Here is a 47,016-nt window from a genome sequence, read left to right as displayed (position 1 = left end):
TCTTGTTGTTGTTCTTCCAAATAAAAAAGCCCCTCTCTAGATAAGATAAGCTCATTATCCTATGGGGCTTTAGTGATTATAAGGTGTGGTTAATTTTACGCTTACAGTGATTTCAATTGTGCTTGCATTTCATGACAGCATGCGAAAAAACGTGCCTCATCCGGCACGTTTTTCCTGTTCAAATATGTTATTGCAGACCATTAATAATGGTTTCATTGTTCCATTTCATCATTTCAATATACGTGTCTCCGTCTTCTCCTTTTTTGCCAAGAGAATCGGTGAACACTTTTCCTTTAATGGGAATCCCCGTTTCTTTAGACACGGTCTCCATGCTTCGAGGATCCACGCTTGTTTCTACGAATAATGCCGGGACCTCTGTACTCCCGATGTAATCGACCACACTTTTGATCTGCTGAGGAGAACCTTGGCTGTCAGAATTAATCTCCCAAATATATCCTGTTTCCATTTGATAAGCTTTGCCGAAATATTTAAAGGCACCTTCACTCGTGATGAGAATACGCTTTTCTTTTGGGATTTTTTCAAGTTCTGCCGCTGTTTTCTCATGCAGCGCATTCAGTTCGTTTATATAGGCCGCTGCATTTTTTTTGTAGTACTCTTTATTGTCCGGATCAACTTCAATTAATCCGTCTCTGATGTTTTCCACGTATTTAATGCCGTTTCGGATATCAAGCCAAGCGTGAGGATCCATCTGCTTTTCAAGTCCTTTGGATTCAAGGTGAATCGCCTCCACTCCTTCACTCACGCGATATACTGGAGCATCATCTCCAGACTTGTTTGCGCTTTTCATAAGCTTATCAAACCAAGAGTTGCCTTCTTCGAGGTTCAAGCCGTTATAGAACACGGCATCTGCATCGGTCGCTTTCATCACATCTTCCGGAAGCGGGTCATATTCGTGCGGATTTGATCCAATAGGTACAAGACTGTGTATCTCCACTTTATCTCCGCCAACATTTTTGACAAGGTCATAAATAATCGAATAGGTGGCAACTACTTCAATTTTCTCATTTTCGCTTTTTTCATTGCTGCAGCCTGAAAGCATCACAGCAGCTGCTAATAGAACAGCGCTTCCCCATTTTTTAATCATCTTGTTACTCCTCCCCTATCTCTCTTATGAAAGTGAAGCCCGATTTTTGCGTGCTTTAAATGATTTCCACAGCAATCCTTGTGATGGTGACAGAAAAAATGCTGCCGCAAAGAAAAATGCAGAAACCAGCACAATCGTAGCCCCTGAAGCCAGATTGTAAGTAAAGCTGAAATAAAGTCCAAGCACAGAAGAGATGACCCCAAATGCTGCTGCCATATAGATCATCACCCATAGCCGGTTTGTCAGCAGATAAGCGGTAGCCGCTGGCGTGATTAGCATCGCAACTACAAGAACGATGCCAACCGTCTGGAGCGAAGCGACCGTGACCATCGTCAAGACCACCATCAAGATATAATGAATCCATTTGTTAGGCAGCCCATAGCTTTGTGCCATAGTCGGATCGAACGTGGACACAAGGAGTTCTTTGTAAAACAGTGTCACTAATACTATCACAAGCAGCCCTATACTGAGCGTCATCACCATATCACTCGACCGAACAGCGAGCACATTTCCAAAAAGGATATGATACAGATCCGCACTGCTCTTCATGAGCGTGATAATAATGATCCCTACAGCAAAAACCGAAGTGAACATGATGCCAATCGCCATATCATGCTTGATTCTGCTGTTCTGGCTTACAAATCCGATGCCGATCGCGGTCAGCACTCCTGTGAGCACAGCACCGAAAAAGAAATTTATACCCAGCATATAGCTGATCGCCACACCGGGTAGCACCGCATGAGAGATGGCATCTCCCATGAGTGCCATACCTCGTAAAATGATGAAGCAGCCGAGAACACCGCAAATAATGCCGACCATTACAGAAGTCCATAACGCTTTTTGAAGAAATTCATATTGAAACAACGCTTCTAAAAAGGCTAAGAAATTCATGTGCAATTCACCTGCCCGCTATTATTTAAAAAAGAGAATTGATTATTGTACGCTTTCGTGATCACATCCGGCCGCAGCACATCGCTGGATGTTCCAAAGTGGATCAGTTCCTGATTCAGCAGGAGCAGATGGTCAAAATACGCCTCTGCTTTACTTAAGTCATGATGCACGACAATAATGGTCTTCCCGTTTTTTTTCAATTCGCGAAGGATGTGGATAATGGTCTCTTCACTCGCCACATCAATTCCCACAAACGGTTCATCCAACAAAAAGAGTTCCGCCTTTTGCGCGAGCGCCCTGGCAAGGAACACTCTTTGCTGCTGCCCACCGGAAAGCTCGCCGATCTGCCTGTTGGCAAACTGCTCCATTCCGACCTTTTCAAGACATTCTGCTGCCCAAGCGCGCTCCGCTTTTCCTGGCCGCCTAAACAGCCCAAGGGTCGGATAGGTGCCAAGAAGCACAACATCAATAACAGTAATAGGAAAATCCCAGTCTATATCACTTCGCTGGGGCACGTAGGCAATTTTTTTCTGTGATTGCTTGAGCGGCTTTCCGTTCACTCTCACCTCTCCCTTATCTTTCGGGATCAGTCCGAGCGCCGCTTTCATTAGTGTTGATTTTCCTGCACCGTTTGGTCCGATAATCCCCACGATGTTTCCATTGCTTACGCTAAAGGTAACGTCTTTTACGACTTGGTTGCCTTGATATGAGACATAAAGCTTCTCAACTTTAATGGCTTCTTCCATCATTATAGCCCCTCTCTTTTCCGTGTCCACGATTATTGCACAAGGGCAACATTAGGTTAAAAAATAAAACAGTTGGTCTAATGTATGCTGCTGAGAGCATAAACGTGACATCAAATGTTTCCTTCGCGCAACTTTTTTATGTTAATCAAATTATATAAGCCGCGTTCAATTTTGTAAATGATTTTTTATAGCCAAATTTCGTTAAGTGATTTATAATCTGATATTGGCGGCTTAAAGCCTGCTGGGTGGGTGAGGGATAAGAAAGAAAAGAAGGGAAAATATGAAAGGCATACGTTTAGACGGGCATTCTTTGAAGCAGGAGATTTTAGCAGGAATCACATCTTTTTTCACGATTTGCTACATTATCATTGTCAATCCGATGATATTGGCGGATGCCGGCATTCCGTATGAAGGTGTTCTGCTTGCGACGATCTTCACTTCGGTTGCCGGATGTCTTATGATGGCTTTTTATGCGAACGCCCCGATTATCTTGACCCCGGGTATGGGAGTCAACGCGTTCTTCACCTACACGATCGTGCAGGGAATGAACCTATCTTGGCAGGAAGCTCTTGCCGCTGTTGTTCTGTCTGGTATTTTCTTTATGATTGCGGCTGCGACAAGAATAAAAGATATCCTCTCCAAAAGCATACCAGAGTCATTGAAGCATAGTATTACGGTGGGTATTGGGCTATTTCTGGCATTCATCGGTCTGCAAAAGGGCGGAATTATTGAGAAAAGCGAGTCCACCTTTGTAAAGCTCGGACATCTGAATGAACCAGACGCCATCCTTACGTTAATTGGACTTGTGCTTATGATGTTTCTATTCTTAAGAAATGTTAAAGGCGGCTTCATTATCGGCATTGCCGCTACAACGGCTTTTGGATACTTGTTCGGCATCGCCAGTCCATCTGGACAGGCTTCTGGCAATTTATCGCTCCAGCCGTTCGGTGAGCTCTTTTTGTCTGCTGATTTTAGCGGGATGCTGCAGCTGCCATTTTGGATTGCCACGTTTTCACTGACGATGATCATCACCTTTGAAAACATGGGTCTGCTGCACGGACTTCTTCCTGATAAAGAAAAGTTTCCAAAAGCTTTTCAAGCAAATGCTGCTTCCTCGGTCGTATCCGGCTTATTCGGAACGAGCCCGACAATTTCTACCGTAGAGAGTGCAGCTGGCATTGCAGAAGGCGGCAGAACGGGTGTAACGAGTCTTGTAGCTGGACTGCTGTTCTTACTGGCGATCTTTACAGCGCCATTCTTGGCTTATATTCCAAATGGCGCCATCGCTCCGGTTCTAATCATTATCGGAGGGTTAATGGTACAGCAGATTCAGCATATTCCGCTCTCAGATTTTTCAGAAGGGTTCCCTGCGTTCTTGATCATAGCGCTTATACCGCTCACATACAGCATCGTGGACGGCTTGGCATTCGGCTTTATCGCTTATCCGCTATTAAAGCTTGCTGCAGGGAAAAGGAAGCAAGTCCCTGTCCCGCTGGTCATCATCGCCGTTTTATTCTTCATTAACTTCGTGTTCCACAGTATGATATAAACGCTTTGAAACCGCTCTTCTCTTGCAGAAGAGCGGTTTTTTATTCATACGCTTCTTAAAATACTAGGCACTTTCCCGCCTGCTTCTTCATAGGCTAATGTGACGGGAGGGAGAATCAAAATGAATCCGATCATGCTTCATTTTGTCAACCAGAAATTAAACAGCATCACTCCACAGGAATTGATTTCGCTTGCTTCCGAATATCAATTTCCGTTAACGTACGCTGAAGCTGAAAAAGTGGTTTCGATACTTAGAAGGCAGAAAATCGACATTACAAACACAGTCCAGCGTCAGCAGATTATCGCCGCTATCGCGAGAGAAGTGAGCCAGGAAAAAGCAAACTATATTCAATACTTGATTCAATCCTACTTAGACAGAAACTGATACGCACAAATGAATCAAGCCGCCATCACAGGCGGCTATTTATTTTCTCATTCTTATCATCCTGTAATGCTCTTTTCACAGAGGTTGCTGCTATAGAATGTTCTGGAGTGCAGAGATAAATCTGTTGGAGTCCATCTGTGCCGAACATCGTGATACTTTACCAATCACCCCTCTGGATAAGCGTGCGCCTGTAACGGAGAGCAACCACTTCTAGAATCCTTAAAGCATCAATAAATACAAAACCATCGCCTCTAAAGATAGCGCAATAGCACCCTATCTTTTACAATAGGATAGAGAGCATATTTTCTGAGGAGGTACATAATGAACAACCACGAAATTGATTACAAAATATTTGGAGATGACATGCAGTTTGTTGAGGTCGAACTTGATCCGGGCGAAACGGTAGTAGCCGAAGCAGGAAGCTTAATGATGATGGAAGACGGCATTGAGATGGAAACAATCTTTGGTGACGGATCAGGAGGATCAGGCGGCGGTTTGATGGGTAAGCTGTTCAGCGCAGGCAAACGGGTGCTTACAGGCGAGAGCTTGTTTATGACAACGTTCACGAACACGTCACCTGAAAAAAGGCATGCTTCATTCGCGTCACCGTATCCAGGTAAGATCATTCCGATGGACTTGAGCGAACATAGAGGAAAAATCATCTGCCAAAAAGATTCCTTTCTAGCTGCCGCTAAAGGAGTTTCTGTAGGCATTGAACTGCAGCGCAAAATTGGAGCCGGCTTCTTTGGCGGAGAAGGTTTCATCATGCAAAAACTTGAAGGTGACGGCATGTGTTTTGTTCATGCAGGAGGTACAATCCACAAAAAGGAACTTTCAGCAGGTGAGCTTCTTCGAGTTGACACAGGCTGTCTTGTCGCGATGACCAGCGGCGTCAATTATAACATCGAGATGGTAAAAGGCGTAAAAACAGCATTGTTCGGTGGTGAAGGTCTGTTCTTTGCCACGCTTCAAGGACCGGGCACCGTCTGGATTCAATCCCTGCCGTTCAGCCGTCTTGCAAGCCGCGTGTTCGCCGCAGCTCCCAGCCGATTAGGTGCAAAAGATGAGGGCAGCCTCGCCAAAGGCATTTTTGATGTATTCAACGGAGACTGATCCTATCAAGAAAACTTGGCTGACGACATGCCTTTAAGTCAGCCTTAATTGCCCTTATCCTTTATTCCTAAGCTTTTTGACTGCGTCGAATTTCTACTCTGCTAAAAAGTTATACTTTATAAAAGTATTATAAAAGGCACATCCGCTAGAAGCCGATGTGCCTTTTGTTCGTTATAAAACAACTGAATCTCCCAGCAGCTTTTGCTGTAATTCAGGATCAAACGTTTTCGCCTTCAGCATGTCAATCTCAAGCTTGTAAGGCGGCTTCTTGCTGTTTTTGTCCGTTCCAACGTAAGGCGTCTCCAAAATTTTCGGAACGCTTTGCAGCTGTGGATGATGAACAATATAGCTGAGAGCTTCAAATCCAATATGGCCAAAGCCGATATTTTCGTGCCTGTCTTTGGAAGCCCCTTTTTCATTCTTGGAATCGTTAATGTGAAGGACCTTCAGCCGATCCAGCCCTACTATTTTATCGAATTGCTCAAGAACGCCGTCAAAGTCGTTAACAATATCATAGCCGCTGTCATGGACGTGGCATGTGTCAAAACAGACCGATAGTTTGTCATTATGCGTGACTCCTGAGATGATCGCGGCGATTTCCTCGAACGAACTGCCGCATTCTGATCCTTTTCCAGCCATCGTCTCGAGCGCGATTTGAACGGATTGCTTATTTGTGAGCACCTCGTTCAGCCCTTCAATGATTTTCTTAATTCCTGTTTCTATTCCCTCACCAACATGTGCACCGGGATGAAGGACGATCTGTCTTGAACCAATCGCCTCAGTGCGCTCAATTTCGCGGCGAAGGAAATCCACACCAAGCTCAAACGTTTCAGGCTTGACTGCATTTCCAATATTAATAATATAAGGCGCGTGAACGATAATATCAGCGATGCCATTTTCCTGCATGTGTCGCTGTCCTGCTTCAATATTCAGCTCTTCAATCGGTTTTCTTCTCGTGTTTTGCGGAGCTCCCGTGTAGACCATGAACGTATTAGCGCCATAAGATAGCGCTTCTTCACTCGCTGCAAGCATCATTTTCTTCCCGCTCATTGACACGTGTGAACCTAGTCTTAGCATTCTATATCCCCCTGTCGAACCCTTTTATTTCTTCTTACGGCTTATTTTTTTCACGATCCGTTTCTTCTCAGCTTCCATCTTCTTTTTATATCCAGGCTTTACCTTTTTCGGTTTTGGAACAAAAACGCCGTCTCCTGCTTTACCTGCGGGCTTTTTGGATGACTTGCGTTTCGTCTCAACCCATTCACCGTTTTTATATTCTTCCTCAGTAAAGGTGATATTTCTCGATTCGAGCTTTTGGATGGCAAACTGATCTGACGGTTCCATGAGTGTAGCGCTGATGCCTGACATACCCGCACGCCCTGTTCTGCCTGAGCGGTGGATATAAAAATCGAGATCCTTCGGCAGCTCATAGTTAATCACATGGCTGACACCCTTAATATCAATGCCTCGTGCAGCAAGATCGGTTGCCACGAGGAACTGAAACTCCACATTTTGTACACGCTTCATAATGTTCTTTCGTGTCCTTGGCTGTACGTCACCATGCAATCTTTCAGCGTTCAATCCGGCAGCAAGCATAGCATCCGCTACCTCATCCGCCATCTTCTTCGTGTTGACGAATACAATAGCAAAGTACGGATTAAAGTCCTTAGCCGCTTTGATCAAATACGAGATTTTATCCTTGTGCTTGACTGGCAGCAGCACATGCTTAATATCACTGGCCGTCGTCTTTGTTGGATCAACATGCACATGACGCGGGTTCTCCATATATTTCTTTAAAAACGGCTGCAGCTTTTCCGGAATCGTTGCGGAGAAGACGAGCATCTGCAAGTTATGTGCCATACGTGAAGCGAGCAAATCAACGTCCTCGATAAAGCCCATGTCGAGCATCTGGTCCGCTTCATCCACAACTAAGATGGAAGAAGTAAAAACGTTTAATTGCTGGTTCGTAATCAAATCTTTTATACGGCCAGGTGTTCCGACAACAAGCTGAGGAACGTTCTTCAGCTTGTCCGCCATTCTTTTTCTGTCTGTTCCGCCGACAATGAGCTTAGCGTTCGGCTGCTTTTCTTCCGGAAGCAGCGAGACAAGCTTGTCCAGCTCCGTGAAGATTTGCTGTGCCAGCTCTCTTGTTGGAGCGGTTATCACGGCTTGCACTTCTTCTTTATCCATATTGATCTTTTCTAAGATCGGCAGCAGGAACGCCATCGTTTTTCCAGAGCCGGTCTGAGACTGTCCGATAATGTCAAAGCCGTTGATAATCGCAGGCACAACACGTTCTTGTATGTCTGTTGGGCTCTTGAACCCGAATTTTTCTAATGCGATTTGCAGATCGCTGTTTATTTTTAGCCGTTCGAAGGCTGATTTCATAATATTCACCTGACTTCATTTATTCTTAAACCCACTTTTAGTATTATAGAGTAACTTTGGCATTTACGCCATTACCGTTCCTTTCATCCTCTATTCCCCGTTTCTTATTTTTCGGCAGCTGTCTATAATTTACTCACCTGCGGGCGTTTTCATCATACACTAACATGAGCTTACTATTTTGAAAGGAGGGTGAATTATGCACCCATTTCCGCCATATCCCCCTTCGCGAAACCACTTTCCCCCTTATCAGCCGCCGCACGGCATGCAGGGGGCTTTCAGGATGCCTCACCACAGCATGCCATCGCACCAAGATCCTTTAAATAGGCTGTTCGGTGCGATTGGTACAGGAGGAATTCCAGCCCGCACCAGCGTATTCTCTATGCTTGACAACGTCCAAAAAGTGCTTAAGGTTGCAGAAACGATGGGGCCGATGGTAAAACAGTACGGTCCAATGATGAGGAATCTGCCTTCAGTCTTAACTATGATAAAAGATTATCAATCCAATTCGGCTACAAAAGATGAACCGGCAGGAACGGCAACAAACGATCCGTCAGATAGCAAGGCAGAGAAAGCACAAGAAGCAGCCGCTCCGGCCGTCGCCGCACAAGAACCTGACAGCGATAAAGTAATCATTGCAGGTCCAGCCGCCAAAAGAAAAGGACAGAAAAAAACGAAGGCTCCGGCAGACGCTTTATCCGTTGAAACGGCTGAAGCTACATCACTTGAGGAGCCAGGCGAACTTCCTTCTTTCAAAAAAAGCAAGTTGTCTCTAAACGGCCAATCGCCTTCGTTATTTAAAAAGGCGAAACGTGAAGATGTTCCGATTCTCTCCCCCACAGCCCAAGACATGACTGCCCTGGAGTCTAAAAAAGATTCCCCGGTCAGCAGCATAGCGGACATTCCCGTGATCAAACGCAGGAAGCCAGCAAAAAATGAAAATAGTCAAAAAAATGTTCCATCTCGTCCAAACGCTGCCGCTTCAAAAGGATTATCTCAGCCAAAGCTTTATATTTGAAATAGCGCTTATTTGAGTAAATGTCTACTCTCCTTTATAATATAAATAGAAAAGAAAATCTCCTAAGACAGCAGCTTCCTATGCTGTCTTTAAATTTTCTAAAAGGGAGAGATACAAATGGATGTATTGAAGATTTCACCGAGAGGCTATTGCTATGGCGTAGTCGATGCGATGGTCCTTGCCCGTCAGGCCGCAAAAAACCCTGACCTGCCAAGACCTATATATATTCTTGGAATGATTGTTCACAACAAGCATGTTACCGATGCGTTTGAAGAAGAAGGCGTCATCACATTAGACGGTTCAAGCCGTCTGGACATCATTAGGGAGATTGAAAGCGGGACGGTGATTTATACCGCTCACGGCGTTTCGCCTGATGTACGCCGTATTGCTCATGAAAAAGGCCTTCATGAGATTGATGCGACTTGTCCTGATGTGACCAAAACACACGATCTTATCCGAGAAAAAGAAAAAGAAGGATATGAAGTGATTTATATCGGAAAAAAGGGTCATCCTGAGCCAGAAGGAGCGATTGGAATCGCGCCGCATATTGTTCATTTAATCGAATCACCTCAGGACATTGAGCCGCTCAACTTGCAGACAGAAAAAATTCTGATCACAAACCAAACAACCATGAGTCAGTGGGACGTAGCCGAAATCATTAAACAGCTGCTTGTAAAGTATCCTCATGCAGAGGTTCACAAGGAAATCTGTCTGGCTACACAAGTCCGCCAGGAAGCCGTTGCCGAACAGGCAAGCGAGTGCGACCTTGTTCTTGTTGTCGGTGACCCAAGAAGCAACAATTCCAACAGGCTTGCCCAAGTTTCTGAGGAAATTGCAGGTACACCGGCCTACCGTATCGCTGATGTTTCTGAAATTCAGCTAGAATGGCTTCAAGGTGTGAACAAAGTTGGCGTCACCTCTGGTGCATCAACACCAACACCCATCACGAAAGAAGTCATCGATTTCCTGCAAAAGTTCGACCACTCCGTACCTGAAACGTGGGTACGTGAACGAAAAGTGGCGTTGGACCGCATCCTTCCAAAGGTAAAAGCAAAACCGTAATAAGAAGATATAGGTGATTTATGCTTTTTAGTCAGTCTTACTTGCACTTATATTTAGAACGTTAACTTTTTGCCACGTCGATTACCATCTTGTAAAAAAGTTATCATTTTTTAAAGTGAATCAAAAGATAAACGCGGCAGTCAGCGAAGGCAGACTGCCGCGTTTATTTTTAGTTACTTATAGGAAGGTAAAAGGATCTGTATGAATGTTGGATAGTATTACCTCTGTTGTATAATGGTCTTTTTTTAGTTCTGTTTCAAAGAGTTCTTTAAGACCTGATTTCATGATTTTTTCGATATTATGGCCTGCATCAATAATACTTAAGCCGGATTCTTGTGCATCATGAGCGTTATGATAGTAGATATCACCTGAGATCAGTACATCCGCTCCCTTCGCTAGAGCTGCACTAATAAACTTGTTTCCATCTCCTCCAACGACTGCCACCTTTGAAATCATGCGGTTATGCCCTTTTACAGCACGGACTGCCTGCAATCCGAACGTTTGTTTAACATACTGTGAGAGTTCTTCTAAATCCATCGGTTTTGGCAGCAACCCGATCCTGCCGATTCCGAGCGGCTCTCCGCTGTTTTTCAAAGGATAAAGATCATAGGCGACTTCTTCATATGGATGTGCTTTTATCATAGCCGTTACCGCTTTGTTTTGCAGCGCAGTGGGCAGTATCGTTTCCATTTTTACTTCTTTTACTTTTTCAAGCTTGCCTTTGTTTCCAATGAAAGGCGTTGAACCTTCTAAAGGCTTGAACGTGCCCGTCCCTTCTGTCGAGAACGAGCAATGGCTATACTGTCCGATATGCCCTGCTCCAGAGTTACCAAGAGCTTCTCGTACGTTTTCCGCATGTGTGATCGGAACAAACACTGCCAGCTTCATAAGCTCTTCTGAACGAGTCTGCTGAAGAATATCTCTGTTTTCAAGCTGCAACGCATCTGCGAGCCAGTCGTTCACACCGCCTTTGGCAACATCAAGGTTTGTATGTGCTGCATAAACTGTAATCTCGTGCTGCAGCAGCTTCTGGATCGTTCTTCCTTTAGCGGTAGACGTGTCGATCCTTTTTAAGGGTACATAAATGAACGGATGATGAGCGATGATTAAATCCACATGGTTTTCAATCGCCTCATCCACTACTTCCTCCAGGACGTCCAGAGCGATCATGATCTTCGCCGTTTTTTTATGAAGCGAGCCCACCTGCAGTCCGATCGGGTCACCGTCATAGGCATAACGCTTAGGTGCCAATGATTCTAGAATCGAGATGCAGTACTGGGCACTCGCTAACTTCGTCATGATAAAATCTCCTCCGCCAACGATATTTTATATTGAAGATCTTTTTTTCTTTGTTCCGTTTCAGGTGATTCGCTGTTATTCATCTGACTGAGTATATTATTCCACTGTTTCTTTTCTCCAGACCATTTCTCTTGGAACACGTCACTCTTTTCTTTTAGCAAATAAGGTCCGAACAGCAATTCCTTTTCTTTTCCTTGCACAGAATAAGGGCTGGTTCCTGCTTTTTCAGCGACAAGAACCTCGTAAATCTTTCCATCTTCTTTTAATATCTCTTCAGCAGTCAGCACCCAGTCCTCTTTTTCTAGCCACTCTCGCACCCACTTGGCGGCTACATTCGGCTGCAATATGAGCTTTGAAACACCTTCTAACTTATCTTTTCCTTTTTCGAGAATGGAAGCAATTAAGATGCCTCCCATCCCGCAAATCGTGACAGCATCTACTTCTCCAGGAGCGATCACCTCTAAGCCGTCTCCTTTTCGGACATTGATAACATGTTCCATCTGAAGGCTTTTTACTTGTTCTTGTGCCGACTGTAGCGGTCCATCTGTTACTTCTCCTGCGACCGCGAATGAAATTTTATTTTGAACAGCCAGATAGCAAGGCAGATAAGCATGGTCTGACCCAATATCGGCAACCTTCATTCCGTTTTCCACATGGTTTGCTACCGCTGTCAGTCTTCGTGATAAGTTTTGTTCGTTCAAGGGGCAACCTCCATCATCTTTATCGAATCTATTTTAACCCATTTAAATGAAAAAAGCCTCTTGCAGACTCACAAGACGCTTTTTGCACATTATTTTTTCTCAGCAAGCCAATCAGTGATGATTTTAGCCTCTTCGCCTTTTACCACACCTGCAGGCATTCCTGAACCTTTACCGTTGCGGATAATGTCAGCGATTTGAGCTTTGTCATACTTTCCGCCGATCTTGTCAAGAGCTGGTCCTGCTCCACCTTCGAGGTTTTGCCCGTGGCAAGATGAACAGTTCTGTTTAAAGATCGCCTCAGGGTCCATCGCTGCCTGTTCTTTATCCTTTTTCGCTTGATCCGCGTTATGGATTCCGATGGATGACATCGTAATGATCAAAATGATTCCAATCACACCGATAATCGAAAATGGCAAAAGTGGATTACGTTTCATGAAATGACTTCCTCCTTCTTCTGTTCCCGCATTTGTTGTCTCATTTACAAACATTATGTAAGTGCTAACAATCCATTTCCTATTTTACTTTAAAAAAAGTGGGAAGAAAAGGGGGAACTAAACTTTTCGTGATTTATTCCTATTCAGTGCCATCAAATCCTGTAATCGATTCCCTTCCCATCACAACAGAGATTGTCCCCCTCTACACGTAAAGCGAGGTTTGCATTTTCGGAAAGCGGAAACGTGAGAAAAACCGCACATTAAGCGCGGTTTCCCATTCAAGCGTTCTGTCTGGCGGAAAAGTTTTGGATGGCTTGCTCTCTCAGCTTATATTTCTGGATTTTCCCTGATGCGGTCATCGGATACTCGTCTACGAACAGAATATGTTCAGGAATTTTGTGTCGTGCGATTTTCCCTCGGCAATAGCTGATCAATTCATCCGGACTGAGCATCATGCCCTCTTTAAGCATAATAGCAGCCGCAACCCGCTCTCCATACTTTTCGTCTGGCACACCGATCACTTGCACGTCCAAGATAGCCGGATGAGAGTAAAGAAACTCTTCTACCTCCCTAGGATAGACGTTCTCCCCGCCTCTGATAATCATGTCCTTCAATCGGCCAGTAATCTTGATATAGCCTTCCTCATCTATGGTTGCAAGGTCTCCAGTATGCAGCCAGCCATCCTGATCAATCGCCTCATTTGTCGAATCAGGCATATTATAATAGCCTTTCATAACATGATAGCCTCTCGTACACAGCTCACCTTGCGTGTTCGGACCGGCCTCTTCTCCCGTTATTGGATCAATGATCTTCACTTCCACATGCGGGTGCTTTCTGCCAACTGTTTCTACTTTTCGTTCTATCGTATCTTTCGTGGTGGTCTGTGTGATGACTGGGGAAGATTCGGTCTGTCCATAGGCAATGGTCACTTCACCCATCCCCATATCGCTGATCACTTTCTTCATCACCTCGATCGGGCATGGCGAGCCTGCCATTATGCCCGTTCGAAGTGTCGAGAGCTCAAACTCTGAAAATCTAGGGTGATTCAATTCAGCGATAAACATCGTCGGCACACCGTGAAGGGCGGTGCATTTTTCGCGTTCGACCGTCTCTAGTACCTCCAGCGGATCAAACTCAACGAGAGGGACCATCACGGCACCGACAGAAACAGCAGCTAAAACACCAAGAACACATCCAAAGCAATGGAAAAATGGAACAGGTATGCACAATCGGTCTTTATCTGAAAGATTCATCGCTTCAGCAATCTGCCGTGCATTGTTCACGATGTTACGGTGTGTCAGCATGACCCCCTTCGGAAAGCCTGTGGTGCCTGACGTATACTGCATATTAATAACATCATGACATGTAAGCGATTTTTCCCGTCGTTCCAACTCATCATCACTCACGCGTTCACCTGCAGCAAGGACTTCCTGCCAGCTGGAGTATGGGGAATCCATAAAATTCAATCCGACGTAATGCTCAAGCTTCGGAAATCGGTTTTTGTTTATACGCAACTCGTCGATGATGCCTTTATATGAGGTGCCGCGAAACGACTCAATAAAAAATAGAGCTTTCGAATCAGATTGCTTTAATAAATATTCCAATTCTGCGCTTTGATAATTCGTGTTCACTGTTACAAGCACAGCACCTGCTCTAGCCGATGCAAATTGAAGAATCAGCCATTCTGGAACGTTCGTCGCCCATACCGCAATGTGATCGCCTTTTTCAATCCCCATCGCTATGAGGCCCTTTGCGGCCTTTTCTGTTAGATTCCAAAACTCTTCATACGTCCATCTTATCCCGAGTGAGCTGTATATGACCGCATCTTGTCTACTGAACTTCTCTGCCTGCAGCCGCAGGCAGTCACCTACCGTCAAATCCATCAAATCCGCCAAAAACGACACCTCCATCATTTTTTACACGATATGAAAGTTTAACTTTTTTCATAGGAGTTTACTCGAGGTGGCTAAAAAGTGAACGTCCATAGCAGGAATGCAACCAAGGCTGACGAGAAAGGTTTGATGTCAGCCTGGTTTTCTATAGAATTTAACAGCCTATCTCCCTTGCGATAACAATGCGCTGAACCTCAGACGTACCTTCACCTATTTCAAGCAGCTTCGCATCTCTAAAATAACGCTCGACGTGGTAGTCTCTCATATAGCCGTTCCCACCGTGAATCTGTACAGATTCAGAGCAGATCTGCATGCACGCTTCGGAAGCGTAAAGCTTTGCCATTGACGCTTCTTTTGAGAATTTCTTGCCTTGATCCTTCAGCCATGCCGCCTTATACACCATCAGACGGGCAAGCTCAATCTTCATTGCCATGTCTGCAAGCTTAAACTGAATGGCTTGAAACTTGGATATGGAACGACCGAATTGTTTGCGTTCATGTGAATATGCCAGCGCCTTTTCATAAGCCGCCTGTGCAATCCCAACAGCCATAGCGCCGATTCCGATTCGCCCGCCATCAAGGGTGACGAGAAACTGCTTGAATCCCTCCCCTTTTTTTCCAAGCAAGTTTTCTGATGGTACGGTTACATCCTCTAAGACTAGCTCTGTTGTATTTGAAGAATGCAGACCCATTTTTTCATAGTTGTCGATTACTTTGAAACCAGGTGCATCAGTAGGAACGATGATGGCCGATATCTCTTTGTCTTGGCCATTTTTCGCTGTAACTGCGGTAAGTGCTAGATGCTTGGCATAGCTCGCATTCGTGATATAACACTTGTTTCCATTAATCATCCATTGGCCTTCTCGTTCAATCGCAGTTGTTTCCGTACCTCCCGCGTCAGAGCCCGCTCCCGGTTCAGTCAAACCGAATGCACCCATAGACTCTCCGGAACAGATCGGCACAAGATATTTCTCTTTTTGCTCATTTGTTCCAAATAAGTTAATCGGAGCCCCTCCAAGTGAGACGTGCGCCGAATACGTGATCCCCGTTGACCCGCATGCACGGCTTAACTCCTCTACAGCAATGGCAAAGCTGATCGTATCTGCCCCGCCCCCGCCATATTCCTCAGGAAAAGGGAGTCCCATCATGCCAAGTTTAGATAGCTTTTGAAAGATTTCAACAGGAAAACGTTTTTCTTTATCTCTCTGTTCAGCACCTGGTGCTACTTCTTCTTCAGCAAACTCCCGCATCATCTTTTGGATCATGGTTTGCTCTTCCGTTAAAGTAAAGTTCATTGCTGCTCCCACCTTTTTTTGCTTCAATTTTGTATACGCTTTCATTTTCAATTATAGATACAGAGAGACAGTTTTTACAAGATTAAAACTATTTAATCGTTTCTGACTTCTTTTAAGCTATTGTCTTATGATATATTTGTTTTAACATCAAACATTTCTCTATTTGCATTAAAAATGGATAATAAGTAAAATAAAGTAAAATATGCGAATGAAAAAAGCCTGCCAATGGCAGGCAGGCATCGTTCACATTCTATTCTAAGAAATCTTTCAGTCTCTTGCTACGGCTTGGGTGACGAAGTTTGCGAAGTGCTTTGGCTTCGATCTGACGAATACGTTCGCGAGTCACACCGAACACTTTTCCAACTTCCTCAAGTGTACGAGTACGGCCATCATCAAGCCCGAAACGCAGTCGAAGAACATTTTCTTCACGATCTGTCAGTGTATCTAGTACATCTTCCAGCTGTTCTTTAAGAAGCTCATAAGCTGCTGCTTCAGACGGAGCCAGCGCATCCTGATCTTCAATAAAATCACCGAGGTGCGAATCATCTTCCTCACCGATTGGTGTCTCAAGTGATACAGGCTCTTGTGCGATCTTTAAGATTTCACGCACTTTATCTGGAGTTAATTCCATTTCCGCCCCAATTTCTTCTGGAGAAGGCTCTCTCCCCAAATCTTGGAGAAGCTGGCGCTGAACACGAATCAACTTGTTAATGGTCTCAACCATGTGTACAGGTATACGAATAGTACGTGCTTGATCCGCAATCGCACGGGTGATCGCCTGGCGGATCCACCACGTAGCATAAGTGCTGAACTTAAAGCCTTTGCGGTAATCGAACTTTTCTACAGCTTTAATCAATCCCATATTTCCTTCTTGGATCAAGTCAAGAAACAGCATGCCTCGTCCGACATAACGTTTCGCGATGCTGACAACTAGACGAAGGTTGGCTTCAGCAAGCCTTCTTTTGGCTTCTTCATCGCCGTCTTCAATACGGTTAGCCAGCTCAATCTCTTCTTCAGCAGATAACAGGTCAACGCGCCCGATTTCCTTTAAATACATGCGGACAGGATCATTAATTTTTACGCCTGGCGGCACACTTAAATCGTTTAAATCAAACTCTTCTTCCTCTTTGCCGATAACAAATTTCGGATCTTCATCCTCGTCCTCATCTGTATCTGTCTCGTCACTTACCTCTACCCCTTGTTCCTCAAGATAATGGTAGAATTCATCCATCTGTTCGGAATCCTGTTCAAACGGGGCAAGTTTGTTCGTAATTTCTTTAAACGTTAATCCGCCTCTTTTTTTACCTGCTTCTACTAATTGTTCTTTAACTTGATCGATGGTTAATTCGCCTTCCGCCTGCTGACGGTTTGGTTTTTCAGCCATTCGATCCCCTCCTTCCACTGCATCGCACAATGCCGAAACGCTCTATAGTAATTTTTTTAGTTCAAGTATTTCTACCGCAATCCTGGCAGCTAAAGCCCAATCTTGCTGCCGCTCTGCTTCTTTTCTCGTGTTTTCCTTTTCCTGCATCTTCAAGAACAGAGGATAAGAAGATACTCTCTTAATATAATCGTAAAAAGCCTGATCACTCATTTCATCACTGATCGTGAGCATAGCAAGCTCTGTTGCGATTTTCTTGAGCCTATCATCCTCCACTCGCTGCAGAAACAATCCTACGTCTGGAGGATGCCCTTCTTCATAAAAAGCATATAGGTAGGCTGCTAATGCCTGATGCTCCTCGAGGTTGAATCCCTCTTCGAGCTCCTCTTGAATTCTTTGGGCATAATCCGCACTTTTGAGCATGTATGCAAGCAGCATACGCTCAGCATTATGGTATTTTGGCAGCAGCGGTTTCTGTAAAAGCGGTTGTACTTTAAATTTATTATCCCTGTTTTTAGGGCTGCTATCCTGCTGCTTTTGAAACTGGCGCTGCGTTTGTCCATGCTGCTGTTTTAGTGCATCAAGAGATAGGTTAAATTCAGATGCTATCTGACGGAGATAATGATCCCGTTCTACCGCTTTTGGCAGCTGGGAAATCTCCTTGATTATTTCTTCGATATAGAGCATCCGTTCTCCTTCATCCTGGAGATTTTTGCCCCTTCTATAATATCGAATTTTAAAGCCCATCACGGTCATGCTCGCCCCTATTATATCCGTGACAAATTTGTCAGAGCCATACTCACGAATATAGTCATCAGGATCCATTCCATCCGGCATTTGCGCAATTTTCACCGTGCAGCCTGCTTTCTGGAGAATTTGTGACGCACGAAACGCTGCTTCCACCCCAGCCCTGTCCGAATCGTAACAGATTGTGACCGTTTGAGCATTTCTCTTCAATATGACCGCCTGTTCCTCGGTCAGAGATGTGCCTAATGTCGCTACTCCGTTGTTCACCCCTGCCCGAAAAGCGGCGATCGCATCCACATAGCCTTCAAACACTACAGCATGCTGAGCTTTTCTAATTTCGGGCCTAGCTGCGTGCAGGTTATAAAGATTTTTCCCTTTTTGAAAAATCTTTGTTTCAGGACTATTTAAATACTTTGGCTCACCTTCACCGAGCACCCTGCCTCCAAATGCGATGACGGTTCCATTTCGGTCATGGATCGGAAACATAATGCGATTCCGAAATCTGTCAAAGTATTTTCCATCGAACTGCCTTTTTGCCAAAAGGCCTGACTGCTCTGCCAGATGGACGGGCATGCTGCGTTTGGTGAGGAAACTTACCGCTGTATCCCAAGCAGGGGGAGCGTAGCCGATCTGAAACCGGTTGATCACATCTTCTGTAAAGCCCCGATTCAACAAATAGTCCATTGCCTTCTTGCCGTGTTCAGTGTTCATGAGAAGATGATGATAAAGCTTCGACAGCAGCTCATGAATCACCATCATCTCTTTTTTCTCGTCCTTTTGTGTGTTGTTTTCAAACCGGCTGCCTGTTTGAGGCAGTTCAATCCCTGTTTTCGCTGCAAGCTGGGAAACAGCCTCGATAAATGTATACCCTTCTATGTTCATTAGAAACGAGTAAACGTTTCCTCCAGAGCCGCAACCGAAGCAATGATAGATTTGTTTATCTGGTGATACAGAGAAGGAAGGCGATTTTTCACCATGAAAAGGGCAAAGACCGAAATAGTTCCGTCCTTGTTTTTTTAATGCAACGTATTCGCTTACGACATCTACGATATCATTCGTTGTCCTTATTTGTTCAATCAGTTCATCAGGTATTCGTTCCATCGTTCTCACCGCTAACCGCTGATACGTCTTTTTTGCACCATAAGAAGGTATAACTTCTTGCAAAGAGGAATACTCTCCGTCGCAAAAAGTTAACGTTTTCCATATATGTGCAACTAAGGCTGACCTAAGGCATGGCGTCAGCCAAGTTTTCTTTAACAGCTTATAAGAATTCGTCTTTTAAGAGCCAATTCCTTGTTCATTCGACAATATTTTTTTCAAAGATAATATAAAGCGCTGCAAATCCTCTTCTGTAAATCGTGCCGGTCCTTTTGTTCTGCCTCCAGCTTTCCTAGCTTTTGCAGAAAGATAGCGGTCTTGCAGCAAGGTGTCGATATTAAATTCCGTATATCTTTTCCCGCGTGGCGAAACGACGTGTACACCTTTAGGAAGCAGCAGGCTTGCCAGTCCGTAATCCTGGGTTATGACAATGTCACCACGACTTGAATGATTGATAATGTACATATCTGCTTCTTCCTTAACAGCATCAACAAATATCCAATTCCCCCCCAGTCGCTCAGATCCTGAATGAGCAATCGATGCGACGAATATTGATTCGATAGGATGGTGTGAACTGATTTCCAAAACGGCCTTTTTCACGGAAACTGGGCAAGCATCGGCATCTATTAACATACGTTTAGGAATTATTTTAGTCATAATGTTAAGTTCTGCATGTATCTTCATAATCCTTCATTGCGTGATAAATGTCAGGTTAAATCGTATTTCGCTATCTTTTATCCTAATAAACCCTATTTTAGGACAAATTCCGCACTTTTAATCACAATAGTATATTATAAGCAATCAATCGTCAGAACACCAGCAAAAACTATAGAGATGAAGTAGACTTACTTTTCTGACCATTCCTTGCGTTTTTGGCTTGTTTAGAATTGTTGCAAGTGATAGATAAGAGTTATAGCTCATAATTTCCTTTAGGTGAAATAAAAAAGCGCGGAAATCTCCGCACTTATTTGTAAGACTTGCCTTGATATAAATTGTAGATGAGGTTGGCTGATTCTTCTACCGCTTTGTTGGAGACATCCACAACACGACAGCCGATTCGGTCAATGATTTTATTAAAATAATCCAATTCCTGCTTAATGCGGCTTATGTTTGCATAATTGGCTTCAGAATTAAGACCTAGAGCCTTCAGTCTTTCAATTCGGATATCATTCAGCTTTTCCGGCGTAATTCTTAGTCCAAAACAGCGGTTGGCTGAAACGGTAAAGAGTTCCTCTGGCGGTTCCACCTCTGGCACGATAGGCACGTTCGCTACTTTGAGGCGTTTATGGGCCAAGTATTGTGACAGTGGTGTTTTCGAGGTGCGTGATACACCGATTAAAATCACATCTGCTTTTAAAATTCCTCTAGGGTCACGGCCGTCGTCATATTTAACAGCAAATTCAATCGCTTCCACTTTTCTGAAATAATCATCATCAAGCTTATGTACCACTCCAGGTTCGTAGCGGGGCGTCTGTTTAAGGCGCTGCTGCAGCTGCGTCATCATCGGTCCCATGATATCCACTGCCGAAACACCGGCTTCTGCTGCCCTTTTCTCCAAATGCTCTTTCATCGACGGAATAACCAGTGTATAAGCAATAATACCGCTGCATTCTGAAGCGAGTGAAATGACTTCTTCAATTGTCTGCGCATCTTCCACATATGGTACACGCTTTATTTCTATACCTGCAGAATTAAATTGGCTCGCGGCCGCTTTTACAACAAGTTCCGCCGTTTCACCTACTGAATCCGAAACGACGTAAACTACGGGTCTATCAGATGCCATAATAGCCTCCTTCTTCATCAAATGATCTCATCTCTTGCCAGTTCAACGAATGCTTTTGTAATGTTTGTCTTCGTGATCCTGCCGATCACTTCAAGCCCCTGTCCATCTTCTGCATGCTTTACGACAGGCAGACCGTCAATCTGCTTATCTATCAGCTTATGGGCGACTTCAAGCAAATAATCCTCCTTGAAGCAAACGGTAATGTTCGGCATTCTCGTCATGATAATATTAATGGGAATGGAGTTCATGTCCTGTTTTCCCATGCTAGCACGCAGAAGATCCTTTCGTGATACAACCCCAGCCAGCTGCCCAAGCTTGTTGCTGATATAGAGAGTGCCGACATCTTCAAGAAACATCGTGACAATCGCTTCATATACCGTTGCGGACTCATGAATCACGACAGGCATAGAACTATATTCTCCTACCTTGATCTTTTTAACTTTCTCCGTCAAGAGCTGAGACCCTGTCTTTCCCGTATAAAAATAGCCGACTCTCGGTCTCGCGTCAAGATATCCAGCCATGGTTAAAATGGCCAGATCGGGACGCAGCGTCGCCCGAGTAAGCTCCAGCTTATCAGCAATCTGCTCGCCCGTAATCGGACCATGATCCTTTACGATGCTTAATATTTTTTGCTGCCTCTTATTGAGTTCTATCGTTAACACCACCCTATGCATTTTCAATGTGTTATACTCTTTTGAAATATTATAACCTATTTACCTCATGAAAGGTAAAAAAATAAACCTGCCGATAATCAGACAGGTTATAAATCGAGTTTGTTGAGCTGAGATAAAAACTTTTTAGACTTTAAATAGACACCCAAGTATTCGTCCATATATGCATCCATTACGGTTCTCAGCTCATTCTTCGTTTCTTTTTTTACAGAAACATTGCCAAGTCTCTGGATATCCAGCGTAGAGAAAAGATACAGTATTTTAGCTGCGCCTGTTGAAAGATTGAGGCAATACGGATCATGGCGGCGGCACCTTTCGCAAAGAAACCCGCCCTCCCTTACAGAAAAAGAAAAGTTCCCTTCCTGAGCACCGCATGACGCGCATTGAGAGACTTGAGGTTTCACACCGGCCGTCAAAAGCATTTTCATTTCAAACAAGAGGGTGATGATCTCAGGATCGGTCCCTTCATCAATAAGACGCAGCGACTGGTAGACATGTTCAAATAAATAAGGATTTCGTTTATTTTCCTCAGCTGTTTTATCAAGCAGTTCGCAGATATAGGCACAGTATGATGTTTTTACTAAATCCTCCCTGATGGAGCGAAAACTGCTGAGGACTTCACCTTGATTCAGCGTGCCTAGCCCGCTGCCTTTTTGGATCACATACATTCCATATGTAAAAAGCTGCACGACAGAAGAGAGGCGGCTTTTTGTTTTCTTCGCCCCTCTCGCCATCACACCTATTTTTCCTGCTTCTCTTGTAAATAGCGTTACGATACTATTTGACTCGCCGTACGGGATCGTTTTAATAACGATTCCTTCTGCTTTAATGATCAACCATCTCACTCCCATCCAAACGCGGATGAGGCCCCCTATTATTGCAAAGGCAGATCCTCAGCTTTATCTTCCATAAAGCTGAACGAAAATTCGCCTTCACTCTCGAGCTCTTTAAACAACAAATAGGTATCAATATTACCTGTCTCACAAAACACTTTCCAGGTAAAATCCTTCATGGACTATCCACACCCTTCTATATTGTTTGTTTCACTCTGTTACATATAGGTTGCCGTAACTCCTGTTTTATCATACGATGGAAATTTTCCCATTTCTTAGTACTCGTCTTGACTGAACCCGAGCTCTTTCAGCTGCTTTTGTTTATTGCGCCAGTCGCTCTGCACCTTGACGAAAAGTTCAAGAAACACTTTCGTTCCTAACAGCGTCTCAATATCTTTTCTCGCTCTCTGACCGATTTCTTTCAGCATCTTTCCGCCTTTTCCAATCACGATTCCTTTTTGAGAATCACGTTCTACAATCACCGCAGCCTGAACGTAGACAGCGCGGCCGCCTTCCCGTTCTTTCATCTGTTCAATCACGACCGCGATGGAATGCGGCACTTCTTCACGAGTCAAGTGAAGCGCTTTTTCTCTTATGAGCTCTGCCGTAATAAACCGTTCAGGATGATCTGTGACTTGGTCCTCTGGATAATATTGAGGACCTTCTTCCATGTATGCAAGAATTTGGTCCATGAGTGTATTCACATTGTTTCCTTTAAGGGCGGAAATGGGAACCACTTCCGCGACGTTCACCTTCTTCCGGTACTCATCGATAAGCGGAAGAAGCTTGTCCGGATGAACGAGATCAATCTTGTTCACCACGAGAAAAATGGGACTCGTCACATTTTCGAGACGGTCGATAATGAACTGGTCCCCTCGGCCATATCCTTCATCAGCGTTAATGACAAAAAGGATCAGATCAACTTCGTTCAGAGTCTGCTGAGCGATTTTCGTCATAAAATCACCAAGCTTATGCTTAGGCTTATGGATGCCTGGTGTATCAATGAAAATCACTTGCGCATCATTTCTCGTATAGACAGCTTGAATTTTATTTCTAGTCGTCTGTGGCTTATCGCTCATGATCGCAATCTTTTGGCCGATCACTTTGTTCAACAGCGTTGATTTGCCCACATTCGGCCTGCCGATAATCGTGACAAAGCCAGATTTGTAGTTCTCTTTAATCATTTAAATCCTCCGCTGAAAAAGCTCCAGGAAGCAATTCTTTCACTAAGATTTCCTGTACATCGCCCTTTAAGTTTGTTAAGTATACCGTCATGTCCGGAGGGCAAAGCTCGGATATAACTTGCCGGCATGCACCGCATGGTGGGACAGGCCTTTTCGTATCGGCTACAACGGCCATCGCTTTGAATGATTTGTCGCCCTCTGAATACGCTTTAAAAAGTGCTGTTCGTTCTGCACAGTTACAAAGGCTGTATGAAGCATTTTCGATGTTAGAACCGATATACACTTTATCGTCTTCCGTTAAAAGGGCAGCGCCCACCTTAAATTTTGAATACGGGACGTAAGCAAGCTCACGCGCGCGTTTAGCTTCTTCCATTAATTGATTTTTATCCATATTATCACCTTCCAGCGTTCCATTGCTTTATCATTTCTACTGCTGGTTGAAAAAATAGCAGTATACCGATTATAACAGCAAACAGCGAAAAAACCAAAACGGCACCTGCAGCAGCATCTTTCGCTTTTTTTGCCAAAGGATGAATGTCGTCCGTTGTGAGGTCGACGGCATTTTCAATGGCTGTATTCATCAGTTCAAGTGATAGGACCGAAGCAATGACAAGGAAAAGCACACAATACCTCCACACAGAAAAATCAAGCACCGCGGCTGCTGCAATCGCCACGATGCTGATACTGCAATGAATTCTTAGGTTTTGTTCAGAACGGAAAGCATTACTGATGCCTGACCATGCATATCCGAAGCTCGCTTTAAGTTTGTTAGCTGAAAACTTCATCTCATCGTCCTAATTGAAGAGAGGCAAGAATCTCTTCTTGTCTTGCGAACATGATGCTCTCTTCCACATCCGTCATATGATCATATCCGAGCAGATGAAGAAATCCATGAACCGCTAAGAATCCAAGCTCTCGTTCCATCGTATGGCCATAATCCTCTGCTTGTTCTTTGGCGACATCATGACAGATGATAATATCGCCAAGCATTCTTGGAAGGTCAGCCCCTTTGATCGAAAGCTCATCATCGCCTTCTTCCATCGCGAAAGAGATCACATCAGTAGGCTTATTCTTTCCTCTGTATTCGCTGTTTATTTCTTGAATTCTTACCCGTGAAACGAACGTGACAGAGACCTCTGCAGGTCCAGTGTCTTCCATTTCTGCTGCTTTTTCAAGTACAGCTCCTACAAATTGTTGATCTTGAACTGTCAGAAGTTCTGTTTCATCCATAAAGTCAATTTGAAGGGTCATTTTATTTCCACCTTTTTCATTTCTTCTGGATACTCAATTCTAGAATGAAATATCCCTTTGAGTGTATTGCTTAATGTCTTGGCCACCGTGTCAAGTTCTTTCAAGGTGATGTCACATTCATCGAACTGCCCATCATCGAGCCGTTCTGCGATAATCTTTTTTATGATTTGTTCGATCTTTACCGGTGTTGGTCTGCTAAGCGATCGGACCGCTGCTTCTACCGCATCAGACACCCCGATGATGGCTGTCTCTTTTGTTTGTGCTTTAGGACCAGGATACCTGAACTCCATCTCGCTGATTTCCTTATCAGACTGCTGGCTTGCTTTGTGATAGAAATACTTCAGCAGCGTTGTACCGTGATGCTGTTCTGCAATATCCACGATTTCCTTCGGCAGCTTGTACTCCCTGATCATATCCGCCCCATCATAAGGATGGGCTGTAATGATCGTCTTGCTTAAATGCGGTGCAATTTTATCATGAGGGTTGTCCATATTCATCTGATTTTCAATAAAGAAATGAGGTCTTTTCGCCTTGCCAACGTCATGGTAATACGATCCTACTCTTGCCAGCAGGCCGTTTGCACCAACCGATTCGCACGCAGCTTCTGACAAGTTCGCCACCATAATGCTGTGGTGGTACGTACCTGGAGCCTCCATCAACACTTTCTTCAGAAGCGGGTGATTCGGGTTGGATAATTCAATCAGCTTAGCTGTCGATAAGATGCCAAACCATGACTCGATCACCGGCAATAACCCGAGCGTCAAAACCGATGATAAAAAACCAGATAGAAATGCCGCTCCAAGTTCAGCACCTGTCTCAGCTGCCGAATAACTGCCATCCTGTATGAGGAGGATCAGAAGGACGGTACCGATATTCACGAAAGAAACAAAGAGTCCTGCTTTAATAATCTTATTCTTAATATGCTTCTTCCCTAAATAAATAACACCGGCAACGCCGCTTAAAAGAATGTATAGCGCCATCACGAAATGAAAGCTGCTTGCTGTGTTTTCATTAAATATAACAGCCCCACACAAAGATAAAGCGACGTTCGTAACGAGTGCAAGCTGTTCACTGAACAACATCTTCAGCATCATCGTCCCCGCAGCGATCGGAACGAGATAATATAAATACATCTGCCCAGATATACCGGCAAGACTGACGATTTTCATCATCAGGATCGAGAAGACAAGAAGAATCACATAAATGACGGCATGCTTTTTTGTGTTTTCCTTTTCAAAGCTGTCTTTTACGAAGTAATACAGCCCTGCCAACAATAGCACGATAAACAGCAATAACCCGACAAATGGTTTATAGCTGATTTTCTTACTGGTCAGCCCTGCTAATTCAAGACGCTTGTACACTTCGGCTGTTACAAGATCACCTTCTGAAACGATAACTTCCCCTTCCTTAATTTCCGCCTGCTGAACACTGTCACGCGCTTCTTTCCTTTTTTCTCTCGTTTTTTCGTAATCGAGCACCTTATTATGGATGATAAAGGATTGAGTCAGTTCCACAACTGCATCTTCAAGGGTGTCTGGATAAGATGCATTCTGGCTGATGATCTGCTCGGCGTTTTGACGGGCTTGCTGGACCTTATTCAATTCGATTTCTTCACTCATCAGCGAGCTGATCACCGATGTTGACAAAGTTTTGACAGACTCCAAACGGTCTGCTGATGATTCGAACAGGACGCCAAGCGAGGCGGGTGACACTTGGGCATCACCTTTGACATCGTTGATCTGTGCAATTTTTTCATCAACAGTCAGCTTTCTTTCCTCATCTTTTTTCTTGCTTTCTACTTCATTCAATTTCTTGATAGCATCAACAAGTTCATTCAATTTCTTTGCTTGTTCAAGCCCGGCACCTTTATCATAATAATATATATCTTCTACAGCTGTTTCAGCTTTTCGCTTTCTTTCTTCGGTTTCATTTACTAAAATAACAGCTTTCGGAGAGCGGATGTCAGCAGGAGAAGGCTCTAGCAAAACGACATCTACTTTTTCCGGCGTTACATTCGAGAACATGACGGCGAACATGACCGCACCTACAACGATAAACCACATAAACAGCATGTCGATTCTGATGGACTTTATGTATTGACGCCAATGCTTCAAAACGGTTCCCCCTAGAAAAACCTTCTTTTGACCATTTTAACAAATCGTGGACATTCTTGGTATGATATATATATACCGCTCATATTGAGCTTTCGTTATAAAATTTCCGGTGTTTCGATTTCTTTCATCACTAAAGCGAGCATCTGCCCTGGCGACTGAGCCCGGGCAGATGCTCGCTTTTTACTGTATTAGACAGGTGCTTCTTCTTGCTCGTAAGCGGAAATAATCCGCTGAACTAGAGGATGCCTCACAACATCAAGCTGCCTTAAGTGGATGAAGGCGATGCCAGGCACGAGTGAAAGTGTCTTTTCCGCTACTTTGAGTCCGGATTGCTTTCCTTTAGGCAGATCAATCTGTGTCGTGTCCCCCGTTACGACCATTTTGGAACCGAACCCTAAACGTGTGAGGAACATTTTCATTTGTTCGGGTGTCGTATTCTGGGCTTCATCAAGAATAACGAAGCATTCGTCCAGTGTACGTCCTCTCATGTACGCGAGCGGTGCGATCTCAATTATGCCACGTTCAATAAGGCGCTCCGTATGTTCCGCCCCTAAAAGATCGTGCAGCGCATCGTACAGCGGACGTAAATATGGATCGACCTTTTCCTTTAGATCACCAGGAAGAAACCCTAAGCTTTCACCTGCCTCAACGGCAGGTCGTGTGAGGACAATTTTTTTTATTTTGCCTTCTTTTAGTGCGGTTACAGCCATAACGACAGCGAGGTACGTTTTCCCCGTTCCAGCAGGGCCGATACCGAAGACCATATCTCTTTTTTTCAATGCTGACACATAATGTCTTTGTCCCAGTGTTTTGGCACGGATTGATTTCCCTTTTGCTGTCTGGGTAATTTCTTCTTCATAAAGCTCGGTGAGTTCTTCGAGCAAATCCTTCTCTGAAAGCTGAACGGCGTAAACAATATCGCGTTCCGAAATATGGATGCCTTTACGAATCAGGCTTAACAGGACAAGTAATACATCTTCCACCTGACCTGACTTTGCTTCATCAGCCGCAGAGACCGATACATCTTCACCGCGTGTGAATATGGCCACTCCAAGTTTTTCTTCCATCACTTTTAAATAGGCATCGTTCGGGCCGAATAACGCAAGTGCTTCACTTTGATTTTCCAGCTGCAAACGATTTAGCTTTTTCGTTTCTGACAAACTACTCATTCTCCTTGTTGGATAGGTATAGGTTGTACAGATGCAATGTTTTCAATTACCAGATACAGCATCGTTAGTTTAACTTTACCATCTGAACGAGATTTGCGCCAAACCTTTTCTTCTAATATCTTTGCACCGTGAGGGAGTTTCTTTTGCAATTCTTCTGCAGCCATCTGCTTGGCCACTTTCTCGGCTTCCTTGACAGAGTAGTCTCTCTTCACTCCATCCGTCTCTCTATATTCTTCTTTCACATAAGAAACAGGCAGGGTCCACTTAAGGAACCGGATATTTTTTTCATCTTTTCTTTTTGTAAAGTGTTTGAACTCTCCATTCGACAACCCCCAAACGGGAACCGGCAAGCTTCCTAAAGAGATAAAATGGCGGTCTTCTTGTTTTCCTGTATACGTGCTGAACGTCGTAGTGAGCGGGACTTCAACCTTTGACTCGTACCATACCTCACCCATGACTTCCCCTGTCGCACTGACTAGCTTGGCATGCTTGTCTTTTCCGATGTATCCAGACACGAGAACAGCTCCCTTTGCTACCGAATCATTGACTCGGACGAGAGGCTGGCCTTTTTCTACGAACAAATCATGGATGACGGCTTCTTTACGTGCGACAAGGTGCCTCGGCCCATTAACGGGAGGTTTATAAGGCAGTTCTTTTTCAACCACCTGAAAGTGATAAGCTGTCCCTCTTTGGGTAACACCAATCCACGTTACATTGCCCATCTGATCAGTCAGTTTCTTTTGCAGCTGGCGGGCATCGGGAAGAAAGAAAATCAGTTTTCCTTTTTTCACTCCAATGGCAGCTGCAGCCTTTCGTAGTTCGTATTCTGTTTTAGCATTTGCTCCTGTCACATTAATATTCCATACCATGTTCGATAGAAAGAGCAGGATCGCGAAGAATGCCCCCAATCCAACTAGAATTCCATTTCTTCTCCACAGCTTTCTAAGGGTAAACGGCGTCCCTTTTTTCTCTAAAAATCGTATCTTTGTTTTTGAGCCTTTCAGAATAGCACGCGCCTCTTTCACGTGCGCTAATGAAATACAGCAAGTAAACGAAGCCTCAGAGATCCGCTTTATGTTCCATACGTTCAGGCGATGTTCCATACAGTCATTTAAAAACTTGTCGCCGCCTGGCCCGATTACAGCGATTTTCACATAACCCGCTAGTGTGTCGTTCCAGCCTCTCTTCATCCTTTCCCCCCTTTTCCTGATTGGTGACCCGGGCTTTCATCCATGAACGTTACTCCTGATATCCTGCCTTCTAACAAGATTTCTTCAGGCATCACAGTCTTAATTAAAAAACCATCACCTTCTATAACGAGAGCACCTGATTTCAGCTTTAATTTCAGCTCTTCGTTTGAAAACGATAATACCCCCCTGTGGTTTTCAATATATATATGCAATTGTCCGATCATGGTAATTCGAGGCAAGTCCATGACTACATCAGCCGGGAGGTCCATTTTCTGCATCATCCACTTGCTGACCTGCTGCCGCCATTTTGACATAAAAAAACCCCCTTCTCATTTATTTTTATGAGAGGAGGGTGAAAACTATCACCTGTTAAAGGAGAATCACAAAATCTTAAAACACAAAACGCCCTGCAGCTTAGCTGCAGGGCGTGTTTCGTTGTTATTAAGATAAATGCTGCTGGACGACACGGTTGACAAGTCCACCGTCTGCTTTCCCTTTTACCTTAGGCATAAGGGCGCCCATTACTTTTCCCATATCAGCTTTGGAGGATGCCCCAACTTCCGCAATGGTTGATGTTACAATCTCGTTTAGCTCATCTTCGGAAAGCTGTGCTGGCATATAATCAGTCAGAACAACTATTTCTTCTTTTAAGCTGGACGCTAAATCATCGCGGCCTGCTTTTTCAAATTCCTGGAGGGAGTCTTTTCTTTGTTTCATTTCGCGAGTGAGGACAGTAAGCTCTTCTTCCTCATTCAGGTCGCGGCCTGTTTTAATGGCCTCGTTCTGGATGGAAGCTTTCACCATTCGGATAACCGACAGCTTTTGCTTATTCTTGTCTTTCATCGCTTGCTTCATGTCTTGATTGAGTTGATCAAGAAGACTCATAGGTGGATTTCACCCTCTCTTAGAACTTGCGCTTTCGAGCTGCCTCAGCCTTCTTCTTACGCTTTACGCTAGGCTTTTCGTAATGTTTGCGCTTTTTAACTTCAGCCAAAGTTCCATCTTTGGAAACGGATCTTTTAAAACGACGAAGAGCATCTTCAATGGATTCGTTCTTGCGAACACGAGTTTCTGACATTGTATATCCCTCCCTCCAGACCACCCTTACAAATTAAGTAAGAATGCGTCACATATCTTAGGATATTATAATATATCCATGGCAGACGGTCAACTTCAAATTTTCAAATCTATTCGTCTGAATACTAAGATGCGATTGATCTCCGTTACAGGTGCACGCTTTCCGCGGGGTGAGCGGTGAGCCCTTCCGTCGCAAGCGCCATTGGAAGGTCTCACCTTCTCACTCATCCCGCTGGAGTCGGCACCTTTCACTGCGATCAATCCTATTCAACGAAGAAATCAAAGGAGTAAAAAAGAGATATACCAGTCATCCATCATGGAGAAATGGAAGTATAATCTGATTGCACTTCCGAAAGTTGACGCGATCGGTTTATTTTCCAAAAAAAAATCAAGAGGATTTGTCTCCCTCCTGATTTTCATACAATCCATAATGATTAATAATCTGTTTTTGCTGTTTCGCCTTTTACGATGGCGATGCCTGCGCTTGCTCCGATACGTGTTGCGCCTGCTTCGATCATAGCTTCAACGCCTGCGCGGTCGCGTACGCCGCCAGATGCTTTTACTCCGATGTCAGGGCCCACTGTTTTGCGCATTAAGCGGATGTCTTCTACTGTCGCTCCGCCTGTTGAGAAGCCTGTTGACGTTTTAACATAGTCGATTCCAGCTTTAACAGCAATTTCACATGCTGTCACTTTTTCTTCATCAGTAAGAAGGGACGTTTCAATAATCGCCTTCGTTAGAGCTTTTCCTTTAGCCGCTTCAACGACAGCACGAACATCCTTTTCAACGAGTTCAAGATTGCCGCTCTTTAGTGCGCCGATGTTGATCACCATATCTACTTCCGTTGCTCCATTTTCAATCGCGTTTTTCGTTTCGAACGCTTTAACTTCAGGAGTGTTGGCACCAAGCGGGAAGCCAATGACAGTACAAACGGCTACATCTGTTCCTTTTAATTCTTCAAAAGCTGTATATACCCAAGTAGGATTTACGCATACAGAGAAAAAGTTATACTCTTTTGCTTCTTGGCACAGAGTAAGAATTTGTTCTTTTGTTGTTTCAGCTTTTAAAGCTGTGTGGTCGATCATTTTAGCGATGTTTACATTTGTCATGCAAACCATCCTTTCTTCATTAAAAATTTTCACTATCGTATCATAACAAAGTTTTCGACAAAAATCGAGTGACAGTTAAACGCAAAAGACAGACAAAAAACCGGTGATTCAGTGACCGGGATTTAATGCCTTCGTATTAAGCGTGTGAAGCCTGTTTAAGTACAGCTTCGTCTTCCACTTTCACGAACTGGCCTTCATTATAAGGATAACCAGCTTTTGTGATTTTTACTTTGACTAGTTTGCCGATCATATCTTCCGTTCCAGGGAAAATAACTTTTAAATAATTTGGTGTGTATCCAATAAAATGTCCCGCCGCATCTTTGGACTCTTCTTCTGGAATAACTTCTACTACCTCGTTCTCGTAGCGGGATGCATATTCCTTTGCAAGCTGGTCGGATAAAGCGATCAAACGGTGAACACGTTCGTTTTTCACGTCTTCAGGCACTTGATTATCCATTTTAGCCGCAGGCGTCCCTGTACGCTTAGAGTAAGGGAACACGTGCAGCTCCATGAACTGATGGTTTCGGATGAACTCAAACGTCTCCATGAATTCTTCCTCTGTCTCGCCCGGAAAACCGACGATAACGTCAGAAGTAACAGCTAGACCTGGCAGCGCTTCTTTTAAACGGTCCAGGCGTTCACCAAACATCTCCATGCTGTATTTTCTTCTCATGCGCTGAAGAACGGTATTGGAACCTGATTGAAGCGGTATATGAAGGTGCGGCACGACCTTATCAGAGCGTCTGATGACATCAATCACTTCATCACTAATCTGGCTGGCCTCGATGGATGAAATACGAATTCTTTTTAAACCGTGAACTTTTTCGTCCAAGTCCGAAAGCAGCATCGCGAAGTTGTAACCTTTCATATCTTCGCCGTAGCCAGCTGTGTGGATTCCCGTCAGAACAATTTCTTTGTAGCCGGCATCCACAAGCTGCTGAGCCTGTGCGAGCACTTCTTCCGGCTTACGGGAGCGGAGAAGTCCACGTGCCCAAGGGATGATGCAAAACGTACAAAAGTTATTGCAGCCTTCCTGAATCTTTAGGGAAGCCCGGGTACGGTCTGTGAAAGCTGGTACATCCAATTCTTCGTACAGCCGTGCCTTCATGATGTTGCTCACACCATTGATCGGCATGCGTTCTTCTTTGTATTGTTCAATATATGAGAGCATTTTTGAACGATCTTGTGTTCCGACAACAACATCTACACCCGGAATCGCCATAATTTCTGCAGGCGACGTCTGGGCGTAGCAACCTGTAACACAAATGACCGCATCGGGATTAGAACGAATGGCCCGGCGGATGACCTGGCGGCTTTTCTTATCTCCCGTATTCGTTACCGTGCACGTATTGATTACGTACACATCTGCCGAGTGCTCGAACTCAGCTCTATCATAGCCTTCTGATTTAAATAGCTGCCAGATGGCTTCCGTTTCATAGTGATTAACCTTGCAGCCTAATGTATGAAATGCAACGGATGGCATAATCCTCACCCCAATAATTCAAAATGATAAGAAATAGCGGAAAGCATATATAAAGAAGCTGTTTCAGTCCGCAATATCCTTGGACCTAAACCGCATAATTGAAAACCGTGCGACACTAAGGCATCCGCCTCTTTTTCAGATAGCCCGCCCTCTGGACCGATCACGCAAAGTATGGAGTCACCAGGACGGGTTTGCTTAAGAGCAGCAGCAAACATGGAAGTTTCACTGCTTTTCGCACTTTCTTCATAAGCAGCAATTTTTATCGTATACGTTTCCGCCATTTTTAGCAAATCCTGAAACGAACCTGGAGATTGAACGACTGGGACGACCGAACGATGCGCTTGTTCCGCTGCTTCTTTTGCAATTTTTCCGAGCCGCTCTGTTTTCTTCGCACCCTTTTTTTCATCCCATTTGACTATGGCACGAGAAGAAGAAAAAGGGAAGAAGCTAGCGGCTCCAAGCTCTGTCCCCTTTTGCACGATCCACTCAAGCTTATCTCCTTTTGGGAGGCCTTGTGCGATACAGACACTCACCGGAAGGCTCGAACGATCCTCATACACTTCAAGCACCTTGCATTCGGCATGATCCGCCGCAACGGAGATGAGCTCGCACACCATGGACATGCCCGTATTATCACTGCAGACGATTTTGTCTCCAGGCACCATCCTCATCACTCTGGCCATATGCGACGCATCTTCACCCGTAATTGAAATATGATCACCGTTTTTCTGCAAAGGCTCAATAAAATAGCGCTGCATGAAGTAGCCCCAACTTTCTTACTTGTTTTTTTGTGCGATAATCGCAACCCAGTCTTCCATTTCCAAGACTTCTACGATTGAAAAGCCAGCTCGTGCAAGATCATTCTTCACGTCCTGTTTTTTCCCTTGAATGATGCCGGATGTGATAAAATAACCGCCCGGCTTGAGCACGTTGGATGCATCGTCTGTAAAGCGGAGAATAATCTCTGCCAAAATGTTAGCCACAACTGCATCGTATGGCCCTTCAACACCTTTTAACAGATCATTCTGCTTGGCATGAGCGGTGTCGTGGACTTTGTTCAGCTTAATGTTGAGGCGTGCGCTGTTAACGGCAACCTCATCCAGATCAAACGCATCTACAGAGCCCGCACCCAAGAGGGCAGCGGCGATGCTTAATACTCCAGAGCCCGTACCGACATCCGCTACCTTGTCACCTTCCTGCAAATACTTCTCTAGCGCTTGAAGGCTCATGACGGTCGTAGGATGCGTTCCTGTTCCAAACGCCATGCCCGGATCAAGCTCGATAATGAGCTCATCGGAACTAACTGGCGTATATTCTTCCCAAGTTGGTGTGATAGTAATTTTCTCAGAGACTTTCACTGGTTTATAATACTTCTTCCAAGCTGTCGCCCATTCTTCTTCGTTCACTTCAGAAATCGTAACCATATTGGCACCGAGGTCAATATCAAACGTGACCAAGTTGTTAACGGCCTGTTTAATTTCTTCAACTGTTTCGCCTAAAAAACTATTTACCGGCAAATACGCCTTTAATATGACACCTTCAGCCGGATAATCATTTGGATTGAGATGATAGATCTCCCCGAAAACAGAATTCCTTTCTTTCATTAAGTCTGCGACGTCTTCGATCACCACTCCGCTCGCTCCTGCTTCATGCAGGATATTGGATACTGGCTCCACCGCTTCTTGTGTTGTGTGAATACTGATTTCAGACCATTTCATCTTAAGTCAACTCCATCCTTGTCATTAAAGGCTATTCTACTTTAAACGCACGCTTTACTTTATCAAAGAAACTATCGCTGTGTTCATCAGGTACTGTTCCGCTAATTTCTGCAAAATCACGAAGCAGCTGCTTCTGCTTTTCCGTCAGCTTCGTCGGGGTAATCACTTTAATCTGAATATGCTGATCTCCCTGGCCGCGGCCATGGACATTTTTCACACCTTTGCCTCGAAGCCTGAAGTTCGTCCCGCTTTGCGTTCCGGCTGGCACCTTCAGCTTCACTTTTCCGTACAATGTCGGCACTTCGATCTCATCACCCAAGGCTGCCTGCGCGAACGTGATCGGCATCTCGCAATAGATATCGTCACCATCACGCTCGAAAAATTCATGAGGAGCAATCTGGAACACTACATATAGATCGCCTGCCGGGCCTCCGTTTGCACCTGGCTCACCGTGTCCTGACATGCGGATCTGCTGCCCGTTATCCACTCCTGCAGGCACTTTTACCGATATCTTTTTCGTCTTGCGCACCTTGCCTGCTCCATGGCACGTTCCGCATTTTTGCTTGATGATTTTTCCTTTTCCAGAACAATACTGGCAGACTCTGCGGTTTACGATACGGCCAAACGGTGTGTTCTGTTCGACGTTCAACTGGCCTGAGCCGCCGCAGTGTGAGCACGTGTCCGGTTTCGTTCCTGGCTTGGCACCCGATCCGTGGCACGTTTCACAATTTTCCTCTTTCGGAATCTGAATTTCCGTGTCTTTGCCGAAGACAGCCTCTTCAAACGAAAGGCGCATCGAATATTGAAGGTCGTTCCCTTGCCTAGGCGCGTTTGGGTTGCGGCTTCTGCCTCCCCCGCCACCAAAGAACATGTCAAAAATATCGCCAAAACCGCCGAAATCTCCGGCGCCTCCACCAAATCCCTGGTTCGGGTCAGTATGGCCGAATTGGTCGTAATGCGCTTTCTTTTGCGGTTCGCTCAGCGTCTCGTAAGCTTCCTTTACTTCTTTAAACTTTTCTTCCGCATCTGCTTCTTTGTTCACGTCCGGATGATATTGACGGGCCAGTTTACGGTACGCTTTTTTAATATCGTCACCTGACGCGTCTTTACCTAAACCAAGAACTTCATAGTAATCTCGTTTGCTCAAAAGAAATCAACTCCCGCTCATTTCACATAAAAGTTATCTTACCATCATCAACCATGAGACTCAAGGGCTTTCACAGTCTTCACTCTTCACTCCGTAAAAAAAGCCAAAGCCAAGATATGCCTGACTTTGACTTTTCATCACTTTTTATTACTTCTTCTCGCTGTCGTCTACTTCTTCAAACTCAGCATCGACTACGTTTTCGTCTTTTTTCCCTTGTCCTTCTTCACCTTGAGAAGCTTGCGCTTGCTTCGCCGCTTCTTCGTAAAGTTTGACAGAAAGCTGCTGGACAATTTCGCTTAGCGAATCTTTTGCTGTTTTGATGGCTTCGATATCGCCGCCTTCCAGCTCTTTCTTGAGTGCTTCTTTCGCTTCGTTAGCTTTTGCCACTTCCGCTTCGTCCACTTTTCCTTCAAGGTCTTTCAGTGTTTTTTCCGTTGAGAAGATCAACTGGTCTGCTTCGTTGCGTGTTTCTACTTCTTCACGCTTCTTCTTGTCAGCTTCAGCATTCTCTTCTGCATCTTTTACCATGCGTTCGATCTCATCGTCAGAAAGTCCTGAAGAAGACTTGATCGTGATGGATTGTTCTTTGTTCGTACCCATATCCTTCGCACGAACGTTTACGATACCGTTCGCATCGATGTCAAAGCTAACTTCGATTTGCGGGATGCCGCGCGGTGCCGGCGGGATATCCGAAAGCTGGAAACGTCCGAGTGTCTTGTTGTGAGCTGCCATTTCGCGCTCACCCTGCAAGACATGGATGTCAACAGACGTTTGGTTATCTGCTGCTGTTGAGAACACTTGTGACTTGGAAGTCGGAATTGTCGTGTTGCGGTCGATCAGACGTGTGAACACGCCTCCCATAGTTTCGATTCCAAGCGATAATGGCGTTACGTCAAGAAGAACGACGTCTTTCACATCACCAGCAAGAACGCCACCTTGAATAGCAGCTCCAAGCGCGACAACTTCATCAGGGTTAACACCTTTGTGAGGGTCTTTTCCTGTGAACTTTTTGATCGCTTCTTGTACAGCAGGGATACGTGTTGATCCACCGACAAGGATGACCTTATCGATATCAGAAGGTGTCATGCCTGCATCGTTCAATGCTTGGCGTGTCGGCCCCATCGTGCGCTCGACAAGCTCAGCTGAAAGGTCTTCAAACTTGGCGCGTGAAAGGGAAAGCTCCAAGTGCTTCGGACCTGACGCGTCTGCTGTGATGAATGGAAGGGAGATCTGTGTAGTCGCTACACCTGAAAGATCCTTCTTTGCTTTTTCAGCTGCATCTTTTAGGCGCTGAAGTGCCATTTTATCTTTAGCCAAGTCGATGCCGTTCTCTTTTTTGAATTCTGCAACAAGATAGTCGATGATGACTTGGTCAAAGTCGTCTCCGCCCAACTTGTTATCGCCATGTGTCGCTTTAACTTCGAAGAACCCGTCTCCAAGCTCAAGAATCGATACGTCAAACGTTCCCCCGCCAAGGTCAAATACAAGGATCGTCTGGTCTTCATCTTTCTCTAGTCCGTATGCAAGCGCAGCTGCAGTCGGCTCGTTGACGATACGCTCAACTGTAAGGCCTGCAATTTGACCAGCATCTTTTGTCGCCTGGCGCTGTGCATCGTTAAAGTATGCAGGAACTGTGATAACGGCACGTTCCACTTTTTCACCGAGATAGTCTTCAGCGTAGGATTTTAATTTTTGAAGGATGATCGCAGAGATTTCCTGCGGCGTGTATTCTTTTCCTTCAGCTTCTACTTTGTAGTCTGTACCCATATGGCGTTTAACAGAGATGATTGTGTTAGGGTTTGTAACCGCCTGGCGCTTAGCTACTTCCCCTACAGAACGCTCTCCGTCTTTAAACGCGACAACAGAAGGCGTTGTGCGGTTTCCTTCAGGGTTAGGGATGACGACGGCCTCTCCGCCTTCCATAACTGCGATACAGGAGTTCGTTGTTCCAAGGTCAATACCGATAATTTTGCTCATTTGATAGTTCCCTCCAATTCAATATGTAGCCACGCAATGTTATGCGTTGACTTTAACCATTGCCGGTCTTACAACACGGTCTTTCAAGCGGTACCCTTTTTGCAGTTCTTCGACAACCGTGTTCTTTTCAAACGACTCGTCTTCCACTTGCATTACTGCTTGGTGAAGGTGAGGATCAAAGAGTTGTCCGATTGTTTCAATCTGCTCAAGCCCCTCATTCTTGCACGCTTCTTGAATCTGGCGGTACACCATATTCATTCCTGCCAAAAGATTAGACGTCTGCTCATTGTCACTTTCAAACTGGAGCGCACGCTCAAAGTTATCCATCGCAGGAAGAAGCTGTTCAATCAAACTCATCGATTTATATTTTAAGCTGGCTGCTTGTTCTTCTCTTGTTCTGCGGCGGAAGTTATCGTAATCCGCTTGAACGCGCATCAGCCGCTGGTTGCTTTCTTCAAGCAGTTTTTCAAGTTCAGAAATACGCTGTTGCTCGGCCGTCAGCTCTGTTTCAGCCGAAGCTTCTTCACTATCCTGTCCATGATTCTCTGCTTCTTCTGAAGAAGGAATCTGTCCATTTTCTTCCTCAACTTCACGGTTAAATTGTTCTTCTTGATTCATGCGTATGTCACCTCCTAAAAAAGATAAGCACTACCACTGGCTGAATCGGTTTGTCAGCCGGGCAGATATTTCGCTCGAAAGCATATCAAGCATCGTAATGACACGCTTGTAATCCATGCGAGTCGGCCCTATCAGTGAGATGGAGCCGAGATGCTTGCCATGCACCGAGTAAGATGCGTTAATAATACTGCAGTTTTGCGCTGCTTCCAGCTCATTTTCCCGTCCGATTTTCACCGTAATGCCATCACTCTGTTCAGATACAAGATGGCGGATCAAATCTTTCGTTTCAAGCATCTCAAGTACGGCGCGAACCTTTTCGATATCCTTGAATTCAGGCTGAGAAAGAATATTTGTCTTCCCTCCAAAGAAAAGCTTATCCTTCTTTGACCATTGCAGCATCTTCGAGAGGGCATCCTGCATTTTTTCATAGCTGTTCACATGAGAACGCAGCACGCTCGAAATTTCGCTTTTCAGACGCTGGTCCAGCTCGACAAGCGGAACTCCGGCTAATCGTTCGTTCAAGATGTTGACGAGTTTCTCCAAATCACCTGGCTCGACCGCGTCAGGAAGCATAATATGCCTATTTTCCACATGACCCGTATTCGTAATGAATATAGCCACCGCCATGTTTCCTGTAATGGGTACAATTTGCAGGTGCCTCAGTGTCATATCGTAAGCCTGAGGGCCAAGGATGACAGCCGTATAATTAGTGAGCTCGGACAAAATTCTTGCCGACTCATCAAACAGCTTTTCCGTTTCTTCCACTTTGTCTGTAAACATACTTTGCAGGCGTTCTAAGTCTTCGCGACGCATTGGACTTTTCGGAAGCAAATGATCCACATAGAAACGGTATCCCTTTTCAGATGGAATACGCCCCGAAGAGGTATGCGTCTTTTCAATAAAGCCTAGTTCTTCAAGGTCTGCCAGCTCATTTCGTATAGTAGCGGGACTGAATGAAACATCGTCCCTTTTGGAGATGGTTCGGGAGCCGACCGGTTCGACGTGCAGAATATAATCATCAATCAATACTTGGAGAATAAACAATTGACGGTCTGTCAGCATTTCCCTCACCTCTCCCACTTTATTAGCACTCCTAGAAAGCGAGTGCTAAATTCTAAATATAAATTACCAAAAACGATGTGCGATTGTCAATCATTTATAACACGCCAATAAATTCGCTGAAGACTTCATTCCCTAGAAGGACTCCGCGTGAAGTGAGCTTGATCATATCACCCTCTTGTTCAAGCAGGCCATTTTGTTTCAGTTTGCTGATCTGCTCACCGAAAACATCCATTAATGATACACCGTAGCGTTTTTTAAACACGGCACATGAAACGCCTACTCGTTTGCGCAGACCCATAAACATTTCTTCTTCCATTTTTTCATGCATTGAAAGATGATTTTCTTCGGTGTATGGGAAGTCCGTGTTTTCAATGAGATTCATATATTTCTTCAGCGGCCCTGCATTCACTCGCCTCACGCCATTCACATAACTATGCGAACCAGCACCAATTCCGTAATATTCATTATTCTCCCAGTATTGGAGATTATGAAGGCTTTCATAACCCGGCTTCGCAAAATTGCTGATTTCATACTGCGCGATGCCGTGCTTTTTCAGCTCAGAAATTAAATACTCGAACATTTCCGCTTCCAATTCTTGCGCAGGAAGGTTTAATTGCCCTTTTTGAGACCGGATGTAGAAGACCGTTTTGGGTTCTACCTGCAATGAATAAGAAGAGATATGAGGGACATCGAGCTCCATTGCGGCCTCTACGCTCTCTTTAAACATTTCCATTGTCTGTCCAGGCAGACCGAACATCAAATCTATTGAAAGGTTAGTGATTCCTGCTGCTTTAGCCTCTTCCACTGTCTTCTTCACATGGCTGGCGTTATGTGTTCTGCCAAGTTCTTTCAAGAGTGACGGCTGGAAGGCCTGAGCCCCGATGCTTAACCGGTTCACGCCATGTTTTTTTAAAACCTCCAGCTTTTCTGCTGTTGTCTGTTCAGGATTAGCTTCAACGGTGTATTCTTTTGCTTGTGACACAGGAAAATGACGGCTGACAGAAGACAGGAAAACATCCAGCTGCTCGGCACTTAAAGCTGTCGGTGTGCCGCCGCCAATAAAAAGCGTGTCCATTGATTCGTACGGAAAGCGTTCGATCGTGTTAAACATTTCCCTTTCCATCGCAGTTAAATACTCGTCAACCGGCTGCCCTTTTAAGAACACTTTATTAAAATCGCAATAATGGCAGATGTTTACACAAAATGGAATATGAAAATATGCTGCTTTAGGCATGTAAGCCACCTCCAGTCATTGAAAGACAATGCAAAGACCGCTAGATGGTCCTCGAGCGGTCTTTGACAATAAACGTTTAATTATCATCCATACGCAAAACGGCCATAAAGGCTTCCTGCGGCACTTCCACCCGCCCGATCGTTTTCATGCGTTTTTTACCTTCTTTTTGCTTTTCAAGCAATTTGCGTTTACGAGAGATATCCCCGCCGTAGCATTTCGCCAAAACGTTTTTGCGAAGTGCTTTAATGTTGGAACGGGCAATGATTTTCTGTCCGATGGCAGCCTGAATCGGCACTTCGAACTGCTGACGCGGAATGAGCTCCTTCAGCTTTTCAACGACTACTTTTCCTCTTTCATACGCAAAATCTTTATGAACGATGACAGATAGAGCATCGATCTTCTCATTGTTAAGGAGAATTTCCATCTTCACAAGCTTGGAAGGCTTGTAGCCGATCAGTTCATAATCTAATGAGGCATACCCTTTTGTGCTTGATTTCAGCTGATCAAAGAAATCATAAACGATCTCAGAGAGGGGAATTTCGTATTGTACGTTAACACGATTGTTCTCCATATAGTCCATCGTCTGGAAGACACCGCGCTTCTTTTGGCAGATTTCCATGATCACCCCAACATAGTCGTTCGGTGTCATGATCGATGCTTTAACATATGGCTCTTCGACATTGCTGATCGACTGTGCATCCGGCATGTTGGCCGGGTTGTCGACAATCACGTTCTCACCGTTCGTCAACGTAACGTTATATATAACGCTCGGTGCTGTTGCGATCAGATCAATGTTAAACTCACGCTCGATACGCTCTTGAATGATTTCCATATGAAGCAATCCAAGGAAACCGCAGCGGAACCCGAATCCTAGCGCTTGAGAGGTTTCCGGCTCGTACTGGAGTGCTGAATCGTTCAGCACGAGACGTTCAAGAGCCTCACGCAGGTCATTGTACTTCGCAGTATCAACTGGATAAAGGCCGCAATATACCATCGGGTTCATCTTACGGTACCCTGGCAGCGGTTCTGCAGCAGGCTTTACTGCGCTTGTGATTGTATCCCCGACTTGCGTATCTCCCACGTTCTTGATTGAAGCGGCAAGGAAACCAACATCTCCGACCGTCAAGAAATCCTTTTTGACGGCTTTAGGAGTGAACACTCCTAGTTCAAGCACTTCAAACTCCGCTCCCGTTGCCATCATGCGAATCTTATCTCCGACTTTAACGGAACCTTCTGCGATTCGGATATACGTCACGACACCTCTGTACGGATCATAGAGGGAGTCAAAGATCAAAGCTTGCAGCGGGTTGTCCGGATCACCTTTTGGTGCTGGAACCTTCTCCACGACCTGCTCTAAGATTTCCTCGATCCCGATGCCAGCTTTTGCGGAAGCTAAGACAGCTTCAGAGGCATCAAGCCCGATCACATCTTCCACTTCTTGGCGAACACGCTCAGGCTCTGCACTCGGGAGGTCGATTTTATTAATCACAGGAAGAATCTCCAGGTTGTTCTCAAGCGCCAGATAAACGTTAGCCAACGTTTGCGCTTCAATACCTTGAGCAGCGTCGACGATAAGAAGAGCTCCTTCACAAGCAGCAAGGCTTCGGGAAACTTCGTATGTAAAGTCGACGTGTCCCGGAGTGTCGATTAAATGGAAAATGTACGTCTCTCCATCTCTTGCCTTGTATTGCAGCTGCACGGCATTTAATTTAATCGTAATTCCGCGCTCACGCTCTAGATCCATTGAATCAAGCAGCTGCTCTTTCATTTCACGCTGTGACAGCGCGCTCGTTTTTTCTAATATACGATCCGCAAGTGTTGATTTCCCATGGTCTATATGGGCGATGATGGAAAAGTTACGGATTCTCGATTGACGTTCTAATTTTTCTTCACGATTCATTGTTTAGTTCACTCCTGCACATTTAGGAAAAGTCACTAAGTTCCATTATATCAATACAGAAAATGTTATTCAATTAGAATCAGTAAGTTCTAGCTCGTGCCATAGAAAAAAGCCTTTCGCAAGGCTCTGATTTTATTTGAGCTCAGATAAGTGGTTGATTTCCGTTACAGGTGCACACTTTCCGCAAGGTGGGCGGTAAGCCCCTTCGCTAGCTAAGCGCCATTAAATGGTCTCACCTGGCCCACTTACCCTGCAGGATAAGGAAGGCTATGCAACAAGACATCGCACGGTGAAAATGTGGTGTTTATTTTCGAGAAGTCGGCACCTTTCACTTCAATCCACCTTTTCCTTTTCCCAATGAAGCATTCAAAGTTGAGTTGTATATCTGAAGAATTATCAGCTAAAAATGATTGTTTTACGGTTTTCCCCAAGAAGTATTTATTCCTATTTCAATCTTGAAGTGCAGATGGATGCATCTACATTGACAGCAGTTCAATTATTTCTCCAATCACAAATGAGACAACTGTGATGACCGTCTGGAAAATGGAGGTGATTAAGGCTGTTGCTTTTTGTCCGAGATAGGAGAAGAAATTGAAAGACTTTTCTTTTTGCAGCTGTTGTTTGTCGGTTTCAAATGTTCCTGCAGTGGCGGGAGAGGCGGCTTCTACGTTGTTTTTCTTTTCAAACAGCGGTGCTTCGATGGATGTTGGCTGCTCACCCTTCATTTCACTCATCTCATTATGGGCCTTCTGCATGCCAAAGAGGATGCCGAGAAAAAGAAGCACGCCAAGCAGCAAACTTTTCGCCATGAATTTTTTCATTACCATACGCCTCCTGCAAAGGCTGTTTTATAGAGACTTATGCTTGTCCCAGTCTCTTTATTCCTAATGTGTATAAGAAGATGTATTGTTCTGGTCAACTTGTTTATGCAAGGCCTCGTTCAAACCGTTGGCAAGCACGTTGGCCATATCTTCTATAAATACATCCACTTCCTTCGGTGTTACCATTAAGTTATGCCCGATCGGTGACAGCACTTCGCGAATCAATCGCAGCTTCTCATCCTCCTCAAGCGTGCCGATAATGCCTAAGAAATTTTTGCGGTGCTCGTCATTCGGCAAGTCCTCTTCTGTCAGTTTCTTCAAGGTTCCAAAGCTCATGCCCGCAGGAGTGAGTGCTTTGGAAGGTTTGTCACCTTCACTCATCTCACGGCCAAAATGTTTTAAAATGTAATCAATTGTGTCACTCGTGATCGTTGCTGCATCCACGACGGTAGGTATGCCTATTGAAATGACAGGAATGCCAAGCGTCTCTTTGCTTAATTCTTTCCGCTTGTTCCCTACTCCTGACCCCGGGTGGATTCCGGTATCTGACACTTGAATCGTCGTGTTCACTCGTTCTAATGAACGGGAAGCGAGCGCGTCGATCGCGATAATAAAGTCCGGTTTCACCCGCTTGACGATTCCATCGATAATATCGCTCGTCTCAATCCCGGTAATTCCCATGACCCCTGGCGAGATGGCGCAGACCGGGCGGAACCCCTCTTGAACATTTTCTGGGGCAAGCTCGAACAAATGCTTCGTGATAAGAAGGTTCTCTAGCACAAGCGGACCTAGGGAATCGGGTGTGACGTTCCAGTTGCCAAGTCCAACAACAAGGCACGTATCCGTCGCTTTAATTCCTTGTTCATTTAGGAATCGGTGGAAATCGCGGGCAAACACTTCCTGCACTCTTTCTTGCAGTTTGGAATCCTTCTCTCGTATCCCCTGCACTTCAAATGTTACATACACACCCGCTTTTTTCCCGGTTGCTTCTGCGCCTTTTTCATCTATCTCCACACGTACAAGTTTAATGCCATCGTCATCTTTTTCTTTGATCACAACACCTTCAATGCTGCTTTTATTAACCGTCTCTTGTTCTTTCAGCAGCATATCTGCTGCTTCCACAGCCAAATCCGTCCTAACAGAAAAACGGCTCAAGTCGATTTCTTTTTCCATAAAAAACCACCCTCTTTCTGCATATTATTTTTTCCTTTTGTACAGCTTTTCATTCTTGTATTGCAATATATAATTTACTTTGATAAAATACCTTGTGTCCTATTTTTTGCAACGAACGGTTGCGATATTACATAGGGAGGTGAACGGATTGGCTAACATTAAATCAGCGATTAAGCGCGTGAAAACAAACGAAAAGCGTCGTGCACACAACGCTTCACTAAAATCTGCTATGCGTACTGCAGTAAAGAACTTCGAAACTTTGGCAGCAAACAAGGATGCTGAAGCAGCAACAGCAGCATTTGCTGTCGCTTCTAAGAAACTTGACAAAGCAGCTACTAAAGGACTTATCCATAAGAATGCAGCATCACGTCAAAAGTCTCGTCTTGCAAAGACTCTTAACGGAATCAACGCGTAAATTATTGGATCAGCACGAAACGGCTCCATGTAAATGGGTCGTTTTTTCTTTTTATCTTTTTTATGGTTTGTTGAAGCAGGTTTTCCAATTAACGGAATTCCGCCCGCAGTTCACGGTTTTGCGCCCGAGATTAGTCGGTTGGCGACCGCAGTTGCATAGAACGCAGCCGCGTTACGCCGGTTGGCAGCCGCAATTGTATAGAACCCGCCCGCGCCGCGTGCTTATTTAAGATAAAACCAGTTTATTTGTTGAAATGACAGACAGAGCCCCATTTCGTGTAAACGGAATGGGGCTTCTGTCTGTCATTTCAGATGTTTCAACCATGCATTTTTAACGCATTCTTGCTATCTGTACAATAAGCAATTCCAGAATCAGCACTTTATCCATCTTTCCAGTCTTCATTTCATAATCACATTCTGCAAGACGGTCAAGCAGCATGCGCAATGATTTCTCATTGAACTTACCAGCCTGCCGCAAAGCGAGTTTAGCAGCATATGGATGGATTTTCAGCGCTGAAGCCATCTGCTTTTCGCCATATCCTTTTTTTGAGAGTTCCTTTACACCGAAAATGATGCGAAACTGCCTGGCCACAAGTGCCAGGATTTGAATAGGCTCGTAATTTTGCTTGAGCAGGTCATACATCGTTCTAAGCGCTTCTTCATTCTGACCCTTTACGATGTCATCCACGAGCCCGAAGATATCATCATCAAGTGTTTTAGGAACGAGTTGTTCTACAGTTTCTTTCGTAACAGTACCATGTTCACCGGCATATAGCGCCATTTTTTCTATTTCAGACCGCAGGGAAGCCAGATTTGCTCCAAGTCTGACGAGCAGCAGCTCTGTTGCATCATTCTCTATCGTAATCGACAGAGACGCTGCCTTTTGCCTCATCCACTTTCTGGCTTCATCGACGCTTAAAGGAGCGGCAGGCATCACTTGAGCTTCCTTTTTGAGCAGCTTCACGATTTTTTTCCGTTCATCCAGCTTTTCATATGGAGCAACAATCACGAACACGGTATACTCTACTGGCTCATTTATGTAAGCTTCAAATGCGGGGAAGTGGTGCTCCACTTTGCTTTTATCCTTGGCACCAGTTAAGAATATTGCGTTTTTCAGTATAACAATGCGCCGCTCACCGATGAACGGCATGGTTTCTGCGTCCTCTACTACTGTTTGTATGGGCGTATCGTAATAATCATACACGCTGTAATTAAAGTCTTTTTCTCCTTCTCCCAAGCTTGCAGAGAAAGCAGAAAGCGCTTCATTGATAATATGATCTTCTGTCCCTGATATAAGGTACAGTGGAGAAAGATTGCCATTTTTTATATGTTTTTTTAAGTCATCGACCGATAGCATACTTACACCTCTTTCACATCCACTTTCAATCGTATGTTCTTTGCCGTGATAATGCAATATGTTAAGCGAGAAAACTTGGGCTTTCGTTATATAAAAAAAGAGAACAGCACATCGTGCTCTTCTCTCATTTATAATGAACGCCAGCCGCCAATACCCCGGGTTTTAAAGGCAGTCAGCGAGTCGGCATTAATTATCCTATCTTATTCCTACTGCTGAATAACGGTGACAATGTTTTCAACATCCTCTGTAAATGAACATCAACTAATCAGCCAGAGCCGTTAACGAGCACCATCGACTTTGCAGTTGCGGGAGCGCAAAGGAAAAAGAAAGCATTTTCAGTATGGATTTTTGCAAGTATTTGTCTTATACTATTAATGGATTAGGAGGGTTGCCGAATGAATCGTTTTGAAAAAGATGTTCAAAGCAAACGCAACGATTTAATTGACTCCGGAGTAGGTTTTATCTGGTCCTTTGCGTTCTTTTCACTGATTTTTGCGATCGGCGTCATCATGAAACTTTTTGTTTAATAATTGAGATAGGGGGAGGCGCCTAGCCTCCACATCCTCTCGTACCACCGTACGTACGGTTCCGTATACGGCGGTTCCTGTTAAGTCTTACGCAGAGCATCATAT

At 44.7% G+C, this 47,016-nt stretch carries 47 protein-coding genes; 7 read left to right on the top strand and 40 right to left on the bottom strand.

Going from position 1 to position 47,016, the window contains the following annotated elements:
• Window positions 1-187 precede the first annotated feature (187 nt).
• The 3 genes from ACFQPF_RS12860 to ACFQPF_RS12850 are packed head-to-tail and all read right to left on the bottom strand — an operon-like array spanning window position 188 to window position 2,742.
• Window positions 188-1,102, bottom strand: coding sequence for a metal ABC transporter substrate-binding protein (locus ACFQPF_RS12860; RefSeq protein WP_379750143.1), 915 nt, complete (start codon window positions 1,100-1,102; stop codon window positions 188-190).
• Window positions 1,103-1,129: 27 nt separating this feature from the next.
• Window positions 1,130-1,996 carry a metal ABC transporter permease gene (locus ACFQPF_RS12855; protein WP_379750138.1) on the bottom strand — a complete coding sequence of 289 codons (867 nt, stop codon included), beginning with the start codon at window positions 1,994-1,996 and terminating at the stop codon, window positions 1,130-1,132.
• Entirely contained in the window at window positions 1,993-2,742 is a 750-nt protein-coding gene (locus ACFQPF_RS12850) for a metal ABC transporter ATP-binding protein (RefSeq protein ID WP_379750142.1), read from the bottom strand. The genes ACFQPF_RS12855 and ACFQPF_RS12850 overlap by 4 nt, the downstream gene beginning before the upstream one ends.
• Window positions 2,743-3,022: 280 nt before the next feature.
• On the opposite strand from ACFQPF_RS12850, the gene ACFQPF_RS12845 reads away from it, so the two are divergent.
• From ACFQPF_RS12845 to ACFQPF_RS12835, 3 genes are all read left to right on the top strand, one after another.
• Entirely contained in the window at window positions 3,023-4,291 is a 1,269-nt protein-coding gene (locus ACFQPF_RS12845) for an NCS2 family permease (RefSeq protein WP_379750137.1), read from the top strand.
• Between the two features lie 120 nt (window positions 4,292-4,411).
• The gene (locus ACFQPF_RS12840) at window positions 4,412-4,675 is read left to right on the top strand and encodes a DUF2624 family protein (RefSeq protein WP_379750136.1); all 264 of its coding nucleotides are present in this window, start codon (window positions 4,412-4,414) and stop codon (window positions 4,673-4,675) included.
• Window positions 4,676-4,996: 321 nt separating this feature from the next.
• A complete protein-coding gene (locus ACFQPF_RS12835; RefSeq protein ID WP_379750135.1) occupies window positions 4,997-5,788 on the top strand; it encodes a TIGR00266 family protein in 792 nt (263 codons plus the stop codon).
• Between the two features lie 171 nt (window positions 5,789-5,959).
• Here the strand turns inward: ACFQPF_RS12835 and ACFQPF_RS12830 are convergent, their stop codons facing one another.
• Entirely contained in the window at window positions 5,960-6,865 is a 906-nt protein-coding gene (locus tag ACFQPF_RS12830) for a deoxyribonuclease IV (RefSeq protein ID WP_379750134.1), read from the bottom strand.
• A gap of 24 nt (window positions 6,866-6,889) precedes the next feature.
• Complete coding sequence (locus ACFQPF_RS12825; RefSeq protein ID WP_379750133.1) at window positions 6,890-8,176, bottom strand: DEAD/DEAH box helicase; 1,287 nt, start codon at window positions 8,174-8,176, stop codon at window positions 6,890-6,892.
• A 280-nt stretch (window positions 8,177-8,456) separates the two neighbouring features.
• Here ACFQPF_RS12825 and vrrA point away from each other — a divergent pair, with 280 nt between their 5' ends.
• Together vrrA and ACFQPF_RS12815 are read left to right on the top strand one after the other, a co-directional pair.
• Entirely contained in the window at window positions 8,457-9,191 is a 735-nt protein-coding gene (vrrA, locus tag ACFQPF_RS12820; RefSeq protein WP_379750132.1) for a VrrA/YqfQ family protein, read from the top strand.
• Window positions 9,192-9,308: 117 nt separating this feature from the next.
• Complete coding sequence (locus ACFQPF_RS12815; protein WP_379750131.1) at window positions 9,309-10,253, top strand: 4-hydroxy-3-methylbut-2-enyl diphosphate reductase; 945 nt, start codon at window positions 9,309-9,311, stop codon at window positions 10,251-10,253.
• A 177-nt stretch (window positions 10,254-10,430) separates the two neighbouring features.
• On the opposite strand, the gene ACFQPF_RS12810 is transcribed toward ACFQPF_RS12815, so the two are convergent.
• The 34 genes from ACFQPF_RS12810 to gpr form a co-directional block, all read right to left on the bottom strand.
• Window positions 10,431-11,552, bottom strand: a complete 1,122-nt coding sequence (locus tag ACFQPF_RS12810) for a Nif3-like dinuclear metal center hexameric protein (protein ID WP_379750130.1) — start codon at window positions 11,550-11,552, stop codon at window positions 10,431-10,433.
• Window positions 11,549-12,253 (bottom strand): tRNA (adenine(22)-N(1))-methyltransferase, encoded by a 705-nt coding sequence (locus ACFQPF_RS12805; RefSeq protein WP_379750129.1) that lies wholly within the window; start codon window positions 12,251-12,253, stop codon window positions 11,549-11,551. Before ACFQPF_RS12805 ends, ACFQPF_RS12810 begins: the two co-directional genes overlap by 4 nt.
• Window positions 12,254-12,342: 89 nt before the next feature.
• Window positions 12,343-12,687, bottom strand: coding sequence for a cytochrome c550 (gene cccA, locus ACFQPF_RS12800; RefSeq protein ID WP_379750128.1), 345 nt, complete (start codon window positions 12,685-12,687; stop codon window positions 12,343-12,345).
• 278 nt (window positions 12,688-12,965) lie between these two features.
• On the bottom strand, window positions 12,966-14,582 hold the full coding sequence (locus ACFQPF_RS12795) for an AMP-binding protein (protein ID WP_379750127.1): 1,617 nt from the start codon (window positions 14,580-14,582) through the stop codon (window positions 12,966-12,968).
• Window positions 14,583-14,733: 151 nt separating this feature from the next.
• Window positions 14,734-15,873 carry an acyl-CoA dehydrogenase family protein gene (locus tag ACFQPF_RS12790; RefSeq protein WP_379750126.1) on the bottom strand — a complete coding sequence of 380 codons (1,140 nt, stop codon included), beginning with the start codon at window positions 15,871-15,873 and terminating at the stop codon, window positions 14,734-14,736.
• Window positions 15,874-16,123: 250 nt separating this feature from the next.
• Window positions 16,124-17,257, bottom strand: a complete 1,134-nt coding sequence (gene rpoD / locus ACFQPF_RS12785) for an RNA polymerase sigma factor RpoD (protein ID WP_379750125.1) — start codon at window positions 17,255-17,257, stop codon at window positions 16,124-16,126.
• Between the two features lie 42 nt (window positions 17,258-17,299).
• A complete protein-coding gene (gene dnaG / locus ACFQPF_RS12780) occupies window positions 17,300-19,102 on the bottom strand; it encodes a DNA primase (RefSeq protein ID WP_379750141.1) in 1,803 nt (600 codons plus the stop codon).
• Window positions 19,103-19,279: 177 nt separating this feature from the next.
• Complete coding sequence (locus ACFQPF_RS12775) at window positions 19,280-19,783, bottom strand: YaiI/YqxD family protein (RefSeq protein WP_379750124.1); 504 nt, start codon at window positions 19,781-19,783, stop codon at window positions 19,280-19,282.
• Between the two features lie 280 nt (window positions 19,784-20,063).
• Window positions 20,064-20,882, bottom strand: coding sequence for a pyruvate, water dikinase regulatory protein (locus ACFQPF_RS12770; RefSeq protein WP_379750123.1), 819 nt, complete (start codon window positions 20,880-20,882; stop codon window positions 20,064-20,066).
• A gap of 17 nt (window positions 20,883-20,899) precedes the next feature.
• Window positions 20,900-21,556 (bottom strand): transcriptional regulator CcpN, encoded by a 657-nt coding sequence (gene ccpN / locus ACFQPF_RS12765; RefSeq protein ID WP_379750140.1) that lies wholly within the window; start codon window positions 21,554-21,556, stop codon window positions 20,900-20,902.
• A gap of 86 nt (window positions 21,557-21,642) precedes the next feature.
• Window positions 21,643-22,389 (bottom strand): DNA repair protein RecO, encoded by a 747-nt coding sequence (recO, locus tag ACFQPF_RS12760; protein ID WP_379750122.1) that lies wholly within the window; start codon window positions 22,387-22,389, stop codon window positions 21,643-21,645.
• 38 nt (window positions 22,390-22,427) lie between these two features.
• Window positions 22,428-22,565 (bottom strand): YqzL family protein, encoded by a 138-nt coding sequence (locus ACFQPF_RS12755; RefSeq protein WP_379750121.1) that lies wholly within the window; start codon window positions 22,563-22,565, stop codon window positions 22,428-22,430.
• Between the two features lie 96 nt (window positions 22,566-22,661).
• Window positions 22,662-23,570 (bottom strand): GTPase Era, encoded by a 909-nt coding sequence (gene era, locus ACFQPF_RS12750; RefSeq protein ID WP_379750120.1) that lies wholly within the window; start codon window positions 23,568-23,570, stop codon window positions 22,662-22,664.
• Window positions 23,563-23,961, bottom strand: a complete 399-nt coding sequence (locus ACFQPF_RS12745) for a cytidine deaminase (RefSeq protein WP_379750119.1) — start codon at window positions 23,959-23,961, stop codon at window positions 23,563-23,565. Before ACFQPF_RS12745 ends, era begins: the two co-directional genes overlap by 8 nt.
• A 4-nt stretch (window positions 23,962-23,965) precedes the next feature.
• Complete coding sequence (locus tag ACFQPF_RS12740; RefSeq protein WP_379750118.1) at window positions 23,966-24,355, bottom strand: diacylglycerol kinase family protein; 390 nt, start codon at window positions 24,353-24,355, stop codon at window positions 23,966-23,968.
• 1 nt (window position 24,356) lies between these two features.
• Window positions 24,357-24,821: an rRNA maturation RNase YbeY gene (gene ybeY / locus ACFQPF_RS12735; RefSeq protein WP_379750117.1), complete on the bottom strand. Its 465-nt coding sequence runs from the start codon at window positions 24,819-24,821 to the stop codon at window positions 24,357-24,359.
• Window positions 24,818-26,935 (bottom strand): HD family phosphohydrolase, encoded by a 2,118-nt coding sequence (locus ACFQPF_RS12730; protein WP_379750116.1) that lies wholly within the window; start codon window positions 26,933-26,935, stop codon window positions 24,818-24,820. The genes ybeY and ACFQPF_RS12730 overlap by 4 nt, the downstream gene beginning before the upstream one ends.
• Before the next feature lie 188 nt (window positions 26,936-27,123).
• Window positions 27,124-28,095 (bottom strand): PhoH family protein, encoded by a 972-nt coding sequence (locus ACFQPF_RS12725; RefSeq protein ID WP_379750115.1) that lies wholly within the window; start codon window positions 28,093-28,095, stop codon window positions 27,124-27,126.
• A gap of 5 nt (window positions 28,096-28,100) precedes the next feature.
• Complete coding sequence (yqfD, locus tag ACFQPF_RS12720) at window positions 28,101-29,294, bottom strand: sporulation protein YqfD (RefSeq protein WP_379750114.1); 1,194 nt, start codon at window positions 29,292-29,294, stop codon at window positions 28,101-28,103.
• On the bottom strand, window positions 29,291-29,608 hold the full coding sequence (gene yqfC, locus ACFQPF_RS12715; RefSeq protein WP_379750113.1) for a sporulation protein YqfC: 318 nt from the start codon (window positions 29,606-29,608) through the stop codon (window positions 29,291-29,293). Before yqfC ends, yqfD begins: the two co-directional genes overlap by 4 nt.
• Before the next feature lie 127 nt (window positions 29,609-29,735).
• Window positions 29,736-30,179 (bottom strand): GatB/YqeY domain-containing protein, encoded by a 444-nt coding sequence (locus tag ACFQPF_RS12710; RefSeq protein ID WP_379750112.1) that lies wholly within the window; start codon window positions 30,177-30,179, stop codon window positions 29,736-29,738.
• A gap of 19 nt (window positions 30,180-30,198) precedes the next feature.
• Entirely contained in the window at window positions 30,199-30,372 is a 174-nt protein-coding gene (gene rpsU, locus ACFQPF_RS12705; RefSeq protein ID WP_094251991.1) for a 30S ribosomal protein S21, read from the bottom strand.
• A 433-nt stretch (window positions 30,373-30,805) separates the two neighbouring features.
• On the bottom strand, window positions 30,806-31,480 hold the full coding sequence (deoC, locus tag ACFQPF_RS12700; RefSeq protein WP_379750111.1) for a deoxyribose-phosphate aldolase: 675 nt from the start codon (window positions 31,478-31,480) through the stop codon (window positions 30,806-30,808).
• A gap of 136 nt (window positions 31,481-31,616) precedes the next feature.
• A complete protein-coding gene (gene mtaB / locus ACFQPF_RS12695) occupies window positions 31,617-32,963 on the bottom strand; it encodes a tRNA (N(6)-L-threonylcarbamoyladenosine(37)-C(2))-methylthiotransferase MtaB (RefSeq protein WP_379750110.1) in 1,347 nt (448 codons plus the stop codon).
• A gap of 5 nt (window positions 32,964-32,968) precedes the next feature.
• A complete protein-coding gene (locus ACFQPF_RS12690) occupies window positions 32,969-33,721 on the bottom strand; it encodes a 16S rRNA (uracil(1498)-N(3))-methyltransferase (protein ID WP_379750109.1) in 753 nt (250 codons plus the stop codon).
• Between the two features lie 18 nt (window positions 33,722-33,739).
• On the bottom strand, window positions 33,740-34,681 hold the full coding sequence (prmA, locus tag ACFQPF_RS12685) for a 50S ribosomal protein L11 methyltransferase (protein WP_379750108.1): 942 nt from the start codon (window positions 34,679-34,681) through the stop codon (window positions 33,740-33,742).
• A gap of 31 nt (window positions 34,682-34,712) precedes the next feature.
• A complete protein-coding gene (dnaJ, locus tag ACFQPF_RS12680; protein WP_379750107.1) occupies window positions 34,713-35,828 on the bottom strand; it encodes a molecular chaperone DnaJ in 1,116 nt (371 codons plus the stop codon).
• Window positions 35,829-35,975: 147 nt separating this feature from the next.
• Complete coding sequence (gene dnaK, locus ACFQPF_RS12675; protein WP_379750106.1) at window positions 35,976-37,805, bottom strand: molecular chaperone DnaK; 1,830 nt, start codon at window positions 37,803-37,805, stop codon at window positions 35,976-35,978.
• A 39-nt stretch (window positions 37,806-37,844) separates the two neighbouring features.
• Entirely contained in the window at window positions 37,845-38,423 is a 579-nt protein-coding gene (gene grpE / locus ACFQPF_RS12670) for a nucleotide exchange factor GrpE (RefSeq protein WP_379750105.1), read from the bottom strand.
• A 30-nt stretch (window positions 38,424-38,453) separates the two neighbouring features.
• Window positions 38,454-39,485, bottom strand: coding sequence for a heat-inducible transcriptional repressor HrcA (gene hrcA / locus ACFQPF_RS12665; protein WP_379750139.1), 1,032 nt, complete (start codon window positions 39,483-39,485; stop codon window positions 38,454-38,456).
• Between the two features lie 94 nt (window positions 39,486-39,579).
• Complete coding sequence (gene hemW / locus ACFQPF_RS12660; protein WP_379750104.1) at window positions 39,580-40,719, bottom strand: radical SAM family heme chaperone HemW; 1,140 nt, start codon at window positions 40,717-40,719, stop codon at window positions 39,580-39,582.
• A gap of 76 nt (window positions 40,720-40,795) precedes the next feature.
• Complete coding sequence (gene lepA / locus ACFQPF_RS12655) at window positions 40,796-42,619, bottom strand: translation elongation factor 4 (RefSeq protein WP_379750103.1); 1,824 nt, start codon at window positions 42,617-42,619, stop codon at window positions 40,796-40,798.
• Between the two features lie 476 nt (window positions 42,620-43,095).
• Complete coding sequence (locus tag ACFQPF_RS12650) at window positions 43,096-43,440, bottom strand: DUF3679 domain-containing protein (protein WP_379750102.1); 345 nt, start codon at window positions 43,438-43,440, stop codon at window positions 43,096-43,098.
• Window positions 43,441-43,503: 63 nt separating this feature from the next.
• Window positions 43,504-44,613 carry a GPR endopeptidase gene (gene gpr, locus ACFQPF_RS12645; RefSeq protein WP_379750101.1) on the bottom strand — a complete coding sequence of 370 codons (1,110 nt, stop codon included), beginning with the start codon at window positions 44,611-44,613 and terminating at the stop codon, window positions 43,504-43,506.
• 148 nt (window positions 44,614-44,761) lie between these two features.
• Between gpr and rpsT the strand changes: the two genes are divergently transcribed.
• Window positions 44,762-45,028, top strand: a complete 267-nt coding sequence (rpsT, locus tag ACFQPF_RS12640) for a 30S ribosomal protein S20 (protein ID WP_379750100.1) — start codon at window positions 44,762-44,764, stop codon at window positions 45,026-45,028.
• Between the two features lie 330 nt (window positions 45,029-45,358).
• Here the strand turns inward: rpsT and holA are convergent, their stop codons facing one another.
• Window positions 45,359-46,384 carry a DNA polymerase III subunit delta gene (gene holA / locus ACFQPF_RS12635; RefSeq protein ID WP_379750099.1) on the bottom strand — a complete coding sequence of 342 codons (1,026 nt, stop codon included), beginning with the start codon at window positions 46,382-46,384 and terminating at the stop codon, window positions 45,359-45,361.
• A gap of 395 nt (window positions 46,385-46,779) precedes the next feature.
• Between holA and ACFQPF_RS12630 the strand changes: the two genes are divergently transcribed.
• Window positions 46,780-46,911: a YqzM family protein gene (locus tag ACFQPF_RS12630; protein WP_379750098.1), complete on the top strand. Its 132-nt coding sequence runs from the start codon at window positions 46,780-46,782 to the stop codon at window positions 46,909-46,911.
• The last annotated feature ends 105 nt before the right edge of the window (window positions 46,912-47,016 follow it).

The organism is Fictibacillus iocasae (genome assembly GCF_042665465.1).
Taxonomy (GTDB): Bacteria; Bacillota; Bacilli; order Bacillales; family Fictibacillaceae; genus Fictibacillus; species Fictibacillus iocasae.
This window is presented reverse-complemented; position numbering and strand designations above follow the sequence as displayed.

Bases quoted from the DNA above. Each gene is read 5' to 3' on its own strand.
- hrcA (WP_379750139.1), bottom strand. From the start codon at position 39,485: ATGCTGACAGACCGTCAATTGTTTATTCTCCAAGTATTGATTGATGAT.
- cccA (WP_379750128.1), bottom strand. From the start codon at position 12,687: ATGAAACGTAATCCACTTTTGCCATTTTCGATTATCGGTGTGATTGGA.
- holA (WP_379750099.1), bottom strand. From the start codon at position 46,384: ATGCTATCGGTCGATGACTTAAAAAAACATATAAAAAATGGCAATCTT.
- ACFQPF_RS12770 (WP_379750123.1), bottom strand. From the start codon at position 20,882: ATGGCATCTGATAGACCCGTAGTTTACGTCGTTTCGGATTCAGTAGGT.
- yqfD (WP_379750114.1), bottom strand. From the start codon at position 29,294: ATGAAGAGAGGCTGGAACGACACACTAGCGGGTTATGTGAAAATCGCT.
- hemW (WP_379750104.1), bottom strand. From the start codon at position 40,719: ATGCCTAAAGCAGCATATTTTCATATTCCATTTTGTGTAAACATCTGC.
- ACFQPF_RS12650 (WP_379750102.1), bottom strand. From the start codon at position 43,440: ATGAAAAAATTCATGGCGAAAAGTTTGCTGCTTGGCGTGCTTCTTTTT.
- yqfC (WP_379750113.1), bottom strand. From the start codon at position 29,608: ATGTCAAAATGGCGGCAGCAGGTCAGCAAGTGGATGATGCAGAAAATG.
- ACFQPF_RS12690 (WP_379750109.1), bottom strand. From the start codon at position 33,721: ATGCAGCGCTATTTTATTGAGCCTTTGCAGAAAAACGGTGATCATATT.
- deoC (WP_379750111.1), bottom strand. From the start codon at position 31,480: ATGACAAATGTAAACATCGCTAAAATGATCGACCACACAGCTTTAAAA.
- rpsU (WP_094251991.1), bottom strand. From the start codon at position 30,372: ATGTCAGAAACTCGTGTTCGCAAGAACGAATCCATTGAAGATGCTCTT.
- rpoD (WP_379750125.1), bottom strand. From the start codon at position 17,257: ATGGCTGAAAAACCAAACCGTCAGCAGGCGGAAGGCGAATTAACCATC.
- grpE (WP_379750105.1), bottom strand. From the start codon at position 38,423: ATGAATCAAGAAGAACAATTTAACCGTGAAGTTGAGGAAGAAAATGGA.
- ACFQPF_RS12810 (WP_379750130.1), bottom strand. From the start codon at position 11,552: ATGACGAAGTTAGCGAGTGCCCAGTACTGCATCTCGATTCTAGAATCA.
- ACFQPF_RS12825 (WP_379750133.1), bottom strand. From the start codon at position 8,176: ATGAAATCAGCCTTCGAACGGCTAAAAATAAACAGCGATCTGCAAATC.
- ACFQPF_RS12850 (WP_379750142.1), bottom strand. From the start codon at position 2,742: ATGGAAGAAGCCATTAAAGTTGAGAAGCTTTATGTCTCATATCAAGGC.
- dnaG (WP_379750141.1), bottom strand. From the start codon at position 19,102: ATGGAACGAATACCTGATGAACTGATTGAACAAATAAGGACAACGAAT.
- ACFQPF_RS12775 (WP_379750124.1), bottom strand. From the start codon at position 19,783: ATGAAGATACATGCAGAACTTAACATTATGACTAAAATAATTCCTAAA.
- ccpN (WP_379750140.1), bottom strand. From the start codon at position 21,556: ATGCATAGGGTGGTGTTAACGATAGAACTCAATAAGAGGCAGCAAAAA.
- ACFQPF_RS12710 (WP_379750112.1), bottom strand. From the start codon at position 30,179: ATGAGTCTTCTTGATCAACTCAATCAAGACATGAAGCAAGCGATGAAA.
- dnaK (WP_379750106.1), bottom strand. From the start codon at position 37,805: ATGAGCAAAATTATCGGTATTGACCTTGGAACAACGAACTCCTGTATC.
- ACFQPF_RS12845 (WP_379750137.1), top strand. From the start codon at position 3,023: ATGAAAGGCATACGTTTAGACGGGCATTCTTTGAAGCAGGAGATTTTA.
- prmA (WP_379750108.1), bottom strand. From the start codon at position 34,681: ATGAAATGGTCTGAAATCAGTATTCACACAACACAAGAAGCGGTGGAG.
- lepA (WP_379750103.1), bottom strand. From the start codon at position 42,619: ATGAATCGTGAAGAAAAATTAGAACGTCAATCGAGAATCCGTAACTTT.
- ACFQPF_RS12755 (WP_379750121.1), bottom strand. From the start codon at position 22,565: ATGAAGGATTTTACCTGGAAAGTGTTTTGTGAGACAGGTAATATTGAT.
- ybeY (WP_379750117.1), bottom strand. From the start codon at position 24,821: ATGACCCTTCAAATTGACTTTATGGATGAAACAGAACTTCTGACAGTT.
- mtaB (WP_379750110.1), bottom strand. From the start codon at position 32,963: ATGCCATCCGTTGCATTTCATACATTAGGCTGCAAGGTTAATCACTAT.
- ACFQPF_RS12835 (WP_379750135.1), top strand. From the start codon at position 4,997: ATGAACAACCACGAAATTGATTACAAAATATTTGGAGATGACATGCAG.
- ACFQPF_RS12790 (WP_379750126.1), bottom strand. From the start codon at position 15,873: ATGAACTTTACTTTAACGGAAGAGCAAACCATGATCCAAAAGATGATG.
- ACFQPF_RS12745 (WP_379750119.1), bottom strand. From the start codon at position 23,961: ATGGATAAAAATCAATTAATGGAAGAAGCTAAACGCGCGCGTGAGCTT.
- era (WP_379750120.1), bottom strand. From the start codon at position 23,570: ATGATTAAAGAGAACTACAAATCTGGCTTTGTCACGATTATCGGCAGG.
- gpr (WP_379750101.1), bottom strand. From the start codon at position 44,613: ATGGAAAAAGAAATCGACTTGAGCCGTTTTTCTGTTAGGACGGATTTG.
- ACFQPF_RS12815 (WP_379750131.1), top strand. From the start codon at position 9,309: ATGGATGTATTGAAGATTTCACCGAGAGGCTATTGCTATGGCGTAGTC.
- vrrA (WP_379750132.1), top strand. From the start codon at position 8,457: ATGCCTCACCACAGCATGCCATCGCACCAAGATCCTTTAAATAGGCTG.
- ACFQPF_RS12630 (WP_379750098.1), top strand. From the start codon at position 46,780: ATGAATCGTTTTGAAAAAGATGTTCAAAGCAAACGCAACGATTTAATT.
- ACFQPF_RS12740 (WP_379750118.1), bottom strand. From the start codon at position 24,355: ATGAAGTTTTCAGCTAACAAACTTAAAGCGAGCTTCGGATATGCATGG.
- ACFQPF_RS12840 (WP_379750136.1), top strand. From the start codon at position 4,412: ATGAATCCGATCATGCTTCATTTTGTCAACCAGAAATTAAACAGCATC.
- ACFQPF_RS12855 (WP_379750138.1), bottom strand. From the start codon at position 1,996: ATGAATTTCTTAGCCTTTTTAGAAGCGTTGTTTCAATATGAATTTCTT.
- ACFQPF_RS12830 (WP_379750134.1), bottom strand. From the start codon at position 6,865: ATGCTAAGACTAGGTTCACACGTGTCAATGAGCGGGAAGAAAATGATG.